Source organism: Rahnella victoriana, assembly GCF_004330295.1.
Lineage (GTDB): Bacteria > Pseudomonadota > Gammaproteobacteria > Enterobacterales > Enterobacteriaceae > Rahnella > Rahnella victoriana.
Map to the genome: position 1 here is coordinate 1 of NZ_SJOJ01000036.1, position 48,541 is coordinate 48,541.

Here is a 48,541-nt window from a genome sequence, read left to right on the forward strand (position 1 = left end):
GCGGGAATAGCTCAGTTGGTAGAGCACGACCTTGCCAAGGTCGGGGTCGCGAGTTCGAGTCTCGTTTCCCGCTCCAATTTTCTTCTTCAGTTCAAAACCCTTTCTTTATGCTTTCAGCATGCATATTTCGTGCGTGAATGCGCTAATCGTTACACGATTTGTAGTAACTTTTTAAACAGACTTATCCACAGCTTTCGTTGTTTTTTTACACTGTCTGTTTTTTGCGCTGCCCATATTGCCAAATTTTAACTTATTGATTTCAATAAAAATGAATTTATAACGAAACGTTATGACGATCACTTGCTCTTTTTTTTGCAATTGATTGCCAAAGCATTTTTATTTTTATGCACAGAAAATATCGCCTGACTGATCACAGTCTTTTAGGAAAGGTTATGCATCCCTTGGCAAACCTTTTTCCACCGCCCGGATCAGCCGTTTCTGCTGAGAAGTTTGCACTTCCACACGATGTTCCTGCCTTCTTTCGACCTGCTGCGCGATTGCCCAACTGATATGTTCATCCAGCAGCGCATTTTCCCCTTCGCGTGACTGTAAGGCATTCAGCACGTCTTCGGCGTAAGGTGCGTTGCCAAGCGCCACCGCGATATTGCGCAACCAGCGCAGATGTCCGATACGTCGGATGGGCGAACCTTCCGTGATGCGTAAAAACTTTTCTTCCGTCCAGCCGAATAAGGCAATCAGTTCCGGCGCATGCAGCGCGGCGCGCGGGCTAAAATCTTCTTCATCCGTCAGTTGCGAATACCGGTTCCAGGGGCAGATCAGCTGACAGTCGTCACAGCCGTAGATGCGGTTGCCCATCAGCGGGCGGAATTCTTCGGGTATTGCGCCTTCCAGTTCGATGGTCAGATAGGAAATGCAGCGCCGGGCATCGACGGTATAAGGCGCGACAATGGCACCGGTCGGGCAGGTGGTGATGCAGGCAACACATTTGCCGCATTTCTCTTCCTGTGGCTGATCGACGGGCAGGGGCAAATCAATCAGCAGCTCGCCGAGAAAGAACCACGAACCGGATTCACGGTTAAGAATGAGTGAGTGTTTACCAACCCAGCCGAGACCGGCTTTTGCCGCCAGCGGGCGTTCCATCACCGGTGCGGAATCCACAAACGGGCGGAACGTCACGGTCTGGTCCGCATGCTCCGTGCAATGCGCCTGGATCATATCGCCGAGTTTTTTCAGGCGCTGGCGCAGCACTTTATGATAGTCGCGTCCGAGGGCATAACGGCTGACATACCCGAGTTGAGGGTTGTTCAGGGTTTTGGCAAACGCGGCTTTGGCGGGCAAATAGTTCATGCGCACACTGATCACCCGTAAGGTGCCGGGCAGAAGTTCATGCGGGCGGGCACGTAACATGCCATGGCGTGCCATCCAGTCCATCTCGCCATGATATTGTTTATCAAGCCAGTCCTGGAGTTTGGGCTCTTCAACAGATAAGTCTGTATCGCAGATGCCAACCTGCTGGAAGCCTAGCGATTGGCCCCATTGCTTGATATGTTGAGCCAGTTGAACGAGATCGAGAGGGAGTGTCATGACGAACCAACGTGAAAAACGAAACGAGGTGAGTTTACCACATTCCGTGTTTTCTGCTGACTGGCTGCGACAGGCTGAACGTCAGGCGGCGCAGGAAACAGGGATTTCTCTGTTTACCCTGATGCAACGTGCGGCGAAGGCCGCCTTTTTACTGACTCAGCGCCAGTTTCCGCACGCGCGCCACTGGCTGATTCTGTGCGGCCACGGCAATAACGGTGGCGACGGGTTTGAGGTGGCGCGGTTAGCGAAAAACGCCGGTATCCGCGTGACGCTGCTGGCCGTGGAAGGCAGTAAGCCGCTGCCGGAAGAAGCGCAATCTGCGCGGCGGAGCTGGCTCACTAGTGGCGGTACGATCAATTCTGCGGATTCAGTATGGCCGCCGGATGCTGACCTGATTATCGACGGTTTGCTCGGCACCGGCTTGTCTTCTGCACCGCGCGCCCCTTACGACCGGCTGATTGACGCCATCAATTCGGCATCTTTACCGGTGATTTCTCTGGATATCCCTTCGGGGCTGGATGCAGAAACCGGTCAGAATGCCGGACAGGCGGTACATGCCACACAGACGATCAGTTTTATCGCCCTGAAACCCGGCCTGCTGACCGGGCAGGCGCGGGATTTTACCGGTGAATTACACTGCGATGCGCTGGGGCTGGAAAGCTGGCTGGGCGGACATATTGCGCTGTTACAGCGGCTGGACGCGACACTGTTAGGCACATGGCTGCACCCGCGCCGTCCCTGCTCACATAAAGGTGAACAGGGTCGTTTGCTGGTGGTCGGCGGCGATACCGGCTTTGCCGGGGCGATCCGCATGGCCTCGGAATCTGCGCTGCGTACCGGTGCCGGATTAGTGCGAGTACTTACTCACATTGAACATGCCGGTCCGTTACTGACCGCCAGACCTGAGCTGATGGTGCAGGAACTGACTGCCCAATCGCTTGATGAAGGGCTGGAATGGGCGGATGTGTTAGTTATCGGCCCCGGTTTAGGCCAGAAGGAATGGGGTAAACAGGCGGTCGATCGCGCTGCAAAATGGGATAAACCGGCCTTATGGGACGCTGATGCGCTTAACCTGCTGGCAATCAATCCCGGGAAACGGCAAAATCGCGTACTGACTCCACATCCGGGAGAAGCCGCCCGTTTACTTGGTTGCAGCGTGAAGGATATTGAGAGTGACCGCTTACTTTCAGCCAGGAAACTCACCGAACGTTACGGCGGCGTGGTGGTACTGAAAGGCGCGGGCAGTCTGATTGCCAGCGAAAGTGGCAAGATGGCCATTGCCGATGTCGGTAATGCCGGTATGGCATCCGGCGGGATGGGCGACGTGCTTTCTGGTATTATCGGCGGATTGCTGGCTCAAAAACTTGATGTATATGATGCGGCTTGCGCGGGCTCAGTAGTCCATGGCGCTGCCGCGGACGAAATCGCCCTCCGGCAGGGAACGCGCGGTATGCTGGCGACTGATCTTTTAGCGGTGATTGCCCCGTTAGTTAATCCAGACCTGAAGAAATAGATATCACTGAATGAATCAACTTAATATCTCTTTACCCGACGAAGCGGCAACGCTGCAATTAGGTGCTTCTCTGGCGAAAGCCTGCGAAGGCTCAGCGGTTATCCATCTCTATGGCGATCTGGGAGCCGGTAAAACAACCTTTAGCCGGGGATTTCTTCAGGCATTAGGTCATCAGGGCAATGTGAAAAGCCCGACCTACACGCTGGTGGAGCCGTATCAGCTGGAAAAGATTGCCGTCTATCATTTTGATTTATATCGCCTTGCTGATCCGGAAGAACTGGAATTTATGGGGATCCGCGATTATTTCGCACAGGACGCCATCTGTTTGGTGGAATGGCCGCAGCAGGGGGCAGGCGTATTGCCGGAACCGGATATTGAACTGACGCTGGATTATACCCCGACCGGACGCACCGCGACGCTGGTGGCGGTGTCTGAATCTGGCTTAAATTTGCTGCATCGTGTTCAACAGCAAGGATGATCACGCGATGAACTCACGTTTCACCACTCTCTTTACCTCAGCGGCGATACTGTTATCGACGCTGATGCTGTTTGCCGTGCTGGTCTCGCCGGTGTCTGCGGCGGGTATGAAAAATATCAACGTCTCAAACGGCCAGACGCAGTCGACGGTTACGATTACCTTTGATGGCTCGCCGGATTACTCGTTTTTCCCGCTGCACAATCCTGAACGCGTGGTGATGGATATCCGCCAGGACGGCGTGATGAAAGGACTGCCGCTGAATTTTAACGGTCAGAATCTGGTGACGCGTGTGCGGGCCAGTACACCGCCTAATGCGCAGAGCCAGCGTCTGGTGTTTGAACTGAATCAGAAAGTCAGAACCAACGCCACCAAACAAAAAGACGGCAGCCAGTACACGGTGGTGCTGACCATGAATGCGTCGGCACCGGCACGTCAGAGCGCCCCGGTGTCTGCCGCGACCCGCACCCCGTCGCCAAATGCGACCCGAACCGTCACGCCTGCCGCGAAATCAAACCCGTTCACCAATGACCAGACCAAAGTGGTTTCCACGACGGTGTCAGCGGATAACTCGCGCTCCTCAACCGTCTCGGTCAGTGACAGCAAAATCATTGTCGCCATTGATGCCGGACACGGCGGTCAGGATCCGGGCGCTATCGGCGGCGGCGGTCTGAAAGAAAAAAATGTCACCATTGCCATCGCCCGTAAATTACAGGCGATTCTTGATGCTGACCCGATGTTTAAACCGGTGCTGACCCGCGACGGCGATTACTTTATTTCGGTGATGGGCCGCTCGGACGTGGCGCGTAAGAAAAACGCCAACGTGCTGGTCTCCATTCACGCGGATGCTGCGCCAAGCCGCAGTGCCCGTGGCGCGTCGGTGTGGGTGTTGTCGAATCGCCGTGCGAACAGCGAAATGGGTAACTGGCTGGAGCAACACGAAAAGCAATCTGAACTGCTTGGCGGCGCAGGCGATGTGCTGGCGAATACCGCGTCGGATCCGTACCTGAGTCAGGCGGTGCTGGATTTGCAGTTCGGCCATTCGCAGCGCGTTGGTTATGACGTGGCGACCCGCGTGCTGCGTGAACTCCGCAGCGTCGGCTCTTTACACAAAGCGAAACCGGAGCACGCCAGTTTAGGCGTATTACGCTCACCGGATATTCCTTCCCTGCTGGTGGAAACCGGCTTTATCAGTAACTCAACCGAGGAGCGACTGCTGGGCAGCAGCGCGTACCAGGATAAAATTGCGCGAGCCATCCATATCGGCCTGCGTAATTATTTCCAGTCGCATCCGTTACAAAACGGCCCAAAGGTCGAAAACCGTCCGCTGCTGGCCTCATCAGCAGCGGCGGCAGAAAGTAGCGCATCGGGTAGTTCTTCGGTGAACCAGCCCGGCCCGATTGAAGCGACCGCCGCGTCAGCCGGGGCCATGCAAATCCATAAAGTGACGCGTGGCGAAACCCTGACCGGGATCGCGGCCAGTTATGGCACGACGACCGGCGCTTTGCGTGACCTCAATAAACTGAAAAAAGATGGCGTCTGGGTAGGCCAGCGATTGAAAGTGCCTGCGGGCAGCCGCACATCTTCAACAGCGTCGGCTTCATCTTCCACGGCAAGAGCGGCGAAGAAAGCGGCGAAACATACCGTGAAGCGCGGCGATACACTGTCGGCGATCGCCAGCAAATACGGTGTCAGCATGAATGACATCAAAACTGCCAATCACATGAAGTCTGGCGAGGTGCAGCTCGGCCAAACCTTAACTATTCCACAGTCATAAAGGCGGTCACTGACCGTCTGCCACAGGAGCCGCTATGCCGATCAAGGTACTGCCGCCGCAACTTGCTAACCAGATAGCAGCGGGCGAAGTTGTCGAAAGACCGGCTTCCGTGGTGAAGGAACTGGTGGAAAACAGCCTTGATGCGGGCGCAACGCGCATTGATATTGATATCGATCGCGGCGGTGCCAAGCTTATCCGTATTCGCGATAATGGTTGTGGCATTGGCAAAGACGATCTGGCACTGGCACTGGCGCGACATGCGACCAGCAAAATCACCTGTCTTGATGATCTGGAAGCTATCCTCAGCCTCGGTTTTCGTGGTGAAGCGCTGGCGAGTATCAGTTCCGTCTCGCGTCTGATCCTGACCTCGCGCACCGCAGAACAGAATGAAGCCTGGCAGGCGTACGCCGAAGGGCGCGACATGGCGGTGACGGTCAAACCGGCGGCGCACCCGCAAGGCTCGACCGTGGAAGTGCTGGATTTGTTCTACAACACGCCCGCCCGCCGCAAATTCATGCGCACCGAAAAAACCGAATTCACCCATATCGACGAAGTCGTCCGGCGGATTGCGCTGGCGCGCTTTGACGTGTCCGTCAATCTCAGCCACAACGGCAAGCTTATCCGCCAGTATCGTGCGGTGAAAGACCCGTCGCAGTCTTCCCGCCGTCTGGCCAGTATTTGCAGCCCGACGTTTGTCGAGCACGCGCTGGAAGTGGAATGGAGTCATGGCGATCTGGGCATCCGTGGCTGGGTGGCCGATCCGGCCGGTTCGCGCAGCCTGACGGATATGCAGTATTGCTATGTGAACAACCGCATGATGAAAGATCGCCTGATCAATCATGCGATCCGCCAGGCGTATCAGGATCAGCTCAAAGACGATCAGCAGCCCGCGTATGTGCTGTATCTGGATGTCGATCCGCATCAGGTGGATGTCAATGTGCATCCGGCCAAACACGAAGTGCGTTTCCATCAGTCGCGGCTGGTGCATGATTTTATTTACCAGGCGGTGATGTCGGTATTACAGCAGGCGGGCGCGCCCGTTCTGGATGAGCCACAGCTTCAGGAAGATACGCCGCGCTGGCAGCAGGAAAACCGGCAGGCCGCGGGCGGAAATCATTTCTCGCAACCGGCAGAAAGAAAAGCACCGCCATCCCGCGAAAACGTGTTTCCGGAAACCGCACGGGCCAGTCAGCTGCGTGAGCCTGCTTTTCGCAGCAACGAACCGGCGTACAATCCTTCTGAAAGCAAGGCGTATGGCCGTTTACTGCAACCTGCGCCGGAGTCATTTTCCTTGCAGGAACCGGCGCCCGCCGTGGCACAGCCCGCTAAGCCTGCCGCTTCTGCGCCCCGTACACTGACTGAACCGGCGCTGGAATCCCACAGCCAAAGTTTTGGCCGGGTACTGACGGTGTGTTCAGCGGAATATGCCTTGCTTGAGCGTGGCAAACAGCTGGTGTTGCTGTCATTGCCGGTGGCCGACCGCTGGCTGAAATGGGCGCAACTGACGCCGCCGGAAGACGGGTTGCGGCCGCAGCCGTTGCTCATTCCGCTGAAACTGACAATGAATAAAGAAGAGATCGCCGTCCTGACGCGCCATCAGGCGTTATTGCAGCATTTTGGTTTAGAAATGCTCAGCGAGTCACAGCGTGTGACGGTTCGCGCGGTACCTTTACCATTACGCCAACAAAATTTACAAAAGTTGATACCTGATCTGTTAGGTTACCTTGCTGTTCAGCAGGAGGTGACTTCTGATGCGGTAGCTATGTGGTTTGCCCGCCACTGCGGCTGCGAGCACGAGGTCTGGACGATTTCACAAGCCATACAATTACTCACGGATGTTGAGCGTCTTTGCCCGCACCTGGTGAAATCGCCCCCGTCCGAACTTCTGCAACCTCTTGATTTACAGCCCGCGCTGGCGGCTTTTAAGCATGACTGACTCTGAAAAAAACGCGCTTCCCCCGGCGATCTTTATTATGGGGCCGACCGCATCCGGTAAAACGGCACTGGCGATGTCGCTGATGAAGCACCTGCCTGTGGAGCTGATCAGCGTCGATTCCGCCCTGATCTATCGCGGGATGGATATCGGTACAGCGAAACCGACAGCAGAAGAACTGGCTGACGCCCCGCACCGGTTGATCGATATTCTTGACCCGACGGTGGCGTATTCGGCCGCAGACTTCCGGAAAGATGCTTTACGCGAAATGGCGGAAATAACCTCGCGCAATAAGATCCCGTTATTGGTAGGGGGGACTATGCTTTATTTCAAGGCATTGCTCGAAGGTCTTTCACCGTTACCTCCGGCAGATCCCGCAGTGCGCGAACGTATCGAAAAGCAGGCTGCAGAGCAGGGTTGGGAGGCGTTACACGATCAGTTGCGCGATATCGATCCGGTCTCGGCTATGCGAATTCATCCGAATGATCCACAGAGACTGTCCAGAGCACTGGAAGTTTTTTTTATTTCGGGTAAAACTTTAACGGAACTGACTAAAATTTCGGGTGAAACATTACCCTATCGCGTATATCAGTTTGCGATTGCGCCGACCCGCCGTGAATTATTACATACGCGGATCGAGGAACGTTTTAGTCAGATGTTGTCCAATGGTTTTGAAGACGAAGTCAGAACGCTGATAGCTCGCGGCGATTTGCACACGGATTTGCCTTCCATTCGTTGTGTGGGTTATCGCCAGATGTGGTCATATTTATCTGGTGAATTCGATTACGATGAAATGGTTTATCGTGGTGTTTGCGCGACACGACAGCTGGCCAAACGTCAGATGACCTGGTTGCGGGGTTGGGAGGGTGTCGAATGGCTCGATTCTGAGAAGCCAGAAGAGGCCTTAAACCGTGTAATTCAGGTTGTTAGTGCATAGGTTGGGTGATTGTGTACAATTGATGAGTACTCAGCGCGCAAATTTTTTATGTGATTTATTTTCGAGCCGATAGGCTCAAAGTTACAAACAACAAACTAATAAGGAAAAGATAGAATGGCTAAGGGGCAATCTTTGCAAGATCCGTTCCTGAACGCATTGCGTCGTGAACGTGTTCCGGTTTCTATTTACTTGGTGAATGGTATTAAGCTGCAAGGCCAGATTGAGTCTTTTGACCAGTTTGTCATTCTGTTAAAAAATACGGTTAGCCAGATGGTGTATAAACACGCTATCTCCACCGTAGTGCCTTCCCGCCCGGTGTCTCACCATAGCAATAATCCAGGTACGGGCAGCACCAACAATTATCACCATGGTAGCACTCCGTCTGCGCAACAGCCGCAGCAGGAAAACGATGACGCTGAATAAAGCGCAGCGTTGGTCAACCACGAAGGGGTTCATAAGTATTCCGATTATGCTTATGCACCCCCGGCTGGCGAATTTTTCCCAAATGAGAGGTCGCAAGCTTGTTTGACCGTTATGAAGCCGGTGAGCAGGCCGTACTGGTTCATATCTATTTCTCGCAAGACAAAGACACGGAAGACCTGAGCGAATTTGAATCGCTGGTATCTTCTGCAGGTGTAGAGGCGTTGCAAGTCGTCACCGGGAGCCGCAAGGCACCGCACCCAAAATACTTTGTCGGTGAAGGAAAGGCCCAAGAAATCGCAGATGCCGTCAAAGCAACGGGCGCCTCTGTCATCCTGTTTGATCACGCCTTGTCTCCCGGCCAGGAAAGAAACCTGGAAGCCTTATGCGAATGTCGCGTTGTCGACCGCACCGGATTGATATTAGATATTTTTGCCCAGCGGGCCCGAACACACGAAGGTAAGTTACAAGTAGAACTGGCGCAATTACGCCACATTGCTACCCGACTGGTTCGCGGCTGGACACACCTTGAGCGACAGGGCGGCGGCATTGGCGCGCGTGGCCCGGGTGAAACCCAGCTCGAAACTGACCGCCGTTTGTTGCGGGACAGAATCACCCTGATCCTCAGCCGTCTTGAAAAAGTGGCTAAGCAGCGTGAACAGGGTCGTCGTTCACGCGTTCGTGCGGATATTCCGACGGTGTCTTTGGTGGGGTATACCAACGCCGGGAAATCCACACTCTTTAACCGTATTACTCAGGCCGATGTTTATGTGGCCAATCAGTTGTTTGCTACGCTGGATCCTACGCTGCGCCGTATTATGGTGGCAGATGTCGGGGAGACGGTTTTGGCGGACACAGTAGGGTTTATTCGTCACCTGCCCCATGATTTGGTTGCGGCCTTTAAAGCAACGTTGCAGGAAACCCGACAGGCATCTCTGTTACTCCATGTGATTGATGCAGCGGACATCCGTGTTCAGGAAAATATTGACGCGGTGAATACGGTGCTGGCAGAGATCGAAGCAGATGAAATTCCTGCGCTGTTAGTGATGAACAAAATAGATATGCTGGACGATTTTGTCCCGCGTATCGACCGCAACGAGGAGAATTTGCCGGTCAGGGTTTGGCTTTCCGCCGTGACAGGTGAAGGTATTCCGTTGCTTTTCCAGGCATTAACGGAGCGACTCTCTGGCGAAATCGCGCAGCATGAATTGTGCTTACCGCCGGAAGCAGGCCGACTTCGTAGCCGTTTTTACCAGCTTCAGGCCATTGAAAAAGAATGGATTGAAGAGGATGGCAGTATTGGTCTGATGGTGCGAATGCCCATCGTTGACTGGCGTCGCCTCTGCAAACAAGAGCAGGAACTGGAAAGCTATGTCCGCAACCAGAGCCTGACTGATTTAGCCTGAAGAACACCAATCATAGAATAATGGAGCTATAACATGGCGTGGAATCAGCCCGGTAATAACGGACAGGACCGCGACCCCTGGGGCAGCAGCAATAATAATAGCGGCAACTCTGGTGGAAATTCTGGTGGGAATAACGACAACAAAGGCGGCCGCAATCAGGGGCCACCTGATCTGGATGATATCTTCCGTAAGCTCAGCAAAAAACTGGGGGGCTTCGGTGGAAAAGGTTCAGGCAACAACAATAACAGCAACAATGGCGCGCCAACGGGTTCCGGTCATGGAATGAGTGGCGGCCGGATTGTCGGCATCGCAGTCGCTGCGGTGGTGGTGATCTGGGCAGCTACTGGTTTCTATACCATTAAAGAAGCCGAGCGTGGCGTTGTGACCCGTTTTGGTAAGTTCAGCCATCTGGTTGAGCCGGGCCTGAACTGGAAACCTACCTTCATCGATGATGTGCGCGCAGTGAACGTAGAATCGGTACGTGAACTGGCTGCGTCTGGCGTGATGCTGACCTCTGATGAAAACGTCGTGCGCGTTGAAATGAACGTGCAGTACCGCGTGACGGATCCTGAAGCTTATCTGTTCAGCGTCGCCAATCCTGACGACAGCCTGAGCCAGGCAACGGACAGCGCCTTGCGTGGCGTTATCGGCAAATACACGATGGACAAAATCCTGACTGAAGGCCGTACCACGGTGCGTAGCGATACCCAACGTGTACTGGAAGAAACCATTCGTCCGTACAAAATGGGTATCACCATTCAGGACGTCAACTTCCAGACCGCGCGTCCGCCGGAAGAAGTGAAAGCATCCTTCGATAACGCCATCGCCGCCCGTGAAAGAGAGCAACAGTCTATTCGTGAAGCAGAAGCTTATGCGAACCAGATCCAGCCTCTGGCAAACGGTGAAGCCCAGCGTTTACTGGAAGATGCAAAAGCCTATAAAGACCGTACCGTTCTGGAAGCACAGGGTGAAGTGGCCCGTTTCTCCAAACTGTTGCCTGAATATAAAGCCGCGCCGGAAATTACCCGCGAGCGTCTGTATATCGAAACCATGGAAAAAGTCCTCAGCCATACCCGTAAGGTGCTGGTGAGTGACAAAGGCAATAACCTGATGGTTCTGCCGCTGGATCAAATGCTGCGCGGAAATAACGCCGCAGCCAACGACACCAGCAAGAATGATGACACAGGTTTACTGCCTTCCGTTCCGGGGTTGACCAGCAGTAACAGCAAAAGCAGTGCCGATAACAGCAGTTCCCGTTCGTCTGGCAGTGTCATGGACCAACGCCGTGCCAATGCACAGCGTGACGATACACTTCGTGTAGGGAGAGAATAACAATGCGTAAGTCATTTTTACTTATCGTCGTTGTGGTGCTGGTGGCGCTTTATGCTTCACTGTTTGTGGTTCAGGAAGGTCAGCGCGGTATCGTGCTGCGTTTCGGTAAAGTCCTGCGTGACGGCGATAACAAACCGCTGATCTATGCGCCGGGTCTGCATTTTAAAGTTCCATTCGTGGAATCCATTAAAATGCTCGATGCGCGTATCCAGACCATGGACAACCAGGCTGACCGCTTTGTAACCAGCGAGAAGAAAGACTTAATCGTCGATTCTTACCTGAAATGGCGTATCAGTGATTTCAGTCGCTACTACCTGGCAACGGGCGGTGGTGATGTGTCTCAGGCAGAAATTCTGCTGAAACGTAAATTCAGTGACCGTCTGCGTTCTGAAATTGGTCGTCTGGATGTGAAAGACATCGTGACCGATTCCCGTGGCCGCCTGACCCTGGACGTGCGTGATGCGCTGAACACCGGCAGCACAGGCGATGAGCCTGAAGCGACCACCGAAGCTGATGATGCGATTGCCTCAGCAGCCAAACGTGTAGAGCAGGAAACCAAAGGCAAACAGCCTGCGGTGAACCCGAACAGCATGGCAGCACTGGGTATCGAAGTGGTGGATGTGCGTCTCAAACAAATCAACTTGCCGGAAGAAGTGTCCAGCGCCATTTACGATCGTATGCGCGCTGAGCGTAATGCGGTGGCATTGCGTCACATCTCTCAGGGTAAAGAAGAAGCGACTAAGATTCAGGCAGCTGCGGATTACGAAAGAACCCGTACAGTGGCTGAAGCTGAGCGTACTGCCCGTATCACCCGGGGGGAAGGGGATGCCGAAGCGGCGAAACTGTTTGCTGATGCGTTCAGCCAGGATCCGGACTTCTATGCCTTCATCCGTAGCCTGCGTGCTTACGAGGCCAGCTTCAAGAGCGGTAACGACGTCATGGTGTTAAGCCCTGACAGCGATTTCTTCCGCTTCATGAAGTCACCTGAAAAAAATAAATAATTGCTTCTGCAATTTCCAAAAGGCCCTGAGGGGCCTTTTGTCTTTTCTGAAATCCTTCTCTTTTTTGGAAGGGATGCAATGAGACTGACTTACCATGAATTCGACAATCTGGCTGGCGCTGGCATTAGTTTTGGTGCTTGAAGGCCTGGGACCGATGCTTTATCCAAAAACCTGGAGAAAAATGATCCTCTCGCTGGCGAATCTTCCGGACACGGTTTTACGCCGTTTGGGCGGGGGTCTTGTGGTCGCCGGCTTCGTAATTTACTACATGTTGCGTAGTCGTCTGGGTGGGTGAGGTTTTGTTACATCCTGCGTGTCACGTCTCGCTGCGACCCGTAGCACGCAATTAAAATTTTTCCCGCAAACGTGTGCTAAAAGTGCTGGAAAGCACAGAATGAGATGTTAGAATCCTTTTTTAAGCAACCTGGTGATTCTTGAGATGGGTAAGAACGTCGTCGTACTCGGCACTCAATGGGGTGATGAAGGGAAAGGCAAGGTCGTAGACCTGCTTACTGAACGGGCTAAATATGTTGTGCGCTATCAGGGCGGTCACAACGCCGGTCACACTCTGGTTATCAACGGTGAAAAAACCGTTCTTCATTTAATTCCGTCTGGCATTTTGCGTGAAAACGTGACCAGCATCATCGGCAACGGTGTTGTTCTGGCTCCTGACGCCTTAATGAAAGAAATGGGCGAACTTGAAGCTCGTGGCATCCCTGTACGCGAACGTCTGTTACTGTCTGAAGCTTGCCCGCTGATCCTGCCTTATCATGTCGCGCTCGACATGGCGCGCGAAAAAGCGCGTGGCGATAAAGCGATTGGCACCACCGGTCGCGGCATTGGCCCGGCTTATGAAGATAAAGTTGCCCGTCGCGGTCTGCGCGTAGGTGATCTCTTCAACAAAGAAACTTTCGCTATCAAGCTGAAAGAAATCATCGAATACCACAACTTCCAGCTGGTTAACTACTACAAAGTAGACGCCGTTGATTACCAGAAAACCCTGGATGATGTCATGGCGATTGCCGACATTCTGACGGGCATGGTCGTTGATGTGTCTGAACTGCTGGATGGCGCGCGTAAGCGTGGCGATCTGATCATGTTCGAAGGCGCACAAGGTACGCTTCTGGACATCGACCACGGGACTTATCCGTACGTCACGTCTTCCAACACCACGGCTGGCGGCGTCGCTACCGGTTCGGGTATTGGTCCACGTTATGTCGATTACGTTCTGGGCATCGTCAAAGCCTACTCCACCCGTGTGGGTGCAGGTCCGTTCCCGACTGAACTGTTTGATGAAACTGGCGAGTTCCTGCGTAAGCAAGGTAACGAGTTTGGCGCGACCACCGGTCGTAGCCGTCGTTGCGGCTGGCTGGACATCGTGGCTGTTCGTCGTTCTGTGCAGATCAACTCCCTGTCTGGTTTCTGTCTGACCAAACTGGACGTGCTGGACGGTCTGAAAGAAGTGAAGCTGTGTATCGGTTACCGTATGCCTGATGGCCGCGAAATGACCACCACGCCACTGGCAGCAGAAGGCTGGGAAGGTATCGAGCCAATCTACGAAATCATGCCAGGCTGGACCGAAACCACCTTTGGCGTGAAAGAAGTTGATAAATTGCCGCAGGCTGCGCTGAACTACATCAAGCGTATCGAAGAGCTGACTGAAGTGCCGGTTGATATCATTTCAACAGGCCCGGATCGTAGCGAAACGATGATCCTGCGCGACCCGTTTGACGCCTGACAGCCTGAGCTGATTGCGTAAAAACGTCATAACCGGGCAAAACTGCCCGGTTTATTTTTTCTGAATCCCTTCACTTGTGTACTTTCCAGAAACCATCCACTATCTAAATGATTAGCTGCAAAGTTCGCGGCTGGTTTATCATCAAAGTGTCATAATAAACAATCATCTTCACCCTGTTGTCATTGCTGACGTGGAAAGACCGGGTAAATAGCTACCCAGAGGTATGTGTGCAGTTAACGAGTTTTACTGATTATGGTTTGAGAGCATTGATTTATATGGCGTCGTTGCCTGAAGATCAGATGACCAACATTTCGCAGGTCACCGACGTGTACGGTGTATCGCGCAACCACATGGTGAAAATCATTAATCAGTTGAGCCGTGCTGGCCTGGTGACTGCCGTTCGCGGAAAGAACGGGGGAATAAAACTGGGTAAGCCCGCGGAAACCATTCGCATTGGCGATGTGGTGCGCGAGCTGGAACCGCTTTCGCTGGTCAATTGCGCCAGCGACTTTTGTCATATCACGCCCGCATGCCGGCTAAAACAAGTCCTGCACACTGCTGTAGAACATTTTCTTGATGAGCTGAATCAGTACACTGTGGCCGATATGGTCAAAGATAACTCAACGCTCTACAAATTATTGCTTGTTGAATGAAAGACTTTCAACAAACTGCTGATGACAACGGAGGAACCGCTATGTCACAAGATCCATTCCTGGAACGAGAAGCAGAAAAATACGAATCACCTATTCCCAGCCGTGAATTCATTCTGGAACACCTCGCGAAACGTGAAACACCTGCCAGCCGAGAAGAAATCGGTAACGAACTGAACCTGTCCGGTGAAGAAGCACTGGAAGCGCTGCGCCGCCGTCTGCGCGCCATGGAACGCGACGGTCAGTTAGTGTTCACCCGCCGCCAGTGTTATGCGCTGCCGGAGCGTCTGGACTTACTGAAAGGCACGGTTATCGGCCATCGTGATGGCTACGGTTTCCTGCGTCTCGAAGGCGTCAAGAAAGACGATGTGTATCTTTCTGCTGAACAAATGAAAATGTGTATCCACGGTGACGTGGTACTGGCACAGCCGGTCGGTACAGACCGCAAAGGTCGCCGCGAAGCGCGCATTGTGCGTGTGCTGGTGCCGAAAACCAGCCAGATTGTTGGCCGTTACTTCACCGATGCCGGCGCCGGTTTTGTGGTGCCGGACGACAGCCGTCTGAGCTTTGACATCCTGATCCCGTCCGACGCCATTAACGGCGCGCGCATGGGCTATATGGTCGTTGTTGAACTGACCCAGCGTCCGACCCGCCGCACCAAAGCGGTCGGTAAAATCGTTGAAGTGCTCGGCGATAAAATGGGCACCAGCATGGCGGTAGATATCGCCCTGCGTACCCATGAAATCCCGCACGTCTGGCCGCCACAGGTGCTGAAGCAGGTCGAAGACCTGAGCGAGCAGGTGCCGGAAGAAGCGAAAAAAGGCCGTGTCGATTTACGCAGCCTGCCGCTGGTCACAATTGACGGTGAAGACGCCCGCGACTTCGATGACGCCGTGTATTGCGAGAAAAAACGCGGCGGTGGCTGGCGCCTGTGGGTGGCGATTGCCGACGTCAGTTATTACGTCCGTCACGGCACCGCGCTGGATGACGAAGCACGAAGCCGTGCAACGTCAGTTTACTTCCCGTCGCAGGTTGTCCCGATGCTGCCGGAAGTGCTGTCGAATGGTCTGTGTTCCCTGAACCCGCAGGTAGACCGCCTGTGTATGGTCTGTGAGATGACTATCTCTGCGCAGGGCAAGCTGACCAGCTCTAAATTCTACGAAGCGGTGATGAGCTCCCACGCACGTCTGACGTACAACAAAGTCTGGCGCATCATCGAAGGCGATCCGGAACTGCGTGAGCAGTATTCCCCGCTGGTGAAGCATCTGCTCGAACTGCACACCATGTACAAAATGCTGGATCAGGCGCGTGCCGAACGTGGCGGTATCGCGTTCGAAACTGAAGAAGCGAAATTCATCTTCAACGCTGAACGCCGTATCGAACGTGTCGAACCGACGGTGCGTAACGATGCTCACAAACTGATTGAAGAGTGCATGATCCTGGCGAACATCGCGGCGGCACGTTTTGTTGAAAAACATAACGAACCGGCGCTGTTCCGCGTGCATGACCGTCCAAGCGATGATCACATCTCTGCGCTGAAAAGCGTGCTGGGTGAACTGGGTCTGGTGATGGGCGGCGGCATGAAGCCTGAGCCAAAAGATTATGCGCAGATCATGGATGAACTGGCCGATCGTCCTGACCGCGAAATGCTGCAAACGATGTTGCTGCGTTCGATGAAACAGGCGATTTACGATCCGGAAAACCGCGGCCACTTTGGTCTGGCGTTACCGTCGTACGGTCACTTCACTTCGCCAATCCGTCGTTATCCGGATCTGGCGCTGCACCGTGCGATCAAGTATCTGCTGGCGAAAGAGCACGGCACGCTGAAAGATCGCTGGACGCCAACCGGCGGCTGGCACAGTGATTACGAAGACATGTTGCAGCTCGGCGAGCATTGTTCGATGGCAGAACGCCGTGCGGATGAAGCCACCCGTAACGTCGCTGACTGGCTGAAGTGTGACTTCATGCAGGATCACGTGGGCGAAGTCTTTACCGGCATTATCGCCAGTGTTACCGGCTTTGGCTTCTTCGTGCGTCTCAACGATTTGTTCATCGACGGGCTGGTGCATGTGTCCTCGCTCGACAATGATTATTACCGTTACGACAATATCGGCCAGCGTCTGGTCGGTGAGTCCTCCGGTGCGGTGTACCGCCTGGGCGATACGGTAGAAATTCGTGTTGAAGCCGTGCACATGGACGAACGTAAAATCGATTTCGCGCTGGTGTCCAGCACCCGCAAAGCGCGTGGTGAAGGCAAAACCGCACGCGACCGCGCCAAAAAAGGTGGCGAGCGTTCCATGCGTTCAACGGCACCGGCCAACGCGGGTCGCCGTCGTACCGGTAAGAAAAACGTGAACTTCGAGCCGGACAGTGCTTTCCGCAAAGACGACGCGAAACCGGCTAAGCCGAAGAAAGAAAAAGCGGCTGGCGCAGTGGGTAAGGACGGCAAGCCGAAGAAAGCCAAAAAGCCTTCTGATAAAACAGCCAAAATTGCTGCGGCCACCAAAGCCAAACGTGCGAAGAAAAAGTCAGCAGAAAGCTAAGCCAGACGGGCTGGTATTCTACCCAAAAGCATTCAGGTTGCAGGAAGGCGGCAAACGAAGGAATCCCGATGAGCTTACTCAGGTAAGTGATTCGGGTGACTGAACGTAGCCAACGCATCTGCAGCGTGAATGATGAAGGGTATGATAGAATCGCCCGCAATCCCTGTTAAATTGCGGACAGCTTGCTGTCCGCAAGTCTATTTTAAAGAGCATCATGAGCGAAATTATCTACGGTATTCATTCCGTTAAAGCCTTACTCGACAACGATCCGCAACGCTTTCTGGAAGTCTTCATCCTGAAAGGCCGTGACGATAAACGCCTGAAACCGCTGATCGACGAGCTGGAAGCCAGTGGTATCGTGATTCAGGTGGCGAGCCGCCAGTGGCTGGATGATAAATCCGAAGGCGCTGTGCATCAGGGCATTATTGCGCGTGTGCGCGAAGGCCGTCAGTATCAGGAAAATGATCTGCCTGCGCTGCTGGAAAGCCTTGATTGTCCTTTCCTGCTGGTGCTGGATGGCGTAACGGATCCGCATAATCTGGGTGCTTGTCTGCGTACAGCGGATGCCGCCGGTGTTCACGCGGTGATCGTGCCGCGCGACCGTTCTGCGAAACTGAACGCGACAGCGAAAAAAGTCGCCAGTGGCGCCGCTGAAAACGTGCCGTTGATCAACGTGACCAACCTGGCGCGTACCCTGCGCGTGTTGCAGGAACACAATGTCTGGATCGTCGGTACGGCGGGTGAAGCCGATCATGACCTGTTCCAGAGCAAAATGACCGGCCCGATGGCGCTGGTGATGGGCGCAGAAGGCGAAGGTATGCGCCGTCTGACCCGCGAACATTGCGACGAACTGATCAGCATTCCGATGGCGGGCAGCGTGTCTTCCCTGAACGTGTCTGTGGCAACCGGCGTTTGCCTGTTCGAAGCCGTACGCCAGCGTGGTCTGAAGAAAAGCTGATTTCGGCTTTCTCAGCTGCGGATTAAACGGGAGCCTTATGGCTCCCGTTTGCATTTCTGCCTTTGTGATCTGTCCGCCTGTTAATTCCCCGATTTTTACCATACTTACGCCATATCCTTCTGACAGGGAGCAGGCGATGGACTGGGAAACACACCGGGTTTTCAATCAACCCAAGCCACTGAGTAACAGCAATTTATTCCTCTCCGACACACCGCTGCGCGAAGCGGTTTCCCGTCAGCAGGCGGGCTGGGATGCGGACGTGCTGGCGTCACTGGGCCAGCAATTAGGTTCTGCGGAGTCGCTGGAGCTTGGGCGGCTGGCGAATACCAATCCGCCCGATCTGCTGCGTTACGACACCACCGGTGAACGCCTCGATGACGTGCGCTTTCACCCTGCGTGGCATCTGCTGATGCAGGGGCTGATCGCCAACCGGGTGCATAATTTGCCCTGGCAGGAAGATGCACGCATCGGTTCGGCAGTGGCGCGTGCGGCGCGATTTATTCTTCACGGTCAGGTTGAAGCCGGCACGTTATGCCCGGTGACCATGACATTCGGCGCGATCCCGCTGCTGCAAAAGTACCTGCCGCCGGAATTCAGTGACTGGATGAAACCGCTGTTATCCGATCGTTATGATCCGCATCTGCAATCCGGCGACCAGAAGAAAGGCGTGCTGATCGGCATGGGCATGACGGAAAAGCAGGGCGGCTCGGATGTGCTGAGCAACACCACGCGGGCGACAGCGCAGGAAGGGCGCGGCAGCGGAAAACCTTATCATCTGATCGGCCATAAATGGTTTTTTTCCGTGCCGCAAAGTGACGCCCATCTGGTACTGGCACAGGCCGACGGCGGGCTGTCCTGTTTCTTTATGCCACGGGTATTACCCGACGGCACGCGCAATGCAATCCGCATCGAGCGTCTGAAAGACAAACTGGGTAACCGCTCGAACGCCAGCAGTGAAGTGGAGTTTCAGAATGCTACCGGCTGGTTGCTGGGTGAAGAAGGTGAGGGCATCCGGCACATCCTGAAAATGGGCGGCCACACGCGGTTTGACTGCGCGCTGGGCAGCCACGCCATGATGCGCCGGGCGTTGTCCGTGGCGCTGTACCACGCGTTCCAGCGGCAGGTGTTTGGCAAGCCGTTAATCGAACAGCCGATGATGCGCCAGACCCTCAGCCGGATGGCGTTACATCTTGAAGGGCAGACGATGCTGCTGATGCGTCTGGCTGCCGCGTCAGGCGCACAGGATAATCCGGCGGAAAACTTGCTGTGCCGTCTGCTGACGCCTGCCGCCAAGTTTGAAGTGTGCCGTCAGGGAATGCCGTTTGTGGCAGAAGCGATGGAAGTGCTGGGCGGTATGGGCTACTGCGAAGACAGCGAGTTACCGCGCCTGTACCGTGAAATGCCGGTCAACAGCATCTGGGAAGGATCGGGGAACGTGATGTGTCTAGATGTCCTGCGGACGCTGAAAAAGCTGCCTGCCAGTGCGGACATGGTACAGCAGATTTTGCATCAGGCGCGCGGGCAAAACCGGGTATTTGACCGGGCATCGCGCCAGTTCTTACAGCGGCTGCGTTCGCCGGAAGAAGCGCAGGGGCGATGGCTGACAGGTCAGTTGTTCAACCTGCTGACAGCCACACAAATGCTGGAATTTGCCTCGCCGCCGGTGGCGGACGCATGGTGCCGGATGGTGCTCGATCCGCGCGGAGAAACATTGCTGCCGGAACGGCTGTGCCAACTGTTAATCAACCGCGCTATCGGCGCGGAATAATCCAGGGCGGTCAGCGGTACAGCGTCGCCTGAGAGTACCAGCGACCCGGCACGATGGTTTCGCTGTTAAACATAATCACATAGTAACGGGCACCTGCGGCATCGGCTTTACGCTGAATTTCTGCTTCGGCATCCATCGGACTGCCAATGACATCAGCGGTGACGCTGCCGGTTTTGGTCAGGGTGGAGGTCTGTGCGCGGGTAATTTCCTGTGCTTTTTCTGTCGGTGCGGGGGGCGCAACCGGAGTGGTTTGCATCAGATTACTGCAACCGTTCAGTGATGCCAGCAACAGCAACAGCGCGGGGATTTGGAGGGATTTCATCGTGATATCCGGTAAAAGGGCGTTACCCTGAGTGTAGCCCTTTCACCGGTCTGCTGGCGAGTCTGCGCGGCGTTTATTGCCGCGCGAACCGCATTCTATCGTTCGGAAATTTTAAACACGCTGACCAGTTGCGAGAGATGGCGGCCCTGTTCGCTGAGCGCCGCTGCGGTTTGCTGCGAATTCTCCACCAGCGTGGCGTTCTCCTGCGTTGCCTTGCCGATCTGCATGATGGCGATATTCACCTGCGAGATACCGGAAGACTGCTCGTGCGACGCCACATCGATATCGCTCATCAGCACTTTGACCTGACGGATCCCCTGAAGGATGTCGCTCATGTTGGCCTGCGTTTTGGCCGCGCTCTGATGGCCGTCTTCGACTTTACTCAGGGAGTCGGCAACCAGCGTTTCAATCTCTTTCACCGCGTTGGAACTGCGTTGTGCCAGCGCCCGGACTTCCGAGGCGACGACGGCAAAGCCGCGACCGTGTTCACCCGCTCTGGCGGCTTCCACGGCCGCGTTCAGCGCCAGAATATTGGTCTGGAAGGCGATGCCTTCAATCACCGTCGTGATATCGGCGATACGCGTTGAGGCGTGCTTAATGGCCTCCATGCTCTCCACCGACTGATTTACCGCATCCGCGCCGACGGTGGCGGCTTTATCGGTCTGTTGCACCAGCTGAGTGGCCTGCGTGGCGTTGTCCGCCGTGTTCTGCACGGTCGCGGTGATCTGCTCCATGCTGGCCGATGTTTCTTCCAGGCTGCTGGCCTGCGTACCGATTTGCTGATTGATCTGCTCGCTGTCGTGCGCCAGCCCCTGAGTATTCATCATGATTTCAGACGACACCTGCCGTACCTCACCCACGATTTTTTCCAGCCCGTGACCGATGCCGTCAATCGCATGCATCAGTGCGCCGATTTCATCCACACGCTGCGTTTCAGCCCGCGCGCGCAAATCGCCGCTGGCATACTGCTGGGCGATGCTCACCACGTCGCTCAGCGGACGGCTGACCAGTTTGCGCGTCAGCCAGATAAACAGTGCAGCGAAACAGGCCAGCGCCAGCAGGCTCACCATCAGGAAGTGGTTACGCGTGCTGTTGACCTGTTCCATCAGGCTGTCTTTGTCGGTGCTGCCGACCACCACCCAGTGCCATGCCGGTACGCTGGCGTACACCATAAATTGCTGATGCTGGCTGGTGACGTCTGTGTATTCGCGCTGGCCTTTGGGCTGCGACATGACCTGTTGTAACTCACCGTCCGGCCACGCGGGTGTTTTGCCTTCATCGCTGGAATGGACCAGATATTTGCCCAGATCTTTGCCCGGTGCACTGTTCAGCACAAAGAAATAGCCTTGCTCACCAATCCGTTTTGAGAGAATTTTCTGGCGCATGTCGGCGTATTCTTTGGTGATATCCACCCCCACGAAGATAATGCCGATCACGCTGCCCTGTGCATCGCGCACCGGCTGATATTTGGTGATGTATTTCTTGCCGAACAAGGTCGCCAGTCCGTTGAAGGATTGTCCGGCCATAATCTGTGCGTAAGCCGGGCTGGAATTGTCGAGCAGGGTGCCGATGGCGCGGGTGCCGTCCTGTTTTTTCAGGGAGGTGGTCACGCGGATGAAGTCATCACCACGACGGGCGAATATCGTGGAAATCGCTCCGGTGCGGGCCAGAAAATCATCGGGAATTTTGCTGTCGAGATTCAGCGGCGTGCCGCCCGCTTTAATCACCGGCGCAGACTGATCGCCGACACTCACCGGGTTGCTGGTATCAAGTTCAAAATCCGACGGCAGGAAATGGCTGAACAGGCGCGTATAGCTGTCCACTTCCGCATTCAGGCTGGCGTTGTACATTTCTATCATGTCCACCACGCCGGTCACCTGTTCGGAAATGGCGTTCACCGCCAGTTCATTGACCTGCTTTCCGGCGGAGTGCGTCAGTGACAAAGTGAAAATAATAAAGAGTGAGCCGACGAGCAGTGAGGCGATGCTGGCCAGTTTTGCGCCAATGCTCCAGCTGCGAAATGCGCGTTTTGATGCCGTTTTCATGGTTTTTTTCCGTTAGCTTCTGATAGCGCACTAACGGCGAAAAACGGCAAAGGATTAATGATCAAATGTAACCATTTATTTCAATAAAAATTGATCTGAATCAATGCAATAAAAGAGAATATGTGAATTTGAATTAAGGTCAATCTGACCAAAACAGCCTGCCGGACATAACAGGTTATAAATCATACGAAAAAGGTTGTGGTCGCCATTTTTCAGACCCGTAGAATGGCGTGACACACAGAAGCCGATATTTTTGCGAAACGCGCAGGGGAAAATACGATGGTTGAGATGTATGAAGAAGATATTGACGGGATCCAGATCATCCACGCCGTGCCCGCCGGACAGTATCAGCAGCAACTGCCGACGATTTTTTTCTATCATGGTTTTCTGTCTTCAAAAGAGATTTACTCCTATTTCGGTTACACGCTGGCGAAGGCGGGTTTTCGCGTGATCCTGCCTGATGCATTAATGCACGGTGCGCGCGCAGAGAAAGACGAAGCACGATGTCTGGCGAATTTCTGGGGCATTTTGCAAAACAATGTCGATGAACTGGCGCTGCTGAAAGACACCTTTGTCGGACGCGGTCTGGCGGATCCGCAGCGTTTAGGCGTGGGCGGTGTGTCTATGGGCGGCATGACCACCATGGCGGCGCTGGTCAAATTTCCGTGGGTGAAAGTGGCTGCAAACCTGATGGGCTCCGGCTATTTCGCGCGTTTATCGCACCATCTTTTTCCCGCTTACAATGCCGGTGACATCGTATCGCGCGACGTGTTTGAGCGCGAAGTCGCTCCTTTACTCAGTCTGGATATCGGCGGCAAAGCAGCGTTAATCGCCGATGTTCCGTTGTTTATCTGGCATGGCGAAGAAGATGATGTGGTGCCGTTTGCCGAAAGCCAGCGGTTGCGACAGGAACTGGCGGAAAGCGGCGCAGATGCGAATCTGACCTTTATTTCAGAGCCGGGCGCGAAGCATAAAGTCTCGGTGCATGCGCTGGCAGAAGCCACGGCTTTCTTCGCGGCGACGCTGTAGAGAAATTAATCTGCCTTTCTCCTTGAGTTTCCCACAGGCTGTACATATAATTGCGCGTCATTTTTTCGACCGCACACAAACACGTTCCTTGCTTCCATGGGCCGCGGTTGACCCTGACAGGAGGCTGAATAATCCGTAAGGAGCAATTCGATGCGTCATTACGAAATCGTTTTTATGGTTCACCCTGACCAAAGCGAACAGGTTCCGGGCATGATCGAGCGTTACAGTGCAGTAATCACTAACGCTGCTGGTCAGATTCACCGTCTGGAAGACTGGGGCCGCCGTCAACTGGCTTACCCGATCAACAAACTGCACAAAGCTCACTACGTTCTGCTGAACGTTGAAGCTCCGCAGGAAGCGATCGATGAGCTGGAAACTAACTTCCGCTTCAACGACGCCGTTATCCGTAGCATGGTTATGCGTACTAAACACGCGGTAACTGAAGCATCTCCAATGGTTAAAGCTAAAGACGAGCGCCGTGATCGCCGCGAAGATTTTGCTGAAGCTAACGATGATGCTGAAGCTGGGGATTCTGAAGAGTAATTGCCGTGACGGCGAATCGTCTGGTGTTGTCGGGCACTGTGTGCAAGACCCCCATTCGTAAAGTCAGTCCTTCGGGCATTCCACACTGCCAGTTTGTGCTAGAACACAAATCCTCGCAGCAGGAAGCCGGATTTAACCGACAAGCATGGTGCAGAATGCCCGTGGTTGTCAGTGGACAAGCGTCACAAGCATTAACTCACAGTTTAACGGTCGGCACGCAACTCACTGTTACCGGATTCATTAGCTGCCATCAAGGGCGCAATGGACTGAATAAAGTGGTGTTACATGCCGAGCAGATTGATTTGATAGATACTGGAGACTAGCCTAATGGCACGTTATTTCCGTCGTCGCAAGTTCTGCCGTTTCACCGCGGAAGGCGTTGTAGAGATTGATTACAAAGACATCGCTACACTGAAAAACTACATTACCGAAAGCGGTAAAATTGTCCCGAGCCGTATTACCGGTACTCGTGCAAAATACCAGCGCCAGCTCGCTCGTTGCATCAAGCGCGCTCGCTACCTTTCATTGTTGCCATACACTGATCGTCATCAGTAATCGGCCACTGTCTATTAACGACTTTGAGAGGATAAAGTAATGCAAGTTATTCTGCTTGATAAAGTAGCAAACCTGGGCAGCCTGGGTGATCAAGTTAACGTTAAAGCGGGCTACGCTCGTAACTTCCTGGTACCACAGGGCAAAGCTGTTCCTGCTACCAAGAAAAACGTTGAGTTCTTCGAAGCACGTCGTGCAGAACTGGAAGCCAAACTGGCTGACGTCCTGAACGCTGCTGAAGCTCGCGCAACTAAAATCAACGAACTGGGTTCAGTCACCATCGCGTCTAAATCAGGCGACGAAGGTAAACTGTTCGGCTCTATCGGTACTCGCGATATCGCTGATGCAGTCACTGCTGCTGGTGTTGAAGTTGCTAAAAGCGAAGTTCGTTTGCCGAATGGCGTTCTGCGTACCACTGGTGAACACGAAGTTGAGTTCCAGGTACACAGCGACGTATTCGCTAAACTGAACGTAGTTGTGGTTGCTGAAGCGTAATAACGCGGCAGTTAACCTGTGAAACGCCGGCCATGCGCCGGCGTTTTGCTTTTCTGCGTTTGGGAAAGCGGAAAGGTAAGGTATCGCCTGAAAATCGGGATCAGTTACTGCGCTGGAAACTGCCGTCCGGCTGACGGGTAAATGTCACCGTAACATTCTGATCCGTCGTTACTTGCAGGGCCGTGACCACACCCTGCGCATCGCGTTGAATCTTCACTTCCTGCCCGGTCTTCAGAGTACTCAGCGGCTTGTCGTCGCCTTCCACCCGTGCCATCGAGAACACATCATTGACCGCCATATTATTATCGCGGAACAACTGCGCCAGCGTCTGACCCGATTGCACCTGATAACTGCGCCATGTGCCGCTGTTATCCGTAGTGGCTGGCTGAACCGGCTCAGGTTGCGCCATTTGGGTGGTCCGCCCCTGATCGTTACGCAAATCGGCCTGCATCGGGATGCTGGTCGGCTGTTGCGGTTGCGACGGCGCATAGGTGTTTTCCGGCGTGTACGGCCACAGTAACGCCAGCAGGATGACCAGTACCGCCAGGATCATACCGCGACGATGTGCATACGGCAGTGGCGACATCCAGTGGAAATCGTCGCTCATATGCCAGATTTTGCTCAACACCGTTTTGCCTCGTGTTGCAGCAGATGTTCCGGTTTCCGTTTCTGCAGAAGTGATTTCACTTTCGCTTTCACTTTGCGGTGCTGTCGTGTCTCGCATCGGCCTTTTCATAATGGCAATCCAGGATCTCAACATGGGTTGATAAATACGGATGGCTTTCCTTCTCCTGGGCGGGATTCTGCCCATGACGACCTCTCTTGTTAACTGTCGTAATATCGACTGCTTTTGCTGCCTAGTATAGCTGTTTAACTGCTTGATGCGGAAAGGGACAAAGCACAAATATCACCCAAACGATGTGCTGAGTGGCGTCAAATGCGAAAAATTTCCGGAAAAGGGAAAGGAACTGCGCCTGCCGTCATGTTGCCTCACAGAGGATTTTACCCAAAAGGCTTGCGCTGCTATGCTGCGCGTTCGACATTTTTAAGAGCTAAGGAAATTTCATGACTACCCCTTCATTTGACAGCGTAGAAGCGCAGGCAAGTTACGGTATCGGCCTGCAGGTCGGTCAACAGTTGCAGGAATCAGGTTTGCAGGGCTTAGAGCCTGACGCACTGCTGGCAGGCTTACGTGACGCGCTGGAAGGGAATACACCAGCCGTTCCTGTTGATGTGGTTCACCGCGCACTGCGTGAAGTCCACGAACGTGCTGATGCTGTTCGTCGTGAACGTCAGGAAGCACTGGCAGTTCAGGGTCAGGAATTCCTGGCGGCAAATGCACAGCGCGAAGGCGTGAGCAGCACCGAGTCCGGTCTGCAATTCTCTGTTATCACTCAGGGCGAAGGCACCATCCCGGGCCGTCAGGATCGCGTACGCGTTCATTACACCGGTAAACTGATCGACGGCACTGTGTTCGACAGCTCCGTACAACGTGGTGAGCCGGCTGAATTCCCGGTGAACGGCGTGATTGCAGGCTGGATCGAAGCACTGACCCTGATGCCAGTCGGTTCTAAGTGGGAGCTGTACATCCCTCATAACCTCGCTTACGGCGAGCGTGGCGCGGGTGCTTCCATCCCACCATACAGCGCACTGGTCTTCGAAGTTGAGCTGCTGGAAATTCTGTAATTCCTGACGGATTGCAGAAACAAGAAAGGGCGCATATGCGCCCTTTTTTTACGTCTGCAGAAAGGCTTACTTTTGTAAATCGACCTGATAAATCTCAAAGCCGATGGCATCTGCGCCTTTGGCCGTCAGCGGGTATTGCGCGTGTGACTGGATAAAGGCCGCAGCTTTTTCACCGGGAGAGGTTTCAAAACGGATATCCAGCGGTTGCGGTGCGGTGATCTTCGCCAGCTTCCAGTTGTTATCCGCCGTCGGGGTGACTGCGCCCGCTTTTTTGGTTTCGGCGCTGATATACGCCGCAACCACCGAGCGGTTTTCATCCGGCGAGGCGAAAGCGATATGCTTATCACCGGTACCGGCGAATTTACCGCCGTAAGCGCGATAGTTGTTCGTCGCGACCAGGAAAGTGGCTTTCAGGTCGATCGGTTTTCCGTTGTAAGTGAGGTGCTTAATGCGTTCCGCATCTTTGTTAATCAGCGCACATTCGCCATCAAATTTCGCCGGCTGGCTGACATCAATCTCATATTTAACGCCATCGATGACGTCAAAATTATAGGTGCGGAAACCGTCCCAGTTAATCAGTGACTGCGGTTTGCTGCTGTGAATGTCGATCTGATTGAACTGTCCGGCGGAGCATTCCAGCCAGTCTTTGACTTCCTGACCGGTGACTTTCATCACCACCAGCGTGTTCGGATACAGATACAAATCCGCCGCGTTACGGAAAGTCAGTTCGCCTTTTTCCACTTCCACGAAGCTGGCCGGATCGTTTTTACGCCCGCCGACTTTAAACGGTGCGGCAGCAGAAAGTACCGGCAGATCGGCTAAATCCGGGTCACCCTGAATGAAATGTTCGGTATAGGCTTTCTGGGCATTATTGACGATTTGCACTGTCGGGTCGTCCTGCACCAGCGCCAGATAACTGTACATATTGTCGGTGGATTTACCGATCGGCTTGCTGACAAATTCGCGTGTGGCGTCATGGGAAGGGGCGAGCACTTTCACCAGATCCTGATCTTCCGCCGCCAGCGATTTCTTCTGTTCTTTGTCATAAATTGGCCGCGCTTCGGCTTTGGCTGTTTCGACTTTCCAGTTGCCGCCGTCGTTATTGAGCACCATATCGACCACGCCCAGATGATCGCCCCACATGCCCGGCATCACGGCAGGAACGCCATTCAGCGTGCCTTGTTTGATGTCCGCGCCTTTGATGCTGGCGAATTCTTCACTCGGGAAAACGGCGTGCGCATGGCCGAACATAATGGCGTCGATGCCTTTTACCTGGCTCAGGTAATAGACCGAGTTTTCTGCCATGGTTTTGTACGGATCGCCTGACAGGCCGGAGTGCGGGATCGCGACAATGATGTCGGCACCTTGTTTACGCATTTCCGGGATCCACTTTTTGGCGGTTTCGGTGATATCCGCCACGGTGACTTTGCCTTGCAGATTGGCCTTGTCCCAGACCATGATTTGCGGTGGCACAAAACCGATATAGCCGATGCGCAGATTATGGGTTTTGCCTTCGCGGTCTTTCACTGCGTTGTCGGTGATGAGGAACGGCGTGAACAGCGGTTTCCCGGTTTTATCATCAATCACGTTGGCGTTCACGTAAGGGAATTTCGCCCCGGCCAGTGCTTTTTTCAGGTAATCCAGGCCGTAGTTAAATTCGTGATTGCCCAGGTTACCGACCGCGTAATTGAGCGTGTTCATCGCCAGATACACCGGATGGACGTCGCCCTGTTTCAGGCCTTTTGCCGCCATGTAATCGCCCAGCGGACTGCCCTGAATAATGTCGCCGTTATCGACTAACACTGAGTTGGTGACTTCGTTACGCGCCGCGTGGATCAGGCTGGCGGTGCGCACCAGACCAAATTTATCGGTCGGCTTATCTTTGTAGTAATCGAAGTCCATCATGTTGCTGTGCAGATCCGTGGTTTCCATGATGCGCAGATCCACCTGTGACGCCTGAACGGATGCTGCCGTCAGGATCGCCAGCAGGGATAACGTCAGATGACGCTTATTCATTGCCTTGCCTCCAGAGAAAGGGATGATGCCCGGAAAAGAAAAACCGGATATATATCTCAAAATTTGCTGAGAATGTAATCAGTTGTCATAGATAAATGTGAGATGTAACAACTTTATGACCTGTTCACATTACGTGATGGCTATTCGCGGCAAAAAAAACTAGGCTTGAGAAATGAGAATCAAAGCGTTGAGGTAAAAGATGTTAGAGCAAATTTGTCAGTTAGCGCGCGATGCGGGTGATGCGATCATGGCGGTATACGACGGTGAACAGCCGCTCGACGCGCGCCACAAAAAAGATGACTCACCGGTCACGGCGGCAGATATTGCGGCACACAATGTGATTAAAGCCGGTCTGAAACAACTGGATCCGCACACGCCGATGCTGTCAGAAGAAGATCCGCAAAGCTGGAGCGAGCGTCAGAACTGGACGCGCTACTGGCTGGTTGATCCGCTGGATGGCACCAAAGAATTCCTCAAGCGTAACGGCGAATTCACGGTGAATATTGCGCTGATTGAAGACGGGGTTCCGGTGCTGGGCGTGGTATACGTGCCGGTGACGCAGGTGATGTACAGCGCAGCAGAAGGCAAGGCCTGGAAAGAAGAGCAGGGTGAGCGGCAGCAGATTGAAGTGAAAGAAGCGCATCCGCCGCTGGTGGTGGTCAGCCGTTCACATTTCAGCAATGATCCTGAATTGCAGGATTATCTGGCGCAACTGGGCGAGCATCAGACGGTGGCGATCGGTTCTTCGCTGAAATTCTGTCTGGTGGCAGAAGGTGCAGCGCAGCTTTATCCGCGCTTCGGGCCAACCAACATCTGGGATACCGGTGCCGGACATGCGGTCGCGCTGGCGGCCGGTGCGCAAGTGCACGACTGGAAAGGTCAGACGCTGACCTATACGCCGCGCGAATCGTTTCTGAATCCGGGCTTCAGGGTGTCGTTATTCTGACGCCAAACCCCGGCTCACCACCGGGGTTTCACTTTTCTACCCTTTGACCAGTTGATCCACCAGCGTAATGACCTGCTGAACTTCCTGCGGCGTCAGTTCCCCGTCTTTGGCGAATTTAATCACCCCGTTTTTATCCAGCACGACCACCGCCGAGCTTTCCGGTTGCAGCTCCCACGCTTTTTTCACCACGCCGTTGCTGTCGACAATCACCTGTGACCACGGGAATTCCCGTTTGCCGCTTTCGATGCTTTTACGCACAAACATCCCGGTGCCGATAATGGCATCGTCAGTATTAACGATGGTGGTGGTCTGATAACGATCATGCGGCAGGTTTGCCGCCCTGATGGCGGTGATCAGCGGTTCGTTCAACGCCTTTGCGCTGCTTCTGCCTGCCATATGCTGCACGATACGCACTTTTCCCGGCAGTTTCGCGCTGTTCCATTTGCTGTAACTGAAGGTATCGTTAACATCATTCAGCTCGCCTTTGTCATCCACGCCGACCGGGGCCAGACGCTGGCCGACGGTAAAATTGTGGGCTGAGGCAAATAGCGAAAATGTCATAAAAGTGATCACAAACAGACTTCTTAAAAGCATAGATTCTCCGGGGCGCTAAAGAACAGTCACGGCAATCATAGGACGGCGTAAGTGGTCTGTCCTGTTGGAATGTTAAAATTGTGTTGCTGGTTACAAAATTGCCACATAAAGCAGGGTTATACTGTGTTTCAATGTCAGGGTCTAAGACAATACTGAAAAGCAATGTAAAAGCAGTTAAATCCACTGGCAATACCTGAGTGCCCTGCTATGTTATAGGTCTCTTCACTGCAAACACTTTTCTGTCCCGGTATCTGTCGCCTTGCGACGTGGCCGTTACATGCAGTGATTTAACGGAGAACAATAGAAAAATGAGAATCTTCCAGCGTTACAACCCGATGAAAGTCGCAAAGTACGTTAAGACACTGTTTCGTGGACGTTTGTATATCAAAGACGTCGGCGCTTTTGAGTTTGACCAAGGCAAGATCCTGTTGCCAAAGGTTCGTGATAAGCGCCACTTTAGCGTAATGTCTGAAGTTAACCGTCAGGTTACGCATTTGCAGGCGGAAATGGGCTAAGTCCCCGCGTGTTGTCGCTGCACTTTTGCAGCGTGCGCAAAAAAAAACGGCTCCCTGAAAGGAGCCGTTCGTGTTTCAGGCGTCCGGATGCCGGATGCCTGAAAAAAGCGTCTTATGCCTGCGCTTTCTTCTCGTCTTTAAGTTCCTGCGGTGTTTTTGGCAGCAGCGGCGCCACCGGCTGATCGACAATGCGTGTGACCAGCAGCTGATCAATCTTATAGCTGTCGATATCCACCACTTCGAATTTATAGCCGGAGAATTTAACGAAATCGGTGCGTTTCGGGATTTTACGCAGCATGAACATCATGAAGCCGCCGATGGTTTCATAGTTGCCGGACTGCGGGAATTCTTCGATATGCAGCACGCGCATCACGTCTTCGATTGGTGTACCGCCTTCAATCAGCCAGGAATGCTCGTCACGGGCAACAATCTGTTCTTCCATACCCTGACCGACCAGGTCGCCCATCAGCGTCGTCATCACGTCATTGAGCGTGATAATACCGACCACCAGCGCATATTCATTGAGGATAACGGCAAAGTCTTCGCCCGCCGCCTTGAAGCTTTCCAGCGCTTCCGAGAGCGTCAGGGTATCCGGCACAATCAGCGCATTGCGGATTTGTACGCCGCTGCTCAGCATTAAGCTCTGATTACCCAGCACGCGGTTCAGTAAATCTTTGGAATCGACGTAACCGACCACCTGATCGATATGACCGTCACAGACCAGGAATTTGGAGTGCGGATGCGTGGCGATTTTCTCTTTGATGCTTTCTTCACTTTCGCGCAGGTCAAAGAAAATCACGCTTTCACGCGAGGTCATGGAAGAAGGAACCGTACGGGATTCCAGCTCAAACACGTTTTCAATCAGCTCATGTTCCTGCTTACGCAAAACACCCGCCAGTGCGCCGGCTTCAAACACGGCATAAATATCGTCGGAGGTAATGTCGTCATTACGTACCATCGGCAGTTTGAACATGCGGAAAATCATGTTCGCCATGCCGTTGAAAAACCACACCATCGGGCGGCAAATCATCAGACAGAAACGCATCGGGTTGACTATACGGACGGCAACCGACTCAGGTGAAATCATACCGATGCGCTTCGGTGTCAGGTCAGCAAACAGGATGAACAGGCTGGTGACCAGCACGAAGGAACAGATAAAGCTGACTTGATCCGCCAGTTCAGGGGACATAAAGCGGATGAAGAATGACTGGAAAGCCGGGGAGAATGCAGCATCGCCCACGATACCCCCGAGGATAGCCACGGCATTCAGGCCAATCTGTACCACGGTAAAGAACAGGCCAGGGGTTTCCTGTAATTTCATTACGCGGGAGGCATTGACGTTTCCTTCGTCTGCCAACTGTTTAAGTTTTATCTTGCGGGAAGCGGCCAGCGATATCTCAGACAGCGAGAAAAAGGCACTGATCGCGATTAATAAGAGAATCAGTAAAATACTGTTTAACATAATCTATCCGTTTAACACCGGGCTAAACCGGCAGGGAAAGGCACTCATTATTTTTGCTGCTTAAAAGAACTTCTTTTTAAGAAAGACATTAAAAAGCGGTTCAGAAGAAAAAAGCGTTAAGGATGAAAAAACAAAGATAATTGCCATAAATCGTTTTAAAGGGCCACATTTGTGACCCGCATAGTATAGCAGCAGCACTGAGACTGCCGCCAGCGCTTAAAAATCCCGCATTATTGCGGCGGCAGACAGACGCCAATGCCGCCTAATCCGCAGTAGCCTTCCGGGTTTTTAAACAGATATTGCTGATGTTCGTCTTCAGCATAATAGAAAGGCAGGGCTTCGGTGATTTCGGTGGTGATGGTGCGCGAATCGTTCGCCTCGTCCATCGCCTGCTGGAAACTCGCCAGACTGGCCAGCGCCTGATCCTGCTGTTCTGCGCTCAGCACATACAGCGCGGAACGGTATTGCGTGCCGATATCGCCGCCCTGACGCATTCCCTGTGCCGGATCGTGGTTTTCCCAGAAAATCTGCAACAGTTTGGCGTAACTGATGACCGCCGGGTCAAAGACCACACGCACCACTTCGGCATGGCCGGTCTGGCCGGTACACACTTCGCGGTAAGTCGGGTTCGGTGTGAAACCGCCGCTGTAACCGGCTGCTGTGCTGTACACCCCTTCCTGCTGCCAGAACAGGCGCTCGACGCCCCAGAAGCAGCCCATCGCAAAAATCGCGACATCCATATTGTCAGGGACATATGTCATTGAGTGTTCATTCACTGCATGAAGGGTCGCCACCGGCATAGGGGTTGTACGGCCAGGTAACGCATCTGCCTGATTTACAGACTGCGTTTTATCGGAAAGTTGCACCACGGGAAACTCCAGCTGTTGCTTTAATAAACAAGGTTTGTAACAAAAGGTCTTTACGAATAACCGTCATCAACAGGTCAGTGTTAGTTGTATCTGATTGCGTCTTTGCACACAATACGAAGGACGTTGCTTCGTCGTTGAACATTTTCAGGGGATTAGCACTAAACTGCTTTCATCAGACTTTATAAAGATGAATCTGCCAAAGACGAGCAGATATTCTCCGGCGAGCATCGGATATTTTAACAGGACAGTAAAATTTAGCAGGAGTGCGTGTGCCACGATATCGTGAACTGGGTTTGTTATTTGTACTGCTGGCCCCCTCACTTTCCATGGCAGCGAAGGTGCGTTTGCAGCTGGAAGGCCTGGATGGCGATTTGGAAAGGAACGTCCGCGTTCGTTTATCATCAATTCAAAGCGACGAAGTCGGGGCGAGCGGACGGTTCCGCGCCCGCGTCAGCGCCGCCATTCAGCAGGGTCTGCGGCCACTGGGCTACTATTCGCCGACCATCGATTTTGACTACCGTGAAACCCCGCCACCCGGGCGTCCGGTGCTGATTGCCAAAGTCACCCCCGGCACACCGGTGAAAATTGCCGGCACGAATGTGGTGATTGAAGGGCAGGCTGATAAAGATAATGAATTCGAACAGCTGAAAAAGCGGGATGTTCCAGCGGTCGGCACCATTTTAAACCACGGAACCTACGACAATTTCAAAAGCTCGCTGACCGGTATTGCGCTACGTAAAGGCTACTTTGATGCCAACATGCGCAAAAGTCAGCTGGGCGTCATCGAAGACGAACACAAGGCGTTCTGGGATATTCAGTTCGACAGCGGGGAGCGTTACCGCTTCGGAAGCGTGCATTATCAGGGATCACAGATCCGTGATGAGTATCTGCAAAATCTGGTGCCATTCCATCAGGGTGATTATTACACCTCCGCGCAACTGGCTGAGCTTAACCGCCGTCTGTCTGCCACCGGCTGGTTTAACTCGGTTGTCGTGTCTCCAGATTTTACTGATGCCAAAGCCACCAAAACCTTGCCGCTGAATGCGGTGGTGTCGCCGCGTACCGAAAATACCATCGAAACCGGTGTCGGCTATTCCACGGACATTGGCCCGCGCGTGACGGCCAACTGGAAAAAACCGTGGGTGAACGATCGTGGCCATAGCTTCGAAACCTCCACCACGCTTTCCGGCCCTGAGCAGTCATTAGATCTCAGTTATAAAATCCCGCTGCTGAAGTCTCCGCTGGAGCAATATTATCTGGTGCAGGGTGGCTTCAAACGTGAGGATCTCAACGATACCAATTCGGATTCCACCACGGTCAATCTGGCGCGTTACTGGGATCTGTCCAGCGGCTGGCAACATGCCGTCAACTTGCGCTGGAGCCTCGACCACTTTACGCAGGGTAGCGTGACGAACACCACCATGCTGATTTATCCGGGGGTCAGTCTTAACCGTACGCGCCAGCGCGGCGGCCTGATGCCGACGTGGGGCGATTCCCAACGCTATTCCCTGGACGTGTCCAATACCACCTGGGGTTCTGACGTCGATTTCGCCGTGGTGCAGGCGCAAAACGTCTGGATCCGTACGCTGGCGGATAAACACCGCTTTGTGTTTCGCGGTAATCTCGGCTGGATTGAAACCAATGATTTCGATCGGGTTCCGCCTTCCCTGCGTTTCTTCGCCGGTGGCGACCGCAGTATTCGCGGCTACAAATACAAATCCATTTCTCCCCGTGATGATGAAGGCAAGCTGACCGGCGCCTCCTATCTGGGAACCGGTTCGGTGGAATATCAGTACAACGTGACCGGAAAGTGGTGGGGCGCCGTGTTCGTCGATTCCGGCGAAGCGGTGAACGACATTACACAAAATGATTTCAAAACCGGCGCCGGTGTGGGTGTGCGCTGGGCTTCACCGATCGGCCCGGTGAAATTAGATGTTGCCGCCCCTGTCGGCGACAAAGATGAGCATGGATTGCAGTTTTACATCGGTTTAGGTCCGGAATTATGAGTTTATTTAAAAAGATCTGCCTGGGATTTCTGATCTTCCTGGTGCTGTTAATCAGTCTGGTGGCCTTTCTGATCGGCACACAAACCGGTCTGCACCTGATGATCAACGGCGCAAACCGTTTTGTGCCGGGGCTGAATATCGCCAGCACTGAAGGCGGATGGCGTGACCTGACGCTGAAGGGCGTGCATTACGACATGCCGGGTGTGGACGTGAAGGCCGGGGAATTCCATTTTTCCCTCGATTTCTCATGCCTGAAAAACAGCGCGCTGTGCGTTAACGCCTTGCGGGTGAAAGACGTCAATGTGGTGGTCAACACCAAAGAAATGACGCCCGCCGCCGCGCAACCGGAGCCAGAAAACAGCGAGCCGCTGACCAATCTCAGCACACCGTATCCGATTACCCTGCGTTTGCTGACGCTCGACAATATCAATATTACGCTCGATGACCGCGCGATTTCTCTGGCGTCATTCCGTACCGGCGCGCACTGGGAAGGCCGTGCGATCCAGCTGATGCCGACGCGTATTGGCGGATTGCTGATCGCCTTGCCGAAAACGCCGGTCAACCCGTTACCGGAGGTGGTGCAGGCCGCGCAGGATAAAGCCGTCGAGAAAGCCACGGGCAAACCGGCAGAACCGCCGGTGGTGGTGCCGGAGAAACCGATGGGCGAAACTTTGCAGGAGTTGTTCGCCAAACCGCTGTTGCCTGACTTACCGGATTTCCGACTGCCGGTTGATCTCGATATTCAGCAAATCCTCGCGGAAAACCTGCGGCTCACCGGTGACACTGATGTACTGATCACCCGTTTCGAGCTGAAAGCCAGTACGCAAAATCAGGTGGTGAAGCTGGATAAATTAATGGTCCGCTCGCCGCAAGGCTCGGTGGACGGCATCGGGCAGGCGACGCTGAATCAGAACTGGCCGGTGGATATGACCATCAATACCGCCGTGAATATCGATCCGCTGAAAGGGGAAAAGATCAAACTGCGGGTTGCCGGCGGGCTGCGCGATAAGCTGGATGTCGGCCTGAATATTTCCGGCCCGGTCCGCGCAGAGCTGGCGCTGCAAACCCGGCTGGCGGAGGCCGGACTGCCGCTCAATCTGAAACTCAGCAGCGATGCCCTGCAATGGCCGCTGACCGGCACGCCGCAATATCAGGTCAAAGGCTTCAAATTTAATGTCAGCGGTAAAGCGACAGATTACGCGCTGTCGCTGCGTTCAGAATTCAAAGGCGATCAGATCCCGCCCGCGACATTGACGCTCGACGGTAAAGGCAACGTAGAGCAGTTCAGGCTTACGCTGCTGCGTCTTGCGGCGCTGGAGGGCAATACCGATCTGACCGGCGTGGTGGACTGGAGTAAAGCCATCAGCTGGAACAGCGAGCTGAAGCTGACCGGCATTAACACCGCCAAACAGTATCCGGACTGGCCGGCGAAGTTGCAGGGCAAAATCACCACGCGCGGCAGCCTGTACGGCGGCACATGGCAGATGCAGATCCCGGAGCTGGATCTGACCGGTAACGTGAAGCAAAACGCCGTCAAAGCCCAAGGTAACGTGCGCGGAAACAGTTACGGGCAGTGGGATATTCCGCAACTTCATCTGGAACTGGGCCGCAATAATCTGGATGTGAAAGGCCAGCTCAGCGATACCTGGAATCTGGATGCCAAAGTGGATGCCCCGCATCTCGACGGTGCCCTGCCGGGGCTGGGCGGCGTGGCAAAAGGGATGCTGCAACTGCGCGGTGACCTGAAAGCGCCGAAACTGCTGGCGGATCTCACCGCCACCGGCCTGAAATGGCAGGCGCTGACGGTGCGTCGCGTCGATGTGAAAGGCGACGTCAGTTCAACGGATCAGATCCAGGGCAACCTGATGGTTCGTGTTCAGCAGCTCCGGCAGGACGCGCTGGATATCACTGATATTCATCTCGAGGCCAAAGGTAACGAGAATCATCATGAACTGACGCTGAAGGTGGACGGCAAACCGGTTTCCGGCCGTCTGGCGCTGAGTGGCAGTTTTGACCGCGCGACCGAAGAATGGAAAGGCAATATCAGCAATACGCTGTTCGATACCCCGGTCGGGCAGTGGCGTCTGAACCGCACGATCGCGCTGGATTACTTCAATAAAGAGCAACGGATCACCGTCGGTCCGCATTGCTGGCAGAACCCGAATGCAGATCTGTGCGTGCCGCGCACCATTGATGCCGGTGCCAGCGGGCAGGCGAGCGTGGTGCTTAACCGCTTCGATCTGGCGATGATCAAACCTTTCCTGACCGATGATACGCAACTGAGTGGCGTGTTCAGCGGGAAAGCCGATGTGAGCTGGAAAGCGGAAGGCGGTTTGCCGCAGGCCAGCGTTTCACTGGTGGGCAAGGGCGTGAAAGTGCAGCAACTGGTGCAGGGCAGTCCGCTGCCGGTGGCGTTTGATACGCTGAATCTGAACGCCGGTCTGAACAATGGCCGTGCCAGCCTCGACTGGCTGATCAAGATCACTGACAACGGTCAGCTTGACGGCAATATCCAAATCGCGGATCCGCAGGGAAAACGTAATCTCAGCGGTAACGTGAATATTGCCCGTATTTCCATGGCCTTGCTGCAACCGGCGCTGATGGATGGCGAGAAAGCGTCCGGCATTCTTAACGCGAATCTGCGGGTAGGCGGCAATGCGCAGAAACCGCTGGTGTTCGGCAAACTGGCGCTGACCGGCGTGGATTTCGACGCGCAATTTATGCCGTTTGATATCACCGATGCCAATGTCAGCATCAATTTCAACGGCATGTCGTCGATCATGGAAGGGGTGATCAAAACCGCGCAGGGTCAGCTGGAACTGAACGGTAACGCCGACTGGAGCGAAATTAACGCATGGCGTGCGCGGATTGCGGCGCGGGGCAATAAGGTCCGGGTTTCGGTGCCGCCGATGGTGCGTCTGGACGTGTCACCGGATTTAGTGTTTGATGCCACGCCGCAACTGTTCTCGCTCAACGGTACCGTGGATATTCCGTGGGCGCGCATTACGGTGCAGGAATTGCCGGAAAGCGCGGTGGGTGTGTCGTCGGATGAAGTGATGCTCAACGACCAGCGTCAGCCGATCGCACCGGCTTCGGCTTCGATTCCGATCAACAGCAACCTGATGGTGAACATTGGTAAAGACGTTCGCCTGGATGCCTTTGGGCTGAAAGCGCGGCTGGAAGGGGCGTTGAAAGTGGCGCAGGACAGCCGCGGTCTGGGGCTGAACGGGCAAATTAACATTCCGTCCGGACGCTTCCATGCCTACGGACAGGATCTGATTGTGCGTAAAGGGCTGCTGTTGTTCTCCGGCCCGGCGGACCAGCCGTTGCTGAATCTGGAAGCGATCCGTAACCCGGAAGCGACAGAAAATGATGTGATTGCGGGTCTGAGAGTTACAGGTGAGGCAGATGCGCCTAAACTTGAAATATTCTCGGATCCGGCGATGTCGCAGCAGGAAGCCTTGTCCTACCTGCTTCGCGGGCAGGGACTGGACAATTCCGGCGGTGACAGCGGCGCGATGACCTCAGCTCTTATCGGGTTAGGGGTTGCGCAAAGTGGTAAACTTGTGGGTAAAATCGGCGAGGCATTCGGTGTCAGTAATCTGGCGCTGGATACTCAGGGTGTGGGAGACAGCTCTCAGGTCGTGGTCAGTGGCTATGTCTTGCCGGGTTTACAGGTGAAATATGGTGTCGGGATATTCGACTCACTGGCAACGCTCACCCTGCGCTATCGGTTAATGCCCAAGCTTTACCTGCAGGCGGTATCGGGCATCGATCAGGCATTGGATTTGCTCTATCAGTTTGAGTTTTAATTCATGTGACTTTTACTATACGAATATAAACATGCGAATAATTGTTTACGGTAGCTTACGACGCAAGCAAGGCAACAGTCATTGGATGACGAATGCTCAATGGTTGGGTGACCATGAGCTGGAAGGGTATGCCCTGTATAATCTGGGCCACTATCCTGCTGTTATTCCAGGGGAAGGCAAAGTCTATTGCGAAGTTTACCGCATTACTTCGTCAATACTGGCGGAGTTGGATGAGCTTAAAAGTAACACCAAGGATTACCGTCGTGAGCTGATTTCGACACCTTATGGCAGCGCCTGGATCTACCTCTACATTCGCTCACTGGATGGTGTGCCGAGAATTGAGGGTGGAGACTGGGTTAAGCGTAACGAAGCAGTAAGCGAGTAGTCTGAGCAAGGTCGTCTCTAAAAATCGTTGTCTGACAACGCGTTATACATAAAAAAACACCGCCATCTGGCGGTGTTTTTTTTTATTCAAACGGCAGAAAACTTATTTGTTTTTAGCACGTTCGAAAGAGGTCACGATTTCAGCTTTAGCTGCAGCAGCATCAGCCCAACCGTCAACTTTTACCCATTTGCCTTTTTCCAGCGCTTTGTATTGCTCGAAGAAGTGAGTGATCTGGCCGCGCAGCAGTTCTGGCAGGTCGTTCACATCTTTGATGTGATCGTATTCTTTGCTCAGTTTGGTGTGCGGAACCGCAACCAGTTTGGCATCTTCACCGGCTTCGTCGGTCATTTTCAGCATACCGACAGGGCGGCAGCGGATCACAGAACCGGCTTGCAGCGGGTACGGTGTTGGCACCAGAACGTCAACCGGGTCGCCATCCAGAGACAGCGTGTGGTTGATGTAACCGTAGTTACACGGATAGAACATTGCAGTAGACATGAAACGGTCTACAAACAGTGCGCCGGTATCTTTATCCACTTCGTACTTGATTGGATCTGCGTTTGCAGGGATTTCGATAACGACATAGATATCTTCTGGCAGTTCTTTGCCCGCCGGCACGTTCAGTAAGCTCATTGTTGGTTTCCTTCATTGAACCAGGAATAGAGTGTCGGACATTATAGCCAACTCTCCCGCGATTTCCCGCCCTTTTCGTCGGATCCTGACCGGGCATTTTCCGGTACGACATGCTGTTGCACCGGCGCAAAATCTTCGCTGCTGGCAGTAAAATTTACTTACCCCTGACTTTTCCGCGTAACTGCCTGTTTTTGCTTTTCTTATCAAGATATTCCGTCTTTTGCCGATAACAGTATTCAAACAAAAAATCAGGATAAACCTGATCCCTACCCACCCGAAGTATCTCCTTTTCACCTGAATGGCTGGATAACACCGTATGTTGAATAAGTTGAGCGTAAAAGCCGGTCTGATTGGCCTGCTGGTATTTATGACGTTGATTCTCTTGCTGGTTAGCGTGCTGGGCGCCAATGCCATCCGGCAAGGCGCGACGTCCCTGCAACAGATTAACCAGCTTCAGGGCGATGAGCTGGGGTCGCTGGCCGACAGCTACAGTTTCTCGCTGCGTACGCGCGTTGCCAGCGGTGTCGCTGTGCGTCAGCTGGAAATCGGCATGATGGACGATGCCAAAAATACTTCTGACCGTATCGCCGGTTACATCAAACAGGCCGATGCCGATCTGGCGAAATTCATCAGCATCAAGGACGACACACAGCAGGGCAGGGATTTGTCCGACGCGGTGAAGAAAACTTACGATGCCTATAAAACCAATGGCCTGATGCCATTGCTTGCTGCCCTTCAGGCACAAAGTGCAGACAATTATTACGATGTGCTGGAAAACAAAATCACGCCTTACAGCAACGCTTACGACAAAGCACTGGCGGATTTCCGTGCCTATGCGGTCGATAACACCAATAAGCGCATCGATCAGGCGCGCGCCAATGCACGTATCCAGCTGACCGTGATTGCCGTGGGTTTCCTCGTCGCGCTGATTATTGCCGTGCTGGCCTGGTTCGCCTTGCAGAAAATCATTATGCATCCGCTGACCTTCTCCATTGCGCAGCTGGAATATATCGCCAAAGGCGATCTGACGCATGACATCGACGATTCCCGCAATAACGAAATGGGGCGTCTGCTGAAAGCAATGAAGCAAATGCAGGATTCGCTGGCGCTGTCTGTGGGTCGTGTGCGTGATGCAGGCAACCAGATTGATGTCGGTTCCCGCGAACTGGCCGCCGGTAACGTGCATCTGGCGCAACGGACGGAAGAATCCGCCGCGTCGCTGGAAGAAACTGCCGCGAGTATGGAGCAACTGACGTCCACCGTTCGCATGAATGCGGCAAACTCCGAACAGGCCAATCAGCTGGCGCAAAGCGTGTCAGTGATTGCTGACAAGGGCAGCGAAGTGGTGCATCGGGTCATGGATAAAATGCAGGGCATTACGGACAGTTCGAAACGCATTGGTGACATTATTACCGTTATCGATGGCATCGCTTTCCAGACCAATATTCTGGCGCTGAATGCGGCGGTCGAAGCGGCGCGTGCGGGTGAGCAGGGACGTGGCTTTGCGGTGGTCGCGGGCGAAGTGCGCAGCCTGGCGCAACGCAGTGCACAATCAGCCAAAGAAATTAAAGAACTGATCGTCGATTCCGAAGCCCGCGTGTCCGAAGGTTCGGATATGGTGAAATCGGCGGCGGACACAATGCTGGAGATCTCCGGCGAAGTGACGCGCGTGACCAGCCTGATGCGCGAGATTTCCATCGCGACGACCGAGCAGACGCACGGTATCGAACAGGTGAATGTGGCCATTACGCAGATGGATCAGGTGGCGCAGCAAAATGCCGCATTGGTTGAACAGGCAACGGCAGCCACGCGTTCGCTGGAAGAGCAGGCACAACTGCTGGCGGAAAGTATGGCGGTGTTTAAACTCAACCGCGCTGACTCGTTCTGAAAAGGTCTGTCTGAGCTGTAAAATATGAAAAAAGGTGGCTCAGAAAGCCACCTTTTTCATTTATTTACTCGTCAGGGAACTGAGCAATAAAGCGTTCTGCATCTTCAACCATTGAACTGTTGCCCACAAAGAATGGCGCACGTTCATGCAGTTTCTGCGGAATGATGTCCAGAATACGGTTTTTCCCGTCGCTGGCTTTACCGCCAGCCTGCTCGGCGAGGAACGCCATCGGGTTGCATTCATACAGCAGACGCAGTTTACCGTTCGGATGACTGGCGGTGCTTGGATAGATATAAATGCCGCCTTTCAGCAGGTTACGGTGGAAATCTGCCACCAGTGAACCGATGTAGCGGGAAGTGTAAGGACGTTGCGTGGCTTCATCCTGCTCCTGGCAATACTTAATGTATTTTTTCACGCCCAGCGGGAATTTGATGTAGTTGCCTTCGTTGATCGAGTACATGTTGCCCTTTTTAGGGAAGCAGACTTTTTCGTGAGAAAGGCAGAAGACGCCAAGGGAAGGATCGTAGGTAAAGGCATGAACGCCAGCACCGGTGGTGTAAACCAGCATGGTCGACGAACCGTACACCACATAACCTGCAGCTACCTGGCGGTTCCCCGGTTGCAGGAAGTCTGCTTCAGTGACCGGCTGGCCCAGCGGCGTGGTACGGCGGTAAATCGAGAAAATTGTTCCGACGGAGACGTTAACGTCGATGTTTGAGGAGCCATCCAGCGGATCCATCAAAATCACGTATTTTGCATTTTCCGCACGTTCACCTTCGAAAATGACAATCTCATCTTCTTCTTCTGACGCGATACCGGCAATTTCCCCACGCGCCTTCATGGCGGCTTTTAGTTTTTCATTCGCGTACAGATCGAGTTTCATCTGCACTTCACCCTGCACATTTTCTGCGCCACTGGTGCCCAGAATATCGACCAGACCCGCTTTGTTGATGTCGCGGTGAATGATTTTAGCGCCGAGTTTTATTGCTGAAAGCAACGCTGTCAGTTCACCGGTTGCATGTGGAAAATCTTGCTGCTTCTCAACAATAAATTCGCCTAACGTTTTCATGACACTTTCCCTGAATCGAGGATAGATAACGGTACGTTAATAAAAATTTCACAAGAGCGTGAGCAGTTTAGCCCAAATATATGGACGAATCATAGGCAAATCCATTTCTTCTGGAGGATTCTGAGCGGTAGAATAGCGGCTGACTTACAGGCATTAATGGAAAATATATGCGCATTCATATTCTTGGGATTTGCGGCACGTTTATGGGCGGGCTGGCGATGCTGGCACGTGCACAAGGGCATCAGGTAACCGGTTCGGACGACAACGTTTATCCACCGATGAGTACGCTGCTGGAAAATCAGGGGATCGACCTGATCCAGGGTTACGATCCTGCCCAGTTAGATCCTCCCCCCGATCTGGTGATCATCGGTAACGCGATGACGCGCGGTAATCCCTGCGTCGAAGCCGTGCTGGAACAGGGGATCCCTTATGTCTCCGGCCCGCAGTGGCTGCATGATCATGTTCTGCCAGAGCGCTGGGTGATCGCCGTTGCGGGTACGCACGGTAAAACCACCACCGCCGGCATGGTGACGTGGATCCTCGAAGCCTGTGGTTATGAACCGGGTTACGTCATTGGCGGCGTGCCGGGCAATTTCGAGGTTTCTGCGCGTCTGGGTAACAGCCCGTTTATGGTGCTGGAAGCCGATGAGTACGACTGTGCCTTCTTTGATAAGCGATCCAAATTCGTTCATTACAGCCCGCGCACCCTGATCCTCAATAACCTTGAGTTTGATCACGCGGATATCTTTGATGATCTGAAAGCGATCCAGAAACAGTTCCACCATCTGGTGCGTCTGGTGCCGGGTAAAGGCAAGATCATTCTGCCTGAGCATGACACGCCACTGAAACAAGTGATGGCAATGGGATGCTGGAGCGAGCAGGAATTTGCGGGTGAGGCGGAAAATTGTGCGTGGGATGCGAAGAAACTGACGCCGGACGCCAGCTCGTTCGAGGTTTATCTGCACGGTGAAGTTGTCGGGCAGGTGAACTGGAATCTGGTCGGCGAACACAACATGCATAACGGGCTGATGGCGATTGCCGCGGCACGTCATGTTGGCGTGAAGCCGGAAGATGCCTGCAAAGCGCTGGGTGATTTCATCAATGCCCGTCGCCGTCTCGAACTGCGCGGCGTGGAAAATGGTGTCAGCGTCTATGACGATTTTGCCCATCACCCGACGGCGATTCTGGCGACGCTTTCAGCCTTACGCAGCAAAGTCGGCGGCACCGCACGTATTCTGGCCGTGCTCGAACCGCGCTCCAATACCATGAAAATGGGCATGAGCAAAAATGAACTGGCGCCTTCGCTGGGGCGCGCCGATGAAGTCTTCCTGTTACAGCCGCAACACATTCCGTGGCAGGTGGCGGAAGTGGCGGAACACTGCATCCAGCCCGCACACTGGAGTGCAGACGTCGATTCACTGGTGGATATGGTGATTAAAGCGTCCCTGCCGGGCGACCATATTCTGGTGATGAGCAATGGTGGCTTCGGCGGTATTCATGGAAAACTGCTGGCGGCACTGGCAGCGAAAGCCGACGCGGCACAACAGATTTAAAACAGCATGCCATGAATGAGAAGCACAGCGCAGGCTGTGCTTTTTTTTTGCGTTTCTGGCGGGATGGGTGAAATCTCAGGCAAAAAAAAGCCCTCAAAAATTGAGGGCCAAAGGGTGTCGTCGGACAGGACGACGAGGGTATCGTTAGCAAGAGAGTACGGCAGTGGCAGTATCTGCTCTCTTTCCAGCCTCAACAGCGCCATTTATTTTCGCTGTTTCGTTTCTTCAATCAGTGGCTGTTGAAACCCGGTAACGCTAATTCAATGAATACTCAAACAGTGGCCCGGTTACGGGACTCCCCGGAAATCTTACTGATAGATTTCTGCGGTTGCGTGATAGGCACCGTCGTTATGGGCCTCGATCACGCGGAATGATTTTGCACCTTTAGCATCGGCTTTATCAGACAGTTGCTGGCGGATATCGGTTGGCGCACCGTCAACACCGCTGACGCTGATCACGCCCATTGGTTGCAGGTTTTCTGCCTGTTGATTAGTGATCAGGTTGGCCGCTGAGGCGCCAAAAGACACAGCAGACAGCAGGCTAAGGGCAGCAATAGTTGTAATGATTTTCATGATAATTTCCTGAATTCGCAGACGTTGGTGCATTTTTTCAGAGAGCAACGTCGGTTGAGATTTGGATTCATCAGGACTGTGATATCGGGGTTCAGGCGCGCGTAAAGCGGGCGGGAACGTGATGAGGCAGCGACAAATCCGTCTTATTGCGCAATGCGCGGGCCCGAGTCATTCAGGCCCTTCGCTTCGTTTACCTGAGACTTATTGGTAAATTTCCGCAGTAGCGTGGTAGTTACCTTCTTCACGTACTTCGATCACGCGGAAGGCTTTGGCACCCTGTGCATCGGCTTTATCAGACAGTGCCTGACGGATATCAGAAGGGGCACCGGCAACGCCGCTGACGCTGATCATACCGCGTGGTTGCATATTTGCTGCTTGTTCCTGACTAACAGGTTGTGCTGCAAAAGCGCCAAATGACAGTGCAGAGAGAATGCTTAATGTTGCGATTGTAGTTTTAACGTTCATGATTTTGACCTCGTCGATTTTATTATGTTGGTAATGTCCGGTGCTTCACACCACGGAAATGAGTATACATCTAGTCACTCGAAATATTAATAGTTTGCTAATAGTTATTTGGGTGGTTATGTGTGTCCTATTTGTATTTTTAATAACTAAAAGGAATAAAAAATGGCTATTAAGTGTTCTTTTTGTGTTAATTTTTCGTAAAATCAATAGATTGAGTGAATTTGACTATTTGTGCTCATTTTTGCAGTGAATCACATCGTTGAAATATTTATGTGACGGGAATGTGCGTGTTGTGAAGATCGTTAACAGTGGATCTGACGTGTCTGACGGCATTGAGGGACATAAAAGAAGGGAAGGGCGGAAGAGGAATGAGGCCAGAAACGTGATTCTTCTGACCTCAGGCACAGAATGAAAGCGTGAGGACGGGCAAAATAACTGAGATTACAGTTCCTGCTCAAACAAACTCAGGATCGCATCATGAAGTTGTTTGACGCTAAAGCCGCGTGCAGGCGTGGTGAAGATCGTATCGTCACCGGCGATGGTGCCGAGGATCCCTTCGGATTTCCCCAAAGAATCGAGCAAACGCGCGATCAGCTGTGCGGCACCCGGACTGGTTCTGATCACCACAACGGCGTCGTTATAATCAATATCCAGAACCAGATTTTTCAGCGGACTGGTTGTTGTCGGCACACCAATTTCAGCCGGCAGACAGTACACCATTTCCATTTTGGCATTACGGGTTCTTACGGCACCGAACTTGGTCAGCATCCGTGAGACTTTTGACTGATTGATATTTTCGAAACCGTCATCCTGAAGTGCGACAACAATTTCGCCCTGAGAACTGAATTTCTCTTCCTTCAACAGCGCCTTGAAGGCTTTGATCAAATCTTCCTGTTTAGCAGGATTACGCATTTTGCACCCTGGTCTCTGTATCGTTGTTGGGTTGATTATGCAGATAATTGCATTTTTATGCAACACGGGTCAACGACGCAGATCGCGAATTCTGCATCCAGCAAGGAATGTCAGCGTCATGCTTTACAGCAGCAGGTAATGAATATGCCAAAATTGTGCATTGCCTGTTACTTCGGGTGCGCAACGGGCGGTTTGGCTGATGATCTCGATTCAGCTCTCACATTAGAGCGAATTTAACCATTTATTAACCTGGTGGGTTTTGTGGTGCTACTTTTAATGGTGTAGCTTCCCGACAAAAAGCCATAAAAGACAGTAAAAAGGTGACGTTAGAGAGTTTATTTACTTTCTAAACGACCCACCTCAGATTCTCTGCAAGTGAGCGATTGTTTTTAACAGCATAAGTGATTAAGGTCACACTAAAAATAAATCCACGACACTTATAAGTTAATGATAAAAAAGGAGTATAGGATGAAAGTTGCAGTTCTAGGTGCTGCGGGCGGTATCGGTCAGGCCCTCGCACTTCTGCTCAAGACCCAGCTACCTTCCGGTTCCGAACTCTCATTATATGATATCGCGCCGGTTACTCCGGGTGTCGCCGTCGATCTCAGTCATATCCCGACTGCGGTCAACATTAAAGGGTTCTGTGGTGAGGATGCCACCCCGGCGCTGGAAGGCGCTGATATCGTCCTGATTTCCGCAGGTGTGGCGCGTAAGCCGGGAATGGATCGCTCCGATCTTTTTAACGTCAACGCCGGGATCGTCCGCAATCTGATCCAACAGGTTGCCACGACGTGTCCAAAAGCCTGCATTGGTGTGATCACCAACCCGGTCAATACCACCGTGGCGATCGCGGCTGAAGTCCTGAAGAACGCGGGCGTGTACGATAAAAACAAACTGTTTGGTGTCACCACGCTGGATGCCATCCGCTCAAATACTTTTGTGGCTGAACTTAAGGGTAAACAACCTGAAGCGATCGACGTGCCGGTGATTGGCGGCCATTCCGGCGTGACCATTCTGCCTTTATTGTCTCAGATCCCGGATGTGTCATTCAGTGAAAGCGAAATCGCTGCGCTGACCAAACGTATTCAGAACGCCGGAACGGAAGTGGTGGAAGCCAAAGCCGGTGGCGGTTCTGCGACCCTGTCGATGGGTCAGGCTGCGGCGCGTTTCGGTTTATCGCTGGTACGTGCCATGCAAGGCGAAAGCAATGTTGTGGAATGTGCCTATGTGGAAGGTAAAGGCGAATATGCTCGATTCTTCGCCCAGCCCGTCCTGTTAGGTAAAAATGGTATCGCAGAGCTCATCGATATTGGCAAGCTCAGCGCCTTTGAACAGCAGTCACTGGATTCAATGCTGGATATCCTGCGTAAAGATATCGAGCTGGGTGAACAGTTTATTAATCACTGATTTTTGCAATAAAGCCGCCGGATACCTGGCGGCTTTTGCTTTCTGCTAATCGTGTTTTTCTCCTGGTACGCGGCAACGGCGCTCAATAATCTGAAACGTTTTCGGGTCATAGTAACGGCTTGGCCAGATAAGCGAAGGGTGTATGCCCAGCGCGCCTGCAATCAGGATTTCGCCTTTCGGCCATGGTCGTGATAGCGCATTAGAAAGTGTGGAAGAACTCAGCCCCGCAGAGCGTGATACCGCTGCAAGCGTGGTGCCTTTTTTTCTCAGTGCGGCAATGATGTCCGCCTGATGCCAGTCCTCAGTCCTTATCGTCATGATGTCATCCTTATCAAAATGGGTTTCACTCGTTCATTTTTAAAATATCGGTTATGAGATCTTTTTCTCCATTTATATATATTCCATCAATGTTTCCTAAAAATCTTCATCTGCCTTATTTAGAAAATACCTTCTTCTTATAATTAAGACAAACAAGTAAATTAATTTTGATTTTTGTGATTCATGACTATGTATCATTATTTTTTTGAACAAAATTAAAATGAACCCTTTAATGGCATGCTGTTTTTTCGATCAAATGCATTTCCTATATCAATGAGTTATCTTTCATTGTGTTATTTCGATAATGTTTAACGACTCTGTTTTTTCTGATTTAAGGTGGGAATGCATGTTTCTCTTTGTTTTATAAGAATTTTTAATTTAATCTGCTTTTGAAATTTTTATTTCTTTCTGAATAATGGTTTTTAATGAACTCATCAGCGTGTTGATAAAC

At 53.2% G+C, this 48,541-nt stretch carries 43 protein-coding genes and 1 tRNA gene; 30 read left to right on the forward strand and 14 right to left on the reverse strand.

The genetic code is table 11. The features are described 5' to 3' along the window. Nucleotides 1-76 (forward strand) — tRNA-Gly (locus EYY67_RS22405). A 314-nt stretch (nucleotides 77-390) separates the two neighbouring features. Here the strand turns inward: EYY67_RS22405 and queG are convergent. Then, nucleotides 391-1,545 (reverse strand): tRNA epoxyqueuosine(34) reductase QueG, encoded by a 1,155-nt coding sequence (gene queG / locus EYY67_RS22410; protein ID WP_119823434.1) that lies wholly within the window; start codon nucleotides 1,543-1,545, stop codon nucleotides 391-393. On the opposite strand from queG, the gene nnr reads away from it, so the two are divergent. The 15 genes from nnr (at nucleotide 1,544) to EYY67_RS22485 (ending at nucleotide 19,996) form a co-directional block, all read left to right on the forward strand. Further along, nucleotides 1,544-3,058, forward strand: coding sequence for a bifunctional ADP-dependent NAD(P)H-hydrate dehydratase/NAD(P)H-hydrate epimerase (gene nnr / locus EYY67_RS22415; RefSeq protein ID WP_131694426.1), 1,515 nt, complete (start codon nucleotides 1,544-1,546; stop codon nucleotides 3,056-3,058). The genes queG and nnr overlap by 2 nt on opposite strands. A gap of 10 nt (nucleotides 3,059-3,068) precedes the next feature. Further along, nucleotides 3,069-3,536, forward strand: a complete 468-nt coding sequence (gene tsaE, locus EYY67_RS22420) for a tRNA (adenosine(37)-N6)-threonylcarbamoyltransferase complex ATPase subunit type 1 TsaE (RefSeq protein ID WP_119823430.1) — start codon at nucleotides 3,069-3,071, stop codon at nucleotides 3,534-3,536. A gap of 7 nt (nucleotides 3,537-3,543) precedes the next feature. Beyond that, nucleotides 3,544-5,310 carry an N-acetylmuramoyl-L-alanine amidase AmiB gene (gene amiB / locus EYY67_RS22425; RefSeq protein ID WP_131694427.1) on the forward strand — a complete coding sequence of 589 codons (1,767 nt, stop codon included), beginning with the start codon at nucleotides 3,544-3,546 and terminating at the stop codon, nucleotides 5,308-5,310. 34 nt (nucleotides 5,311-5,344) lie between these two features. Next, nucleotides 5,345-7,246: a DNA mismatch repair endonuclease MutL gene (mutL, locus tag EYY67_RS22430; protein WP_131694428.1), complete on the forward strand. Its 1,902-nt coding sequence runs from the start codon at nucleotides 5,345-5,347 to the stop codon at nucleotides 7,244-7,246. After that, a complete protein-coding gene (gene miaA, locus EYY67_RS22435) occupies nucleotides 7,239-8,180 on the forward strand; it encodes a tRNA (adenosine(37)-N6)-dimethylallyltransferase MiaA (RefSeq protein WP_095923702.1) in 942 nt (313 codons plus the stop codon). The genes mutL and miaA overlap by 8 nt, the downstream gene beginning before the upstream one ends. Nucleotides 8,181-8,294: 114 nt before the next feature. Continuing rightward, nucleotides 8,295-8,603 (forward strand): RNA chaperone Hfq, encoded by a 309-nt coding sequence (gene hfq, locus EYY67_RS22440; protein WP_095923701.1) that lies wholly within the window; start codon nucleotides 8,295-8,297, stop codon nucleotides 8,601-8,603. A gap of 98 nt (nucleotides 8,604-8,701) precedes the next feature. Beyond that, nucleotides 8,702-10,006: a ribosome rescue GTPase HflX gene (hflX, locus tag EYY67_RS22445; protein ID WP_095923700.1), complete on the forward strand. Its 1,305-nt coding sequence runs from the start codon at nucleotides 8,702-8,704 to the stop codon at nucleotides 10,004-10,006. A 33-nt stretch (nucleotides 10,007-10,039) separates the two neighbouring features. After that, nucleotides 10,040-11,338, forward strand: a complete 1,299-nt coding sequence (gene hflK, locus EYY67_RS22450; protein WP_131694429.1) for an FtsH protease activity modulator HflK — start codon at nucleotides 10,040-10,042, stop codon at nucleotides 11,336-11,338. A gap of 2 nt (nucleotides 11,339-11,340) precedes the next feature. Continuing rightward, entirely contained in the window at nucleotides 11,341-12,339 is a 999-nt protein-coding gene (hflC, locus tag EYY67_RS22455; RefSeq protein WP_095923698.1) for a protease modulator HflC, read from the forward strand. A gap of 94 nt (nucleotides 12,340-12,433) precedes the next feature. After that, on the forward strand, nucleotides 12,434-12,634 hold the full coding sequence (locus EYY67_RS22460; protein ID WP_131694430.1) for a DUF2065 domain-containing protein: 201 nt from the start codon (nucleotides 12,434-12,436) through the stop codon (nucleotides 12,632-12,634). A gap of 144 nt (nucleotides 12,635-12,778) precedes the next feature. Next, nucleotides 12,779-14,077 carry an adenylosuccinate synthase gene (locus tag EYY67_RS22465; protein ID WP_095923696.1) on the forward strand — a complete coding sequence of 433 codons (1,299 nt, stop codon included), beginning with the start codon at nucleotides 12,779-12,781 and terminating at the stop codon, nucleotides 14,075-14,077. A gap of 227 nt (nucleotides 14,078-14,304) precedes the next feature. After that, nucleotides 14,305-14,730, forward strand: coding sequence for a nitric oxide-sensing transcriptional repressor NsrR (gene nsrR, locus EYY67_RS22470; RefSeq protein WP_095923695.1), 426 nt, complete (start codon nucleotides 14,305-14,307; stop codon nucleotides 14,728-14,730). Between the two features lie 41 nt (nucleotides 14,731-14,771). Next, nucleotides 14,772-17,270 (forward strand): ribonuclease R, encoded by a 2,499-nt coding sequence (rnr, locus tag EYY67_RS22475; protein WP_095923694.1) that lies wholly within the window; start codon nucleotides 14,772-14,774, stop codon nucleotides 17,268-17,270. A 214-nt stretch (nucleotides 17,271-17,484) separates the two neighbouring features. Continuing rightward, on the forward strand, nucleotides 17,485-18,228 hold the full coding sequence (gene rlmB / locus EYY67_RS22480) for a 23S rRNA (guanosine(2251)-2'-O)-methyltransferase RlmB (protein WP_095923693.1): 744 nt from the start codon (nucleotides 17,485-17,487) through the stop codon (nucleotides 18,226-18,228). Between the two features lie 136 nt (nucleotides 18,229-18,364). Beyond that, a complete protein-coding gene (locus EYY67_RS22485) occupies nucleotides 18,365-19,996 on the forward strand; it encodes an isovaleryl-CoA dehydrogenase (RefSeq protein ID WP_131694431.1) in 1,632 nt (543 codons plus the stop codon). Nucleotides 19,997-20,006: 10 nt separating this feature from the next. Here the strand turns inward: EYY67_RS22485 and bsmA are convergent, their stop codons facing one another. Continuing rightward, entirely contained in the window at nucleotides 20,007-20,318 is a 312-nt protein-coding gene (bsmA, locus tag EYY67_RS22490; protein ID WP_131694432.1) for a biofilm peroxide resistance protein BsmA, read from the reverse strand. A gap of 95 nt (nucleotides 20,319-20,413) precedes the next feature. Next, nucleotides 20,414-22,363 (reverse strand): methyl-accepting chemotaxis protein, encoded by a 1,950-nt coding sequence (locus EYY67_RS22495; protein ID WP_095923690.1) that lies wholly within the window; start codon nucleotides 22,361-22,363, stop codon nucleotides 20,414-20,416. Nucleotides 22,364-22,642: 279 nt separating this feature from the next. On the opposite strand from EYY67_RS22495, the gene yjfP reads away from it, so the two are divergent. The 5 genes from yjfP (at nucleotide 22,643) to rplI (ending at nucleotide 24,982) form a co-directional block, all read left to right on the forward strand. After that, on the forward strand, nucleotides 22,643-23,392 hold the full coding sequence (gene yjfP, locus EYY67_RS22500) for an esterase (RefSeq protein WP_131694433.1): 750 nt from the start codon (nucleotides 22,643-22,645) through the stop codon (nucleotides 23,390-23,392). A 150-nt stretch (nucleotides 23,393-23,542) separates the two neighbouring features. Beyond that, nucleotides 23,543-23,935, forward strand: a complete 393-nt coding sequence (gene rpsF, locus EYY67_RS22505; protein WP_013573776.1) for a 30S ribosomal protein S6 — start codon at nucleotides 23,543-23,545, stop codon at nucleotides 23,933-23,935. Between the two features lie 5 nt (nucleotides 23,936-23,940). Beyond that, the gene (gene priB, locus EYY67_RS22510) at nucleotides 23,941-24,258 is read left to right on the forward strand and encodes a primosomal replication protein N (protein ID WP_095923688.1); all 318 of its coding nucleotides are present in this window, start codon (nucleotides 23,941-23,943) and stop codon (nucleotides 24,256-24,258) included. Nucleotides 24,259-24,262: 4 nt separating this feature from the next. After that, nucleotides 24,263-24,490, forward strand: a complete 228-nt coding sequence (gene rpsR / locus EYY67_RS22515; RefSeq protein WP_002210155.1) for a 30S ribosomal protein S18 — start codon at nucleotides 24,263-24,265, stop codon at nucleotides 24,488-24,490. Nucleotides 24,491-24,529: 39 nt separating this feature from the next. Continuing rightward, nucleotides 24,530-24,982, forward strand: coding sequence for a 50S ribosomal protein L9 (rplI, locus tag EYY67_RS22520; RefSeq protein WP_013573778.1), 453 nt, complete (start codon nucleotides 24,530-24,532; stop codon nucleotides 24,980-24,982). A gap of 100 nt (nucleotides 24,983-25,082) precedes the next feature. Here rplI and EYY67_RS22525 read toward each other — a convergent pair whose 3' ends face one another. Then, entirely contained in the window at nucleotides 25,083-25,793 is a 711-nt protein-coding gene (locus EYY67_RS22525; RefSeq protein WP_131694434.1) for a LysM-like peptidoglycan-binding domain-containing protein, read from the reverse strand. Between the two features lie 254 nt (nucleotides 25,794-26,047). Here EYY67_RS22525 and bamJ point away from each other — a divergent pair, with 254 nt between their 5' ends. Further along, nucleotides 26,048-26,668 (forward strand): BamJ family beta-barrel-assembly machinery protein, encoded by a 621-nt coding sequence (gene bamJ / locus EYY67_RS22530; RefSeq protein ID WP_095923686.1) that lies wholly within the window; start codon nucleotides 26,048-26,050, stop codon nucleotides 26,666-26,668. Nucleotides 26,669-26,734: 66 nt separating this feature from the next. Here the strand turns inward: bamJ and EYY67_RS22535 are convergent, their stop codons facing one another. Next, a complete protein-coding gene (locus tag EYY67_RS22535; RefSeq protein WP_119823415.1) occupies nucleotides 26,735-28,684 on the reverse strand; it encodes a bifunctional 2',3'-cyclic-nucleotide 2'-phosphodiesterase/3'-nucleotidase in 1,950 nt (649 codons plus the stop codon). Nucleotides 28,685-28,883: 199 nt separating this feature from the next. On the opposite strand from EYY67_RS22535, the gene cysQ reads away from it, so the two are divergent. Then, nucleotides 28,884-29,630, forward strand: coding sequence for a 3'(2'),5'-bisphosphate nucleotidase CysQ (gene cysQ, locus EYY67_RS22540; RefSeq protein ID WP_095923684.1), 747 nt, complete (start codon nucleotides 28,884-28,886; stop codon nucleotides 29,628-29,630). Nucleotides 29,631-29,666: 36 nt separating this feature from the next. Here the strand turns inward: cysQ and EYY67_RS22545 are convergent, their stop codons facing one another. Continuing rightward, nucleotides 29,667-30,224, reverse strand: a complete 558-nt coding sequence (locus EYY67_RS22545; RefSeq protein ID WP_095923683.1) for a YtfJ family protein — start codon at nucleotides 30,222-30,224, stop codon at nucleotides 29,667-29,669. A 308-nt stretch (nucleotides 30,225-30,532) separates the two neighbouring features. Here EYY67_RS22545 and EYY67_RS22550 point away from each other — a divergent pair, with 308 nt between their 5' ends. After that, nucleotides 30,533-30,739, forward strand: a complete 207-nt coding sequence (locus EYY67_RS22550) for a DUF1107 domain-containing protein (protein ID WP_013573785.1) — start codon at nucleotides 30,533-30,535, stop codon at nucleotides 30,737-30,739. Nucleotides 30,740-30,851: 112 nt separating this feature from the next. Here EYY67_RS22550 and paeA read toward each other — a convergent pair whose 3' ends face one another. Together paeA and msrA are read right to left on the reverse strand one after the other, a co-directional pair. Next, nucleotides 30,852-32,201 (reverse strand): polyamine export protein PaeA, encoded by a 1,350-nt coding sequence (gene paeA, locus EYY67_RS22555; protein WP_095923682.1) that lies wholly within the window; start codon nucleotides 32,199-32,201, stop codon nucleotides 30,852-30,854. 230 nt (nucleotides 32,202-32,431) lie between these two features. Beyond that, nucleotides 32,432-33,070, reverse strand: coding sequence for a peptide-methionine (S)-S-oxide reductase MsrA (gene msrA, locus EYY67_RS22560; protein ID WP_165497996.1), 639 nt, complete (start codon nucleotides 33,068-33,070; stop codon nucleotides 32,432-32,434). 326 nt (nucleotides 33,071-33,396) lie between these two features. On the opposite strand from msrA, the gene tamA reads away from it, so the two are divergent. Genes tamA through EYY67_RS22575 form a run of 3 tightly spaced genes read left to right on the forward strand, consistent with a single transcriptional unit; the run spans nucleotide 33,397 to nucleotide 39,273 of the window. Further along, a complete protein-coding gene (tamA, locus tag EYY67_RS22565) occupies nucleotides 33,397-35,076 on the forward strand; it encodes an autotransporter assembly complex protein TamA (protein ID WP_229921250.1) in 1,680 nt (559 codons plus the stop codon). Beyond that, entirely contained in the window at nucleotides 35,073-38,888 is a 3,816-nt protein-coding gene (gene tamB, locus EYY67_RS22570; protein ID WP_131694436.1) for an autotransporter assembly complex protein TamB, read from the forward strand. The genes tamA and tamB overlap by 4 nt, the downstream gene beginning before the upstream one ends. Nucleotides 38,889-38,919: 31 nt before the next feature. Beyond that, a complete protein-coding gene (locus EYY67_RS22575) occupies nucleotides 38,920-39,273 on the forward strand; it encodes a gamma-glutamylcyclotransferase family protein (protein ID WP_095923679.1) in 354 nt (117 codons plus the stop codon). Between the two features lie 102 nt (nucleotides 39,274-39,375). Here the strand turns inward: EYY67_RS22575 and ppa are convergent, their stop codons facing one another. Then, entirely contained in the window at nucleotides 39,376-39,906 is a 531-nt protein-coding gene (gene ppa / locus EYY67_RS22580; RefSeq protein WP_095923678.1) for an inorganic diphosphatase, read from the reverse strand. A 316-nt stretch (nucleotides 39,907-40,222) separates the two neighbouring features. Here ppa and EYY67_RS22585 point away from each other — a divergent pair, with 316 nt between their 5' ends. Beyond that, a complete protein-coding gene (locus tag EYY67_RS22585; RefSeq protein WP_131694437.1) occupies nucleotides 40,223-41,794 on the forward strand; it encodes a methyl-accepting chemotaxis protein in 1,572 nt (523 codons plus the stop codon). A 64-nt stretch (nucleotides 41,795-41,858) separates the two neighbouring features. On the opposite strand, the gene fbp is transcribed toward EYY67_RS22585, so the two are convergent. After that, on the reverse strand, nucleotides 41,859-42,863 hold the full coding sequence (gene fbp, locus EYY67_RS22590; protein WP_013573794.1) for a class 1 fructose-bisphosphatase: 1,005 nt from the start codon (nucleotides 42,861-42,863) through the stop codon (nucleotides 41,859-41,861). Between the two features lie 167 nt (nucleotides 42,864-43,030). On the opposite strand from fbp, the gene mpl reads away from it, so the two are divergent. Next, nucleotides 43,031-44,416, forward strand: a complete 1,386-nt coding sequence (gene mpl, locus EYY67_RS22595; protein ID WP_131694438.1) for a UDP-N-acetylmuramate:L-alanyl-gamma-D-glutamyl-meso-diaminopimelate ligase — start codon at nucleotides 43,031-43,033, stop codon at nucleotides 44,414-44,416. A gap of 308 nt (nucleotides 44,417-44,724) precedes the next feature. On the opposite strand, the gene yhcN (EYY67_RS22600) is transcribed toward mpl, so the two are convergent. The 3 genes from yhcN (EYY67_RS22600) to argR all read right to left on the reverse strand — a co-directional run bounded on the left by yhcN (EYY67_RS22600) (nucleotide 44,725) and on the right by argR (nucleotide 46,365). Beyond that, on the reverse strand, nucleotides 44,725-44,988 hold the full coding sequence (gene yhcN / locus EYY67_RS22600; protein ID WP_095923675.1) for a peroxide/acid stress response protein YhcN: 264 nt from the start codon (nucleotides 44,986-44,988) through the stop codon (nucleotides 44,725-44,727). A gap of 201 nt (nucleotides 44,989-45,189) precedes the next feature. After that, nucleotides 45,190-45,453 carry a peroxide/acid stress response protein YhcN gene (yhcN, locus tag EYY67_RS22605; protein WP_095923674.1) on the reverse strand — a complete coding sequence of 88 codons (264 nt, stop codon included), beginning with the start codon at nucleotides 45,451-45,453 and terminating at the stop codon, nucleotides 45,190-45,192. A 441-nt stretch (nucleotides 45,454-45,894) separates the two neighbouring features. Further along, nucleotides 45,895-46,365 (reverse strand): transcriptional regulator ArgR, encoded by a 471-nt coding sequence (gene argR / locus EYY67_RS22610; protein ID WP_095923673.1) that lies wholly within the window; start codon nucleotides 46,363-46,365, stop codon nucleotides 45,895-45,897. Nucleotides 46,366-46,833: 468 nt separating this feature from the next. Here argR and mdh point away from each other — a divergent pair, with 468 nt between their 5' ends. Beyond that, nucleotides 46,834-47,772: a malate dehydrogenase gene (mdh, locus tag EYY67_RS22615; RefSeq protein ID WP_095923672.1), complete on the forward strand. Its 939-nt coding sequence runs from the start codon at nucleotides 46,834-46,836 to the stop codon at nucleotides 47,770-47,772. Between the two features lie 45 nt (nucleotides 47,773-47,817). Here mdh and EYY67_RS22620 read toward each other — a convergent pair whose 3' ends face one another. Continuing rightward, a complete protein-coding gene (locus EYY67_RS22620) occupies nucleotides 47,818-48,090 on the reverse strand; it encodes a helix-turn-helix domain-containing protein (protein WP_095923671.1) in 273 nt (90 codons plus the stop codon). Nucleotides 48,091-48,541 lie beyond the last annotated feature (451 nt).

What these genes read in the sequence shown, in the direction of transcription:
- bamJ (WP_095923686.1), top strand. Translation starts at nt 26,048, where the DNA reads ATGACTACCCCTTCATTTGACAGCGTAGAAGCGCAGGCAAGTTACGGT.
- yjfP (WP_131694433.1), top strand. Translation starts at nt 22,643, where the DNA reads ATGGTTGAGATGTATGAAGAAGATATTGACGGGATCCAGATCATCCAC.
- rlmB (WP_095923693.1), top strand. Translation starts at nt 17,485, where the DNA reads ATGAGCGAAATTATCTACGGTATTCATTCCGTTAAAGCCTTACTCGAC.
- hflC (WP_095923698.1), top strand. Translation starts at nt 11,341, where the DNA reads ATGCGTAAGTCATTTTTACTTATCGTCGTTGTGGTGCTGGTGGCGCTT.
- bsmA (WP_131694432.1), bottom strand. Translation starts at nt 20,318, where the DNA reads ATGAAATCCCTCCAAATCCCCGCGCTGTTGCTGTTGCTGGCATCACTG.
- rpsR (WP_002210155.1), top strand. Translation starts at nt 24,263, where the DNA reads ATGGCACGTTATTTCCGTCGTCGCAAGTTCTGCCGTTTCACCGCGGAA.
- hflK (WP_131694429.1), top strand. Translation starts at nt 10,040, where the DNA reads ATGGCGTGGAATCAGCCCGGTAATAACGGACAGGACCGCGACCCCTGG.
- miaA (WP_095923702.1), top strand. Translation starts at nt 7,239, where the DNA reads ATGACTGACTCTGAAAAAAACGCGCTTCCCCCGGCGATCTTTATTATG.
- mdh (WP_095923672.1), top strand. Translation starts at nt 46,834, where the DNA reads ATGAAAGTTGCAGTTCTAGGTGCTGCGGGCGGTATCGGTCAGGCCCTC.
- EYY67_RS22550 (WP_013573785.1), top strand. Translation starts at nt 30,533, where the DNA reads ATGAGAATCTTCCAGCGTTACAACCCGATGAAAGTCGCAAAGTACGTT.
- rnr (WP_095923694.1), top strand. Translation starts at nt 14,772, where the DNA reads ATGTCACAAGATCCATTCCTGGAACGAGAAGCAGAAAAATACGAATCA.
- queG (WP_119823434.1), bottom strand. Translation starts at nt 1,545, where the DNA reads ATGACACTCCCTCTCGATCTCGTTCAACTGGCTCAACATATCAAGCAA.
- tamB (WP_131694436.1), top strand. Translation starts at nt 35,073, where the DNA reads ATGAGTTTATTTAAAAAGATCTGCCTGGGATTTCTGATCTTCCTGGTG.
- amiB (WP_131694427.1), top strand. Translation starts at nt 3,544, where the DNA reads ATGAACTCACGTTTCACCACTCTCTTTACCTCAGCGGCGATACTGTTA.
- ppa (WP_095923678.1), bottom strand. Translation starts at nt 39,906, where the DNA reads ATGAGCTTACTGAACGTGCCGGCGGGCAAAGAACTGCCAGAAGATATC.
- EYY67_RS22525 (WP_131694434.1), bottom strand. Translation starts at nt 25,793, where the DNA reads ATGGGCAGAATCCCGCCCAGGAGAAGGAAAGCCATCCGTATTTATCAA.
- EYY67_RS22545 (WP_095923683.1), bottom strand. Translation starts at nt 30,224, where the DNA reads ATGCTTTTAAGAAGTCTGTTTGTGATCACTTTTATGACATTTTCGCTA.
- EYY67_RS22535 (WP_119823415.1), bottom strand. Translation starts at nt 28,684, where the DNA reads ATGAATAAGCGTCATCTGACGTTATCCCTGCTGGCGATCCTGACGGCA.
- tamA (WP_229921250.1), top strand. Translation starts at nt 33,397, where the DNA reads ATGGCAGCGAAGGTGCGTTTGCAGCTGGAAGGCCTGGATGGCGATTTG.
- EYY67_RS22485 (WP_131694431.1), top strand. Translation starts at nt 18,365, where the DNA reads ATGGACTGGGAAACACACCGGGTTTTCAATCAACCCAAGCCACTGAGT.
- EYY67_RS22620 (WP_095923671.1), bottom strand. Translation starts at nt 48,090, where the DNA reads ATGACGATAAGGACTGAGGACTGGCATCAGGCGGACATCATTGCCGCA.
- rplI (WP_013573778.1), top strand. Translation starts at nt 24,530, where the DNA reads ATGCAAGTTATTCTGCTTGATAAAGTAGCAAACCTGGGCAGCCTGGGT.
- paeA (WP_095923682.1), bottom strand. Translation starts at nt 32,201, where the DNA reads ATGTTAAACAGTATTTTACTGATTCTCTTATTAATCGCGATCAGTGCC.
- tsaE (WP_119823430.1), top strand. Translation starts at nt 3,069, where the DNA reads ATGAATCAACTTAATATCTCTTTACCCGACGAAGCGGCAACGCTGCAA.
- nnr (WP_131694426.1), top strand. Translation starts at nt 1,544, where the DNA reads ATGACGAACCAACGTGAAAAACGAAACGAGGTGAGTTTACCACATTCC.
- EYY67_RS22465 (WP_095923696.1), top strand. Translation starts at nt 12,779, where the DNA reads ATGGGTAAGAACGTCGTCGTACTCGGCACTCAATGGGGTGATGAAGGG.
- rpsF (WP_013573776.1), top strand. Translation starts at nt 23,543, where the DNA reads ATGCGTCATTACGAAATCGTTTTTATGGTTCACCCTGACCAAAGCGAA.
- hfq (WP_095923701.1), top strand. Translation starts at nt 8,295, where the DNA reads ATGGCTAAGGGGCAATCTTTGCAAGATCCGTTCCTGAACGCATTGCGT.
- cysQ (WP_095923684.1), top strand. Translation starts at nt 28,884, where the DNA reads ATGTTAGAGCAAATTTGTCAGTTAGCGCGCGATGCGGGTGATGCGATC.
- EYY67_RS22495 (WP_095923690.1), bottom strand. Translation starts at nt 22,363, where the DNA reads ATGAAAACGGCATCAAAACGCGCATTTCGCAGCTGGAGCATTGGCGCA.
- EYY67_RS22585 (WP_131694437.1), top strand. Translation starts at nt 40,223, where the DNA reads ATGTTGAATAAGTTGAGCGTAAAAGCCGGTCTGATTGGCCTGCTGGTA.
- mutL (WP_131694428.1), top strand. Translation starts at nt 5,345, where the DNA reads ATGCCGATCAAGGTACTGCCGCCGCAACTTGCTAACCAGATAGCAGCG.
- mpl (WP_131694438.1), top strand. Translation starts at nt 43,031, where the DNA reads ATGCGCATTCATATTCTTGGGATTTGCGGCACGTTTATGGGCGGGCTG.
- fbp (WP_013573794.1), bottom strand. Translation starts at nt 42,863, where the DNA reads ATGAAAACGTTAGGCGAATTTATTGTTGAGAAGCAGCAAGATTTTCCA.
- yhcN (WP_095923674.1), bottom strand. Translation starts at nt 45,453, where the DNA reads ATGAACGTTAAAACTACAATCGCAACATTAAGCATTCTCTCTGCACTG.
- EYY67_RS22460 (WP_131694430.1), top strand. Translation starts at nt 12,434, where the DNA reads ATGAATTCGACAATCTGGCTGGCGCTGGCATTAGTTTTGGTGCTTGAA.
- argR (WP_095923673.1), bottom strand. Translation starts at nt 46,365, where the DNA reads ATGCGTAATCCTGCTAAACAGGAAGATTTGATCAAAGCCTTCAAGGCG.
- yhcN (WP_095923675.1), bottom strand. Translation starts at nt 44,988, where the DNA reads ATGAAAATCATTACAACTATTGCTGCCCTTAGCCTGCTGTCTGCTGTG.
- EYY67_RS22575 (WP_095923679.1), top strand. Translation starts at nt 38,920, where the DNA reads ATGCGAATAATTGTTTACGGTAGCTTACGACGCAAGCAAGGCAACAGT.